Origin of the sequence: Curtobacterium sp. MCBA15_009, assembly GCF_001864895.1 — a bacterium.
In the GTDB taxonomy this organism is placed as follows: Bacteria; Actinomycetota; Actinomycetes; order Actinomycetales; family Microbacteriaceae; genus Curtobacterium.
Genome location: NZ_MJGO01000012.1, coordinates 237401 through 293544, shown reverse-complemented (window position 1 = coordinate 293544; position 56144 = coordinate 237401). Strand labels below are relative to the sequence as shown.

The window sequence follows — 56144 nt, the reverse complement described above, 5'->3', positions numbered from 1 at the left end:
CTCGAAGTACCACGCGCACCGTGCCCTGGTGCTCGCGTCGCTGGCGAAGGGGACGAGCATCGTCTCCGGCATCAGCGCCACCCGCCAGGTCGAGTGGACCGTCGGTACCCTCCGTGCCCTCGGTGTCGACGTCAAGCGTCGCGGGGACGAGTACCACGTGACCGGGCTCGGCGGCCGGTACGAGGCGACCGACGTCGTCGACCACGGGTCCCGCGGTGCCGACGGCATCCTCAACATGGGGTCCTCGGGCACGACGCTCTACTTCATGACCGGCCTGGCGTCGCTCGCGGACGAGCCGATGACGCTCTCCGGCATGAAGTACTTCCAGCGCCGGCCGATCAAGGCGCTGCTCACCTCGCTCACGCAGATGGGCGTCGAGCTCGAAGCGACGAACGACTGCCCGCCCGTCACGGTCCAGCCCCGCCGACCCCGCGGCGGTGACGTCTCGATCGCCGGCACGCTGTCCCAGTGGGTGTCCGGCCTGCTCCTGGTCGCACCGTTCGCCGAGCAGGAGACCCGGATCCACATCACCGGGGGCCGGCTCAACGAGCAGCCCTACGTCGAGCTCACCGTGCGCATGATGCGGCAGTTCGGGCTGACCGTCGAGGTCTCCGACGACTGGCTCGAGTACCGGATCCCGGCGGGCCAGCAGGCGACCCCGCACGACTACGTCATCCCGCCGGACATCGGCTCGGCCGCGTTCGGCATCGCCGCGGCGGGCATCCGCGAGTCGGACCTGCTGCTCCGCGGTGTGACGGCCACCACGACCGCCGAGACGGACCACCCGGAGAGCGAGTTCCTCGACCTCGCGACGGCGATGGGCGTGCCGATGCGCATCGACGAGGAGACCGGCTTCGTCCGGATCCAGCACGACGGCTCGCCCCTGCGCGCCCTCGACATCGACTGCCAGCCGATCCCGGACCTGCTGCCGGTGCTCTCGACCATGGCGACCTTCGCCGAGGGCACGACGCGGCTCTGGAACGTGGCGCACATCCGCCTGAAGGAGTCCGACCGGGTCGCCGCGATGCTCCAGCTGAACCGTCTGGGCGGCCGCGCCGAGCAGGGCGCGGACGAGCTCCGCGTCACCGGCGTGCGGCCCGGCGACCTGCGGGGCGCGCCGATGTCCTCGTTCAACGACCACCGCGTGCTCATGTCGCTGGCCGTCGCCGCCTCGAAGGCCGAGGGGACGTCGGCGCTCACCTACCCGCGGGCCTACCGGATCTCGTACCCGACGTTCCTCGAGGCGATGAACTCGGTCGGACTCGACATGGAGGTCGGCGACGGCCTCGCCGCACGGGCCGCCCGCGACGACCGGATCGACGCCGCCGACGCCGCCGGCGAGCGCACCGACCTCGGTGAGGGCACCGACCTCGGTGAGGGCACGGACCTCGGTGAGCACACCCGCCCGGGCGACCGTTCCGGCGTCGGTGCGCAGCCTGACGACGCCGCGGGTCCGGAACTGCCCGAGCTCGCCGGCGTCGACGCCGACCCGCTGGTGCTCAGCGAGAAGGTCCGCGCGCTCGCGACGAGCGACCCCGACGGCCTCGCCGTCATCGAGGTGGGCGGAGCGGCTCCCGTGGACACCACGTGGCGGGAACTGCAGGACGAGGCCGACAAGGTCTCCGCGCTCCTGCTCGAGCTCGGCGTCCGCCGGGGCGAGTCGGTCGCCATGCAGCTGCCGAACTGGCGCGAGTTCGTGTCGATCACGCTCGGTGCGATCCAGATCGGCGCGGTGGCGACGCCGATCATGCCGGTCTTCGGCCCGCGTGAGACGACGATGACCCTCGCTCGGTCGCGCGCCCGGGTCGTGTTCCTGCCGAACGTGTTCCGGAAGCGCCGCCCGGCGCTCGAACTCCTCGACGTCATCGACGAGGCGAAGGCGCAGCACCGCCGCCTGTCCGTCGAGCACGTCATCGTGCTCCGTGCCGAGGCGCGCGGCCGCGCGGACACCCCGACGAACCAGCCGCCGCTGCCCGCGGACGCCCTGGACCGGGTGGCCGCCAGCGACTGGCACTGGCGGTACTGGGACACCGCGATCGACGCGGTCCAGGTGGACGTCGACCAGATCACCTCGCACGCGCCCGGCCCCGACGACGTCTGCCAGCTCCTGTTCACGAGCGGCACGACGGGGGAGCCGAAGGGCGTGCAGCACCCGCACCGCACCCTCGGCCTGGCGACCGCGATGCACGTCGCGCAGTCCGGCCTGACGAGCGAGGACCGGATCTACATCCCGTCGCCGCTCGCCCACCAGACCGGGTTCCTCTACGGCATGCTGCTCGCGTTCCGGCTCGGTGCGCCGCAGGTCATCCAGCCGGTGTGGGACGGCACCGTCGCGCTCGAGCAGGCGTTCGGCGTCGCGAAGGCGTCGTTCGTGCAGTGCGCGACCCCGTTCCTGACCGACCTCGTCGACCTGGTCGAGGCCGGCGCCCCGGCTCCCGAGAGCCTGCGCGTGTTCGTGCCGACCGGTGCGGCCGTCCCGCGGGCGCTGGCCCAGCGGGCGAGCACGGTGCTCGGCAGCGCGATCCTCGGTGCGTTCGGCACGAGCGAGACCTGCCTCGGGGCGCTGTCCAGCCCGTCCGACGACCCGACGGACGCGTACGGGCACGACGGCCGCGCCCTGCCGGGCATCCGGATCCGCATCGTCGACGACGAAGGCCACGAGCTCCCGGCCGACACCGAGGGCAACTTCGAGCTGCTCTCGCCGACGATGTTCGACGGCTACCTCGACCGCCAGGACCTGACCGACGACGTCTTCACCGAGGACGGCTGGTACCGGACGGGGGACCTGGCGAAGGTCGACGCCAAGGGCTTCCTGTCGATCACCGGCCGGGTGAAGGACGTCATCAACCGCGGTGGCGAGAAGATCCCCGTGGTCGAGATCGAGAACCTGCTCTACCAGCACCCCCTCGTCACGGACGTCGCGATCGTGGCGATGCCCGACGAGCGGCTGGGCGAGCGGGCCTGCGCGTTCGTCGTGCCGGCTGCCGGAGCCGACCGGCTCGACTTCGCGTCGATGCAGCAGGCGCTCGACAAGGCGGGTGTGAGCAAGTACTACTGGCCGGAGCGACTCGAGTACATCGACGAGCTGCCCCGCAACGCGGTCGGCAAGGTGCAGAAGAACGTCCTGCGGGACCAGGCAGCGGCACTCGTCGCGACGAAGGAGAACGAGACACGATGACGATGGTCACGGAGCCGGACACCGAGACGGCCTTCCAGCAGCTCAAGGCCGAGGTCACCGAGTGGGTCCGCGGCCGCGGTGAGGAGTGGGCGGAGGAGATCGAACGCACCGGCCAGGTCGCCCCCGAGCTCTTCCAGGAGCTCAAGGACAAGGGCTGGCTGTCGCTCGCGGCACCGACCGAGCTCGGCGGACGGGCCATCCCGTTCTCGCGCTACCTCGAGATCATGGAGATCGTCTCGCGTTCACACGCGTCGATCCGGATGCTCGTGCACGTCATCAACGGCACGTGGCGCGCGATGGCCCCCTACGCGACGCCGGAGCAGATCGAGCACGTCGTCAAGCCCTCCGTCGCGGGCGACGCGCTCGTCGCGTTCACCCTGACCGAGGCGACGGCCGGCACCGGCGCGGACATCCGCACCACCGTCCGCCGCGAGGGCGACACGTACGTCATGAACGGCGAGAAGCACCTCATCACGTTCGGGGTCAAGGCCGACTACTGGCTCATCGCCGCCCGCCTCGAGGGCACCACCGGCCAGGACGGCACGGTCGCGTTCCTCATGCCGAACAGCGGGCTGCCGGGCGCCGAGGTGATCGACGACTCGGACACCATGGGCATCCGCGGCACCGACCACGCGATCCTCCGCTTCACCGAGACGCCGATCCCGGCCTCGGCCCGCCTGGGCGAGGAGGGCCAGGGCCTCGAGGTCGCACTCGGCGGCTTCCTGCTGCCGAGCCGCGTCTCCGTCGCGATGAGCGCCGTCGGCCTCGCCGAGCGGGCGAACGAGCTCGCCGTCGAGTACGCGAACAAGCGCGAGACCTTCGGCAAGCAGCTCTCCAGCCGCCAGGCGATCCAGTTCTACCTGGCCGAGAACTACGCCGACATCGCCGCCGCCCGCGCCCTGGTGCTCGAGGCCGCACGCGCCTACGAAGAGGGGCGCCCCGACGCCGGCACGTTGTCGAGCGCCTCGAAGATGGTCGCCGTCGACATGCTCGCCCGCGTCACCGACAAGGCGCTGCAGGTGCACGGCGGCCAGGGCTACTGGAAGCGCAACGCGATCGAGCGCGTCTACCGCGACGCGCGCGCGCAGCGCTTCGAAGAGGGCACCAACGAGATCCAGAAGCTGGTCGTCGGCCGCGCCGTCGTGACCGGCGCGGCCGGGTTCTAGGACGCCACCACCCACCGGACGGGAGGCCCGTGGCGGGCCCGCCCCGCGCCTCCCGTCCGATCCCACGCACTCCCCGACACAGGCAGAGGACAGCAGTGACCGACAGCACCAACGCACCCATCGCGCTCATCACGGGCGCCTCGCGCGGCATCGGCCGCCTGCTCGCGCAGAAGCTCGGCCAGCGCGGCGTCACCGTCGTGGTGACGTACAAGGGCAACGCCGACCTGGCCGAGGAGTCCCTGGCCGACGTCAGGGCCGCCGGCGGCGACGGCATCACCGCCCAGGTCGACATCGAGCAGCCGGAGTCGATCGACGCCCTGTTCGACCTGGTGCGCGACACCTACGGCCGCCTCGACTACTTCGTCGCGAACGCTGCCGCCAGCGCGTTCAAGCCCGTCGCCGACCTCAAGCTGCACCACCTCGACCGCAGCTACGCCACGAACGCCCGCTCGTTCGTGCTCGGCGCCCAGCGCGCCGCGGAACTCATGGACCGGGGTGGCCGCATCGTCGTCGTGACCTCGTACGGATCGCTCCGGGCGTTCCCGACCTACGCCGCGCTCGGTGCCGCCAAGGCGATGAGCGAGTCCTACATGCAGTACATGGCGGTCGAGTTCGGGCCGCGCCAGATCACCGTCAACGCGGTGAACGGCGGCCTCATCGACACCGACTCGCTCGACTACTTCTACAACTCGGTGCCGGGGATGGCGCCGATGGACTCGGTGCTGTCGAAGCTGCCGCTGCAGCGCCCGGGCACCGCCGACGACATGGCGGACGCGGTCGACTTCCTGCTGTCCGACAAGGCGTCCTACATCACCGGGCAGACCCTCTCGGTCGACGGCGGACTCACCGTGGTCGCGCCGCCGTTCTGGGCGGACACGACGTCGCCCCTTCGCGACGCGGTGCTGCCTCCGGCAGAGTAGGCACATGAGCACCGTCGCCGTACCCGAGCTCGCCGTCGTCTCCTCACCGTGGAGCCTCGGCCCCCTGCACCTGTCGAACCGGGTGGTGATGGGGTCGATGCACACCGGACTCGAGGTGCAGGACGACGGCGGGGCGGGCATGGCAGCCTTCTACCGCGAGCGCGCGGCGGGCGGGGCGGCCTGCATCATCACCGGCGGCATCGCCGTGAGCGACGAGGCCCGCGGCGGTCCGGACTTCGCCGTCTTCGGCGTCGGGGGAGCGGACGAGCGGTTCCGCGCCGCGGTCGACGCCGTGCACGACGAGGGCTCCACGATCCTCGCGCAGCTGTTCCACGCCGGTCGGTACGCACTCGCCGCGGGCATGGTGGACCGGCACGGGGCGCCCCAGCGGGTCGTGGCGCCCTCGGCACTGCCCTGGGCTGCGGCGCGCGGCGTGGTGCCGACCGAGCTGACGGCCGCCGAGGTCGAACGGACCATCGAGGACTTCGCCGCCGCGGCCCGCTCCGCACGCGACACCGGGTTCGACGGCGTCGAGATCATGGCGTCCGAGGGCTACCTCATCAACCAGTTCCAGTCGCCGCTGACGAACCTGCGCGACGACGAGTGGGGCGGTTCGCCGGAACGGCGACGGCGCTTCACGGTGGCGGTCGTCGAGGCCGTCCGCGCGGCGGTGCCCGACCTGGCCGTGACGATCCGGCTCTCCGGTGCCGACCTCATGCCCGGGTCGTCGACGGACGACGAGGTCGACGCCCTCGTGCACGACCTGCTGCCCCTCGGGCTCGACGGGATCTCGGTCGGCATCGGCTGGCACGAGTCGCGCACGCCCACCGTGCAGGCCGCCGTGCCGCACGGGGCGTGGCTCGCCTACGCGTCGCGGATCGCCCGGGTCGTGCGCGCCTCGGACCACCCCGAGGTCCGCGTCATCGCCTCGAACCGGATGACCGACCTGCGCGACGGCGAGGCGGTGCTGGCCGACGGGCTGCTCGACGCCGTCGCCCTCGCGCGCCCGTTCCTCGCCGACCCCGCGATCGTGGACCGGTCGCTCGCGGGGTCGTTCGACCTCGTGAACACCTGCATCGGCTGCAACCAGGCCTGCCTCGACCGGTCGATCATCGGCGCACCGGTGTCCTGCCTGGTCAACCCGCGGGCGGCGCGCGAGGTCGCGTTCCCGGCCCGACCGACCACCGACCCGAAGCGGGTCGACGTCGTCGGCGGGGGACCGGCGGGGCTCGCGGCAGCGGTGGACGCCGCGCGACGCGGTCACCACGTCACGCTGTGGGAGGCCTCCGACCGGCTCGGCGGACAGTTCGACCTCGCCGCGCTCGTGCCCGGCAAGGAGGACTACGCCGCCACCGTCCGGGCCGCCCGCGCCGAGCTCGCCGACCGCGGCGCCACCGTGCACCTCGGGCACCCGGCCACCGTGGCGGACCTGGCCGGCAGCGACGCCGTGGTCGTCGCCACGGGCGTCGTGCCGCGCGCCGTCGACGTGCCCGGTGCCGACCTGCCGCACGTGCTGTCCTACGAGCAGGCCCTGCGCGACGGGGTCCCCGCCGGCACGGTCGCGATCATCGGCGGCGGCGGCATCGGCGTCGACACCGCAGCCTTCCTGACCGAGTCACCGGACGAAGCACGCCGCGCCACCGAGTTCGGCGCGCGCTGGGACGTCGACGTCGCCGAGACCGTCGTGGGCGACGTGCCGCAGCGGCTCCCCGCCGCGCACCGCACGCTCCGGCCCGGTCCGGACGTCACCGTGCTCCGCCGGTCGGGCAAGTTCGGCCAGGGCGTCGGCATCACCTCGCGCTGGGTGGCGCTCGGCCGGCTGCGTGACGCCGGGGTGCGGATGGTCGGCGGCGTGCAGGAGTACCTGCGCATCGAACCCGGCGTGCTCTGGATCCGCGACGAGCACGGGGACGAGGTCGGCGTGCCCGCGGACAGCGTCGTGGTCTGCGCCGGGCAGGAGCCCGCGCTCCCGACCGGCGACGAGGCGGACGGACGGCCGACCGACGGACTCGTCACGGGCCTCCAGGCCGCAGGCGTACCGGTCGCCGTCGTCGGCGGCGCCCGCGACGCGCGGAGCGTCGACGCGGTCCGCGCGACGTCCGAGGCGCTCGAAGCCGTTCGCCGACTCGCGCCGTAGCGAGTCGGCTCGCATCACGGCCGGGAATCTGCAAGAATGAACGGTCGAATCGCCGCAGCTCGACCCTCTATCCAGCTGTGAGCGATCTCTCTCGAGCTTTCGCCGTGTGTGCCCCCACGCCCGCGGTTCCAGTTCAACCACAACGAAAGCAAACAGGAGCAATTGTGGCTGTCAAGATCCGTCTGAAGCGTCTCGGTAAGATCCGTGCGCCCTACTACCGCATCGTCGTCGCCGACTCGCGCACCAAGCGCGACGGTCGCGTCCTCGAGGAGATCGGTCAGTACCACCCGACCGAGGAGCCCTCGGTCATCAAGATCGAGTCCGAGCGTGCGCTCTACTGGCTCGGCGTCGGCGCGCAGCCGACCGAGCAGGTCGCGGCCCTCCTCAAGCTGACCGGCGACTGGGCCAAGTTCAAGGGCGAGAAGGACACCGAGTCCAAGGTCAAGGTCGCCGAGCCGAAGCAGGCCTTCGTGGCCGACTCGTCGAAGAAGGCCGTCCTCAAGCCCAAGTCGGAGAAGACCGCTCCGGCCGCCCCGGCTGCCGACGAGGCCGCCGCCGACGCCGAGACGACCGAGGCGTAATTCCTTGCTCGAATCCGCGCTGACGCACCTCGTCAAGGGGATCGTCGATCACCCTGACGACGTGCGCGTCGCCAGCTCCACCTCTGCGCGGGGCGAGGTCCTCGAGGTGCGTGTGCACCCCGAGGACCTCGGCCGCGTGATCGGTCGCGCTGGGCGCACTGCCAAGGCGCTCCGCACCCTCGTCTCGGCCCTGGCCGACGGCAAGCGCGTGCGGGTCGACGTGGTGGACACCGATTCCTAGGGAGACGACCCAGCTCCGGGTGGGTCGGATCACCAAGGCGCACGGGCTCAAGGGCGGCATCAAGCTCGAGCTCTACACCGACGACCCGGATCGTCGGTTCACCCCGGGCGCCACGTTCACGCTCCAGGTCCCCGACGACTCACCGTGGTCGGGCAAGACCCTCGAGCTCGACGAGCTCCGCTGGTACAACGGTCACCCCGTCGCGTTCTTCGCCGGGATCGACGACCGCACCGGCGCCGAGTCGCTCGCCCGCGCGATCCTCTGGGTCGAGCAGGACGCCGACGCCGAGACCGGTGAGGACGACGCCTGGTACGACCACCAGCTGGTCGGACTGAAGGTCCTCCGCGACGGCGTCGAGGTCGGCACCGTCGCCCGCGTCGACCACCTGCCCGCGCAGGACCTGCTCGCGGTCGACACCCCGTCCCGCGGCGAGGTCCTGGTGCCGTTCGTCTCGGCCATCGTGCCCGCCGTCGACATCGCGGCCGGCACCGTCACCGTGACGCCCCCGCAGGGCCTGTTCGAGGACCCCGAGGACACGTCCCGCCCCGAGACGGTGACGGACTAGCCGGTGCGGATCGACATCGTCACGATCTTCCCGGAGTTCTTCTCCGTGCTCGACGTGTCCCTGCTCGGCAAGGCCCGCTCCGGCGGCCTGCTCGACCTGCACGTGCACGACCTGCGCTCCTGGACGACCGACCGGCACCGCACCGTCGACGACACCCCGTACGGCGGTGGCGCCGGCATGGTGATGAAGCCCGAGCCGTGGGCCCAGGCACTCGAGGCCCTGCTCCGACCGGACGGGTCCTCGACCCTGGTCGTCCCGACACCGGCCGGCACCCCGTTCACGCAGTCGATCGCGCGTTCGCTTGCGTCCAACTCGGACCACCTCGTGTTCGCCTGCGGGCGGTACGAGGGCATCGACGCCCGCGTCTTCGAGTGGGCGGCGTCCCGCTGCTCCGTCGTCGAGCTGTCGCTGGGCGACTACGTCCTGAACGGCGGCGAGGTCGCCGCGATGGCGATGATCGAGGCCGTCGGACGCCTGGTGCCCGGAGTCGTCGGCAACCCGGAGTCCCTGGTCGAGGAGTCCCACGAGGACGGCCTGCTCGAGTACCCCTCGTACACGAAGCCGGCGTCCTGGCGCGACCTCGACGTCCCGGACGTCCTGCTGAGCGGCCACCACGGCCGCGTCGCCGCGTGGCGGCACGAGCAGCAGCTCGAGCGCACCCGTCGCGTCCGCCCGGACCTGCTCCCCGACGCGTAGCGCTGCGCTGCCGCGCGGCCGCCGCCGTGCCCTGGTGCTGTTCCGCGCGTGGTGAGCGCTTTCGCGCGTGGTGAGTCGTTCCGCGCGTAGGAGGCAGGTTCTTCCTGTCTCCTACGCGCGATTCCGCTTTCCATGTCATGCGCGATGGGACGGAACGCGCGCCGGACGGGAGGCGCGGGGCGGGGCTGCACCGGGCCTCCCGTCCGTCAGGCGGTCGCGTCGGCGCGCTGGGCGCGGCGCAGGGTCAGGACCTCGGGACCCTGCTCGGTCACCGCGACCGTGTGCTCGACGTGCGCGGCACGCGAGCCGTCGACGCTCCGCAGGGTCCAGCCGTCCTCGTCCTGGTAGAGCTCGTCGGTGCCCCGCATGAGCCACGGCTCGATCGCGACGACGAGCCCCGGGCGGAGCTTCAGGCCGCGGCCCGGGCGGCCGTCGTTCGGGACGTGGGGGTCGCCGTGCATCGTGTGGCCGACACCGTGGCCGCCGAACTGCAGGTTGACGTCGTAGCCGGCGTCCTTCGCGACGCGTCCGATGGCGTACGAGACGTCGCCGAGCTTGTTGCCGGGTGCGAACTGGGCGATGCCGGCCGCGAGGGCACGCTCGACCGTGTCGACCAGGGCCTGGTCCTCGTCACGGGGCGTGCCGACCTGCACGGTCACCGCGGAGTCCGCGACCCAGCCGTCGACGCTCGCGGCGAAGTCGAGGCTCACCAGGTCACCGTCCTGCAGCACCCGGTCGTGGGGCAGGCCGTGCAGCGCGGCGTCGTTGACCGAGGTGCAGAGGTTCTTCCCGAACGGCGACATGCCGAACGAGGGGTGGTAGTCGACGTAGCAGCTCACCGCGCCGCGGTCCGCGATCATCCGGGCCGCCACGCGGTCGAGGTCGAGCAGGTTGACGCCGACGTCGACCGTCACGAGCAGCTCGTCGAGGACGTCGGCCACGAACCGGCCGGCGGTGCGCAGGCCGTCCAGCTCGGCGGGGGTGCGGAGTTCGATCATGGCTCCATCCTCGTCGTTTTGTCCCGGGCGCTCTCTGTGGCAGTATTGATCGCTGTGCCCTGGCTGGACTCTGCCACGGGGGAGTCGCCGACACCGGGCACGAACCACTACTTTCCGAACATCGATCCGCGGCGACCCGTGCGCGTCCGCAGAGAGTGAAACCCACCATGAGCCAGCTCCTCGACAACGTCGACGCAGCGTCGCTGCGTACCGACGTCCCGGACTTCCGCCCCGGCGACACCGTGAAGGTGCACGTCAACATCGTCGAAGGCACGCGCTCGCGTATCCAGGTCTTCCAGGGTGTCGTCATCGGCCGTCAGGGCCACGGCATCGGCGAGACCTTCAAGGTCCGCAAGGTGAGCTTCCAGGTCGGCGTCGAGCGCTGGTTCCCGGTGCACTCGCCGATCATCGACCACATCGAGATCGTCACCAAGGGTGACGTCCGTCGTGCGAAGCTCTACTACCTGCGCGAGCTCCGCGGCAAGGCGGCCCGCCGCAAGATCAAGGAGAAGCGCGACGCCTGATCGCCTTCACAGTGACGTCCGCGAGCCGGACGGTGCTGACGGCCCCTCGTCCATGTACGGTTGTGCACCGACGGGGGGCTTTCCCTTTGCGTCCGTCCTCTCCGACGGCGCTGCGTGAACGAGAGCGGAAATGACGGACACCACTGACGAGACCGGGCGTCGCCCTCGCACCGAGAAGAAGCGGAACGGCGCACTCACATTCCTCCGGGACCTCGTCATCATCTTCATCGCGGCATTGCTCGTGTCGTTCCTCGTCAAGACGTTCCTGATCCGGTCGTTCTACATCCCGTCGGGTTCGATGGAGAACACCCTGCAGATCAACGACCGGGTGATCGTGAACGAACTCGTGCCAGGAGCCGTGGCGCTCAAGCACGGTGACGTCGTCGTGTTCAAGGACCCGGGTGGATGGCTGACCGGCGCCGACGTCCCGAGTGTCCGCCCCGACACGCAGCCCGCCAAGGCCATCGACTGGGCCCTGACCCAGGTCGGGCTCGGCACCGGTGACAGCGACGACCACCTCATCAAGCGGGTCATCGGCCTGCCGGGGGACACGGTCTCCTGCTGCAACGACCTCGGACAGATGTCGGTGAACGGCGTTCCCATCAAGGAGCCGTACCTGAAGCTGCCGGCAGGGGCGCCGGCGTCGGCGAAGGACTTCTCCGTCACCGTGCCGAAGGGCACCATCTGGGTGATGGGCGACAACCGCAACAACTCGCGGGACTCCCGGTACAACGGCGACACACCGTCGAAGGGCTTCGTGCCCCTCTCCGACGTCACCGGTCGCGCGTTCGTCATCTCGTGGCCGACCAGCCGCTGGACCTGGCTCGACGACCACCCGGAGGTCTTCGCCGGGGTGGAGGAGCGGAAGCGGTGACCGCCGTCCGCCCCTCGCTCCGCGTCGAGAAGCGCTTGCTCGGTGAGGGGCGCGTCACGGTGATCGGCATGGACGAGGTGGGGCGCGGCGCGATCGCCGGCCCTGTCGGCGTGGGGGTGGCTGCGGTGACGATCGACGTCGGCCGGGTGCCGCAGGGCCTCGCCGACTCCAAGCTGTTGTCCGCGAGCCGCCGCACCGAACTCGTGCCCGTCGTCACGCGCTGGGCCCGGACCGCGGTGGGGATGGCCTCGGCCGAGTACGTGGACCGGCAGGGGATCGTGCCGGCGCTCGGGGCCGCGGGCGCGCAGGCGCTCGAGTCGCTCGTCGCCGACGGCCTGTCGCTGGACGGCGCCGTGGTCGTGCTCGACGGGTCGTTCGATTGGCTGAGCCGTGCCGTCCCGCCCGCGCTGCGACCGTCCACGGGCCCGCTCGAGGTCGTGGTGCGGGTCAAGGCCGACCGCGACTGCGCGTCCGTCGCTGCCGCCTCCGTCGTGGCGAAGGTCGCCCGTGACGCCGTGATGATCGCCGCCCACGACGACGCCCCGCACTACGCGTGGTCGTCGAACAAGGGGTACGGGTCGACAGCGCACTACGAGGCGATCCGCACGGTCGGCGCGCACGCCCTGCACCGGAAGACCTGGCTGCACCAGGCGTCGAGCGTCGCGCTCGACGGGTTCGACGCCCTGGTCGGCTGACGCGGTCGCCGGCTCGACGGGAGGCGCGGGTCGGCTTGACGGGGACCGGTCGGTCTGCGCGGTCGCCGGCTCGACGGGAGGCGCGGGTCGGCTCGACGGGGACCGGTCGGTCTGCGCGGTCCTCCCGTTGGTCCGCAGTCGCCGTAGACTGTGCAGGCGATGGATGAGGAAGAATTCGACGACTACGACCGCGAGGTCGAGCTTGCCCTGTACCGCGAGTACCGCGACGTCGTGTCGCAGTTCCGCTACGTGGTCGAGACCGAGCGCCGCTTCTACCTGGCGAACGAGGTCGAACTCGTGCGCCGGGACACCGAACACGACTTCTACTTCGAACTCACGATGAACGACGTGTGGGTGTGGGACGTCTACCGTTCCGACCGGTTCGTCAAGGGCGTTCGTGTGCTCACGTTCAAGGACGTGAATGTCGAGGAACTCACCTCTCGTGAACTCGAACTGCCGAAGGAACTCGCACTCGACGAGTGATCGTCAATTCCGGCGCATTCGATGAATCGCCGCCGGCACAGAACGAATGTGCATTCCGCGCGCTATTGTTGAGGGGATTTCCCTCCCCACGAACAGGAGCCGCGCATGGCACAGAAGGTCACCGTCCAGCTCGTCGACGACCTCGACGATTCCCCCATCACCTCTGGTGAGGGTCGCACCGTCGAATTCGCATTCGACGGATCGTCCTACGAGATCGACCTGTCGAACGACAACGTCGACAAGTTCCGTGAGGCGATCTCCGACTACATCGCGGCTGCCCGCAAGGTCTCCGGCCGCCGCACCGGCGGTACTGCTCCGAAGGCTGCGCCGAAGCGCGGGAACTCCGAGGAACTCGGCAAGATCCGTGACTGGGCGAAGGAGAACGGCTACGAGGTCTCGAGCCGCGGCCGCATCTCGACGCAGGTGCAGGAAGCGTACGCAGCCGCACACTGACCGTCGTGTGTTCGAAGGACCCGGGTGATCACGATCGCCCGGGTCCTTCGTCATTCCTCCACAACCCGGGTTCGACGCTGCGCTGTCCACAGACATTCATCCGTCGTGACCGTCCGAGCGGTGTTCCCGCGATCGTTGCCGCGGAGGCAACGACATGGAACAGAGAACCCACCCACACTCGACGGGCGTGCTGCGGAATGCACCACTCGGTCGGTTCGGTGAAGACCGCGCGACGTCGTGGTTGCAGGAGCACGGATTCCGGGTCGTCGATCGGAACTGGCGGTGCGCACGCGGTGAGATCGACATCGTCGCGTGGGATTCCTGCACGCTCGCGTTCATCGAGGTGAAGACCCGCTCGGGGACCGCGACAGGGCATCCGTTCGAGTCCATCACCGCGTCGAAGATGCGCCGGATGCGCGGCCTCGTGCCGGCCTGGTTCGACGCGCACCCCGAGGTGTCGGCACGGTCGGTGCGCATCGACGCCGTCGCCGTGCACGTCGACGGCCCGCGCACCGTCGTCGAGCACCTGGCCGGTGTGCTGTGACCGGCATCGGCCGTGCCGCCGCCGTCGCGCTCCTCGGGGTCACCGGACGACGCATCGAGGTCGAGGCGCACCTGACGAGCCAACTGCCGGCGTTCAGCATCATCGGGTTGCCGGACACCTCGCTCGGCGAGGCACGCGAGCGTGTCCGTGCGGCCGCTGCCAACGCGGGGTGCCCGCTGCCGGCGCGCCGCATCACGGTCAACCTCACGCCGGCGGCCATCCCGAAGCGCGGGTCCGGCTTCGACCTGGCCATCGCGATGGCGGTGCTCGCCGGGGCCGGGGTGGCTCCGGCGGTGTCGGAACGCATCGTCTACATCGGCGAGCTCGGACTCGACGGACGGGTCCGTCCCATCGCCGGGGTGATCCCGATGCTCGTCGCCGCCCGCGACGCCGGTGCCGAGCGCGTGGTGGTCCCGGTCGGCAACCTGGCCGAGGCCCGCGTGGTCGCCGGGGTCCGCACCGACGGCGTCGACTCGCTCCGAGCCGCCGCCATCGACGCCGGCGCGCTCCTGCCGCCGGTCGAAGTCGAGGCCGTGCTGCCCGTGCCGGTCCCCGCGACGCAGCGTCCGACGGCCGAACTCGCCGACGTCATCGGCAACCCCGTCGGCGTGCGCGCCGTCATCGCAGCGGCGGCAGGCGGTCACCACGCGCTGCTGCTCGGTCCACCCGGTGCGGGCAAGACGATGCTCGCCGAGCGGCTCCCCGGTCTGCTGCCCGACCTGGACGACGAGACCGCCCTCGAGGTCGCCGCCGTGCGGTCGGTCGCCGGCCTCGGCGCCGCCTCGTGGAGCACCGAGCCGCCGTGGGAGGCACCGCACCACTCCGCGTCGACGGCATCGTTGATCGGCGGCGGCTCCGGCGTGCTGCGCCCGGGCGCGGTCTCGCGGGCCACCGGGGGCGTCCTGTTCCTCGACGAAGCGGAGGACACCTAAAGGCGACAGAATCGAAGCATGAAGGTCAAGAGGTCCGTTCTCTACACACGAGTATCACGCTCGACCGAGGAGTCCGTCTCGGTTGATCGACAGGAGCGCGAGCTGAGGCAAGTGGCCGAGCGCGAGGGTTGGCCCGTGGTCGCGGTCTTCCAGGACGACGGGCTGTCGGGTCGGACTGAGCGGGCGAAGGCTGATGCTGCTTTGGCGATGTTGGCCGAGGGTCGAGCCGAGGTCTTGATGGTGTGGGAAATGTCGCGGTGGTCCCGCATGGGGCTGGGGGCCGTCGCCAAGTTGGTTGAAGTGCTGGATGCCAAGCCCGATGCCCTCTTCCTCGCTCAGAAGGAGTCTCTTCGCTCTGACCAGCCGGCGTTCCGGCTCATGGCCAGCGTCATCTCCGAGGTGGCGCGGATGGAAGCCGAGAGCACCAGAGACCGGATCAAGGCCATGCGGTCATACGTGCTCAGCGAGACAGACCCCAGCCAGACTCGGTGGCTTGGAGGCCCGGTGCCGTTTGGGTACCAGGCGGTCGCGAGGCCCGGGGGAGGCAAGGCACTCCAGCTCGACCCGGAAGAGGCCCCGGTGGCTCGTGAGGCTGCCGAGAAGTTCGTCGCGGGCATGAGCTTGACGGACGTGACCCGGCTGCTCCAGGAGCGACACGTGGCCACCCCACAGTCACCGGCAAGGCGAGCGAGACAGGCGGGGAAGCCGGTTGATGGGCTCGACGCGGGGACCTGGCGGATCACGACCGTGCGGAAGCTCCTGCTCTCTCCCACGCTGATCGGTCGGACGACTCAGGGCGACGGGGTCGTCACGGACGCCACCGGGCTTCCGATCACGCGGTGGGAGCCGGTGATCGACGTAGGGACCTGGAACGCGATCCAGACCAAGGCCAAGGCGCGAGCCCCGTACCAGGATCGGAAGGCGTCGAGCTGGCTGTCGGGCTTCCTGTTCTGCGGGCTCTGCGGGAGCGTGCTTTACGTCAACTCTCGGAAGGACCGGGTCAACGGGTCGTTCCGATGCGCCAACAAGGCCATACCCGGGCAGGCATGCAAGGGCGTCTCGATCAGCCGTGAGGGCGTCGAGGCGTACATGGAGGGCACGATCCTGCGGATGATCGGCGGGCTTGACGAGTACCGAGTGAGCGAGCGGGTGGAGGGCACCGACGCTGGGGAACTCGATGCCGTGGCGCAGGCGATCGCGGACGTGCAGTCGGCCCTCGCTGGGGACGAGGCCGACTACGGGGTGCTCCTGCCGAGACTGGACAAGCTCAAGGCGCGGAGGCGAGCACTTCAGGAGGCTCCTGGCCGAGTGGTGAAGACGCAAGTGCCGACCGGGAGAACGCTGGCTGACGCTTGGGCCGAGGGTGATGTGCGGGAACGGCAGTGGATCATCAGCGACATGATTCGCGGGATTGAGGTTCAGCCGGCGGCGAGGCCGAGACAGCCTGTCGAGGAACGGTTGGTGATCGTGTGGGATGAACCGGAGGCGGAGCCGGACGACTAAAGCTATGAGTTTGCTGGATGTAAGGCGTGAGCATGCCGTGAGGTTGTAGCGTGTCTCCTGCACGTCGGCACAGGGTCGGCGGCAGACAAGGAGACACTATGGCCCGCACCAAGGCACAGAAGCGCCAGCTCGACCTCGTTCGAGACTCGATCTTCCGCAATCAGCGTCGAATCGAGGCGGAGATTGAACGGCTGACACGCGAACTTGACGAGCTCGCGGAGGCTGACCAGGCTCTGCTGGGTGTGATGTGACCCCGCAGGAACGGAACGCCTACCGCAAGCGCAACTGGAGTGCGGAACGCTGGGCCAAGTACCAGGAGCGCGAGAAGGAGCGAGACGCAGAGTATCGAGCACGAGCCGACGCGGCTTGGAAGCGGCAGGTAGAGGCGGGAGAGGTCGGGCCAAGTTCGACCACTGTCCGGGAGGCAATCAAGACCTGGCGGGGCTACTAAGACCCGTGGCCGTCCCGCCTGGGCGCGACAGATTGAGGCATCCAACTCAACACAGAGAGGTTGTCTCATGTCAGACCAACAACTCGTCCAGGAAGCTCCCGTCGAAGAGAGCCCCAAGAAGCGCTGGAGCGGCAAGAAGAAGCTCCTGGTGCTCGGCGGGGTTCCCTTCGCTGGGCTGGGAACCATCGCGGCTGCGGCTGCGGTGTACTTCGCTCTCGCGGGAGTGACCGGGACAGGGACCAACGGAGACTTCAGCGCGAAGTTCCAGAACATGTACCCGCCGACACTCGACACTTCGGGCCTCACGGTTCAGCCGAGTGGGTCCGCGAGCGTCGACGGGAGCGGGAAGCTCGCTCTGCCGGCGCTCACCGTCTACCCAGGAGAGTCCTACACGATCCAGGGTGACGTCGTCAGCTCCGGCTCGACCGGGTACATCTCCGGGGTGCAGCTCCCCGGGCTCCCCAAGAACACAACCGTCACGGTGGTCAGCGGGTGCGGAGCCACTGTGTCGCCGACGTCGGCGGCTCAAGTCAAGCTCCAGATCACAGCGCCCACGACCCAGACCGCAGGAGCCTCGTGGACGCTCGCGTCCGACGCAGGCGTGAAGGCGTCGCCGGGTACCAAGCCCGCGGGGCTCACCTGCACCCCCTGGGTCGCTCCGTAACAAGTACGACAGAAGGCCCCGCAGCCAGATGGTTGCCGGGCCTTCGTCGTGTTAGGAGTCAGGAGCGACGACGTGCAAGACGAGCCTGCGCGTCGGCGAGCTTGACGCGGGTGTCCTCCAGGGCCTGAGCCGCATTGGCGACCGCGATGGGGTTCGTCAGGCGTTGGAGGGCGTTCCGGTGGTACGTCACCGCCAGCTCGTATTCCTTGACTTCGAGCTCAAGAAGCTCGATGACTGACCGATTACCGATTTCCAGCTCGTGCCAGTACGCGTCTCGGGAAGTTACACAGTCGGAGCAACCGCCGTCGAAGTGGCGGGAGACGACATCTTCGAAGTCGTCGGCGGAGTCAGTGTTGGGGTTTCCGTTTGCGTTCATAATCCTATTGTGCGCTCTGAACGCCGGAAAGGCATTGGGTTCTGCATTCCCGGGTCCGTCTGGCTATTGAGCGCCAGAATAGAGTCAACAAACCAACCCAGCAAGAAAGGCAAGGCCATGAGCACTCTGGACAAAGTAGCGGAAATGCTCCGGAAGGAACAGGAAAGCGCCGATATCGATGACATTGAGGCTTACCTGGCCAAGGTCGCGGAAGTCGCGGAGCTCTGCCGGGCAATTCGAAATGACCACAAGAAAGAGGTTGCTGTGCTTGCGTCAAAGCGCTCACGGGCAAAGCGACAAGAGCGTGTCAAGCGCGCGCTGGAGCTGCTGGAGGCGCAGGAAGCGCAGGAGTTGGAGGAGGCGCAGGAGTCATGATGTTCAAGAAGAACGCCGGCGTTGCTCCGGTGCACATCGACGTGCTCCTGCCTGATGTGGTCGATGCCGAGCAGCTGAGCGCGCTCGAGGATCGCCTCGAGCTGTCCGGGGAGCTGCTGATGCGCTTCTACAGCGTGAAGTACTGACCCCACACGAAGAAGTCCCGGCCAGAGCCGCATCTGGCCGGGATTTCTTGCGTTCAGACTGTCCGGATTTGGCACCACCGGGTCAGTTTCATTCGGCCCGAGGCGCATTGCCTAGGGGGCTGAATCCTGGGGCTCCAGATGGCCTCGTGTGGCTTGGCTGTCCGGGAGCCCGGTCAGAACTTCTCGCTCAGATTGCCGAGACCTGGCGTGTAGTGCTCGCTGTCGCTCTTCTGCCAGTTGCAGCGGAGATGACTTGACACCACGTTGCCGGGATCGTACCTGAGCTCTGGGTGGCGGGCCCATGGCTTCAGATGGTCCGCGCTGAACGAGCCTGGGTCGGGCCATTTGAGGCTGTAGTCGATTGGCTGGCCGCAGTGAAAGCAGGGTAAGCCTTTGGAGCGCTGACGCTTTGCGATTTCGCGCCAGAGGCGACTATTCTCGCCAGCCCTACCCATTTGCTTGAAGCGCGCGCTCTAGATGATTGGCGGCGGCATCCATGACGCGGAGCAGATTGTGCTGAGCCGCTTCTGTTTCAAGCACTGATGCGCGCAGCTTCTTGCGGCGAGTGTCGTCTACAATCGCGGGCACGGGATCGGAAACCGTGCCCTTGCTCCGTTCCGTCGTGTCCTCCGGGAGTGCCGGCGTTTGGCCCTTGTCCCACTGCGCCTCTTTCGCGAAGATCAATTCGCGCTGAGCTCGGAGGAACGACGCGGATGCGGCTTCGAGGATGTCAGTCACTTGGACCTCCGGTTGTCCAGCAACCAGGCCTTCAGGCCGGCGGGGCTCAGCGGGTGAGGGGACTTCTGGTAGAGCCCGGTCTCGTTCTCGTAGTCGTCGAGGATGACGGGCTCGTTGTCTTTGGTCATGAGAGGGCTCCTGCCTGGTCGAGGGAGTCGGTGAGCTTGGCCGCGAGGACCGTGACCAGGTGCTCGACGGGGATACCGGCCTTGTGCGCGTCCGAGATTGCCGAGCGGAGAGCCGAGGTGTTCTGGTCGCGGTACGAGGCGAGGATGCGCTCGATGAAGGGCGTGGGATCAGGGGTCATGGGGTGTCCAAGATGTGCGGGTACAGGATCGAGACGCGCTCGACCCGGTCGGGGTGCGTGGCCTGGAGCCAGGTCAACGGGTGGGCGCCATGCTTGCCTCCAGGACCGCGGTTACACCGGGCGCAGGACGGGGCCAGGTTGGCGAAGTCGTCGGAGCCGCCGAGCGCCTTGGGCATGACGTGCTCCAGGTCTTCAGCGGGGGCGTCGCAGTAGAGGCAGGCGGCCGGGTCGATGCCGAGGGCGAGCCAGTGAGCGTGAAGCTTGCGATCGCGCTTGAGCCTGGTATAGCGATACTGGCAGCCGTTCTGGTTGCAATAGTCCTGGCGCCCGTCTGCTGAAGAGCTGTTGCGCGCGAAGGCTTTGGCGGGCTGGAACCCTCCGCAGCCTCGACACGGCTTGCCGTTGGGGCGCAGGCGGGCAAAGTCCGCGTCTGCCTGCTTGGGGGTTCGTGCGCGAAGGCGCGCGAGCACAGCAGGGCGACTGGCCCGGGCGCTGGCCCGGCTGGCTTCGCGGCCTTCTGGAGTTGAACGATGTTTGCGGGTACTGGCTCTGGTGCCGGCCAGGTGGGCTTCGCGGCCTTTCGGCGTGGACCGGCGGGCGCGGGTGTAGGCGTTCTTTGCGGCCTTGCAGGGGGCGCACGCGGACTCGCCCCGGCGGAGGTGGGCTTGGTAACCGGCGTCCGTTCCGCAGCGAGAGTCAGGGGTGGGCGGGAGCTTCGCGGGCCTAGTCACGGGCATCGGCGTAATCCTCGCGAGTCTTGTAGCCGTGGCGACGACGCCAGTTGTCGCGGGATCGGCGGTTCTTTGCCCGGACAGTGTCGATGCGGGCCTGGATGATGGCCTGGCGGTTGTGATCGCCCATCTCGTCCACGAGCATCGTTTCGAGAGTCGAGAGGTTGTTGATGTACGAGACGCGCTGAGTAAAGCTCTGGCTCATGATGTGTCCTCCTGGACATACGAAAGAAAGCCCCCGCAGGCACCTCGCGCCTGCCAGAGACGAGGTGCCCACGGGGGCTGGTTCAGATACCTCGTCGCGGAGCTGGCAGGCTTGGGACGAGGGTCAAGATGTTGACGACATGATCTAATATGTCGTGAAATGGGGTGATTCAAGCCGCTCCGGTGGAACTCCGGGCAGCGAGGTTGCGGGCCTTGTTGGCCTCACGCCACTTCCGCATGGAGTCGGCGCGGGCCCGCCGGCCCTCGGGGGTCTGTCGGTACTCGCGGTTGAGGCGGTTGTGACACGGCTTGCATCGGTGGCCGTGGCCATCGAGAGCGCCAGCGTCAAACGGGAACTGGTCGATGCTCTTGACCTCGTGGCATGTTGAGCACGACTTTGAGGATGGGTAGTACATCAGCCCTCCAGAGGGTCAGCGCTAAATAAGGCTCACGCGCGGGCGTGCGCGCACACACGTGATGGGGTGGTGGGCTCGCACACACACAGTTCATAGCCGGGAGTTCGTCCTGGTGGCGTCGGTCCACAGGATTCAGGGCCCCCTACCCCGGGTCTGTCTCCGACGCAGAGCTCGACGCCAGCGACACCGAGAAAACCAGCGGAGCAACACCACGCCGGAGACAGGGGGGAGAACCCGACTGCAACCGGCCTTCCAAGACGTTGCAGTCGGGCTTGTGTGGTGGTCAGGACCAGAAGGAGAATCCCGACCACCGGGGCTCGGCGGACCAAGACCGAGCGAGTGCCCGGTCAGGCTTCGACACCTGACCAGGCTGGTCAGCTGATGAGCTCAGCTGCCTAAGCTGTGAGGCGGTCAGGCCGCGGTCGAGACCTTCACGACTGCCTCGGGCAAGACCACATCGGTGGCGAAGCGGGCCTCGACACGAGCCGTCACCTGGTTGCGCGTGAACCCGGTGTACGGGTCCCACGCCACCTCCATACCCTGCTTGTCCGTGGACAGGTTGACAGCACCCTGGCCGAGGACCAGAGCGGTACCGGCCGGAACGTCCGGGGACTTGAGCGTCGGAACACCCCAGAGCCCGAAGTCGTCGCCGTAGAAGGCGGAGTCTCCGAGGATGTACCGACCATCGGCATCCTTCAGCAGGCGGATGCTGTCGTAGGTTGCCGTGGGCAGGACGATGACGGATGCGGTGTAGCCGAAGTCTGCCAGGGTGCTCTTCGCGAGGTACAGCGAGTCAGCAGCCGAACCCGAGAAGGACTGGGTGCGGATGCCGGAGGTGCCGAGGATGTCAGCGACCGCCTTCGCGGTCACCTTCCGGATGATGCCGTTCCTCATCTCGTTCTCGAGGAACGCCTGCAGGTCGAAGTTATCCAGGAGGACATACTTATCCAGCGCCTCGGAGACGTGGGCGATGACCTCGAGGGTGTTCTGGACCTCGGCGACCGTGTACACGGACACGGGCTTCTCGGCGCCCGGCTCGACCACGTCAGCGTTCGACTGGCGCACGGTCTGGGTCAGGTGCGAGTACGACCGGGTGTCGCGGACGCGGGTCTCGATGAAGGACAGGAGGCCGAAACCGCTCTGACCCTTCGGGACGGGCTTGGTGTCCAGTGCGACCGGGGTTGCGGTCGAGCCTTCCGCCACGAGAGCCTTGATGCCTCGCGAGGAAGCGGCCGCAGCCGTGGCCTTGAGGGACGCGGGGGTCAGGAAGCCCTTGCGCTCCTCGTGGACGGTGTAGGAACCGCCGTCCAGGCCCTTCGGGAGCTCGGTCGACGTTGCGCCGCCGAGGTCGCCGAGTCGGGCGAGGACGTCAGCGTTCTTCTGTCCGCGCTCGACCGCAGCCTTGAGCAGGATGAGGCGGGAGTTGCCCTCTTCGAGCGTGGTGAGCTCGGCGGGGGTGAGGTCACGGTTCTCGGCCTTGACCGAGGTGACGATGGTGGAGAGACGAGCCTTCAGCTCGCGGAGTTCCTTGATGGGATCCATCAGTGGGTGTCCTTTGCAGGTAGCACTTGAGTGCGATCGTCCGATCGCGTGAAGTGCCTGCCGCTGTCTACGAAGTACGGGAGTTGCCTGGCCAACCCAGGTCTCTGGCCTTCGCTTGACGCCGGTGTCCGGATCGACAACCCCTCGCCCTCCAAAGGGCCCTCAGAGTGCCGGGACGCGGCCGGGTGCTCGCGGACGCTGGGGCGGATCGGGCTCCAGGTCGGCGCGCAGGATGATTATGGCGCGGGTTCTGCGCCCGGGGACGTGTCCCCGTGGAGGTCTGGGCGTTGAGCCCGTTTCCCTCGTCCGATTTCATATAGCGTCTGGCGGGTGCGACCGAGGCGCCCGAAGTGACCGAAACCGCCATGATGTTGCGCGGTTGTTGCGTGGGAGCCGGGGAGCAGCCGGGAAAGGCCCAAGCGCCGACTCGTTTCGCTCGTAGCCTCTCGGGTGACTCGGGTCAGACGCTTGACGCGGAGGTCAGCGGGGCGGGCCGGGGGAGTCGGCTTGATCGGGCGCTTGCGCCGAGAGGGCCGAGAGGATCGGCTGAGCGAGAGGGTCGTGTGAACGCTGGGGCTCAGCGCATGCGCTGGAGGTCGGCGTAGAGGTCACTGATGCGGTCGCGGGTCTCACGGAGCTTGCGAGCGTCTCGGTCGAGCGGGGGAGCCTCGGTCCCGCCGTAGAGCGTGGAGACGATGCGTTCGAGGTCTCGGGCTTCACGCTTCAGCCGGGCAATCTCGGATCGGATGGGCGCCTCGGCTCGCTCGCGGAGGTACTCGGCCTTTGCCTCGACAGCGAACCGGTCGGGGGCGTCGCGGAGCTCGGCGGACCACTTCTTGTCGAGGGCCTGGGTCTGGCGGGCGCGTTTGGCCTCGGGGGAGCGATCCCCTCGGCGGTACGAGGATGCGGAGTGCTCGGGGACCAGAGCCGGCAGGGTCGCGACGGACTCGGGGACCCGGATGCCCACGAAGCCGTTGACGCCCTTGCGCTTCGCCTCGCGGAAGCCTCGAGCACGGAGGATCGCGAAGAGCTCACGTGACGTGATCGAGCCGACTTGCTCGTATGCCACGCGGAACACGGCTGACCGAGGGGACCAGGCGGCTGGGTCCAGGTCGAAGATGCGGTCCAGGCCGTTGAGGTCTGGGGCTGGGGATGCCGAGGGCATGGCGGTACCTCCTGAACGAGGGCGAACGGGGGAGAGTTGGTTCGAGTGGGTTCGCTTGGTTCAGGAGTGTCTGATGTGCCCGGGTGCTGAGCGGGCGCGCTGGTGTCATCATAGCGCGCCCAGGGAGCGTGGGGGAACTTTGGACAAGACTCCCAGAAACCTCATAGGCTTGCGGTTGCTGGCATCCAGGCCCGAGGACTCCGGGGCGGGGGAAGTTTGGACAAGGTGCCTCGGCTGGCGGTTTCCTTGCGGTGACTGTCATCCGGGCCCGAGGGGGAACTTTGGACGTTGTATTACAAACAATAGGAAACTGCTTGCCCTACTTGCCCTAACTGCCCCGAACTTGCCCTGCCGGAGTGGATCGGGGCTAGATGGTTCCGCTTTGGTGTCACTTTTGGTGTTCCTCGACGAGGCGCCGGAGTTCCCACGTGCCGTCCTCGACGCGTTGCGGCAGCCGCTCGAGTCGGGTCGGATCACGATCCACCGGGCCGCCGGCGCAGCCGAGTTCCCCGCGCGGTGCCAGGTGGTGCTCGCGGCGAACCCGTGCCCGTGCGGCAACGCCGGCGGGGCGCACGGGCAGCCGTGCGAGTGCGCCCCGGCGACCGTCCGCCGCTACCTCGGCCGCATGTCCGGGCCGTTGCTCGACCGGATGGACATCCGCGTGCTCGTCCCGCGCGTGACGACGAGCCGGATCCGCGGCGCTGAACCGACGCCCACGACCGCGGCCGCCCGGGCGGTCGTCGCGGCGGCGCGCGACCGGATGGCGCACCGGTTGCGGGGGACCGGGTGGACCCGCAACGCGCAGGTCACCGGAGCGTGGCTGCGGGCACCGGGTCGGATCGAACCGGGGTCGACGAAGGAGCTGGACCGGGCGCTCGAGCTCGGCACCCTGACGATGCGCGGCTGGGACCGCGTGGTCCGGTTGGCGTGGACGCTGGCCGACATCGACGAAGCGGACCGCCCCACCGCCGACCACGTCAAGGGCGCACTCGCACTGCGGAGTGCGCTGTGATCGCCGCCGTCGGTCACGGCGACGCACTGCTCGAGCGCATCGGGCGGCTGCTCGGCCCGGCGGTGTCGGACGTGGACACCGTCGCCACCGCGGCGCGCCTGGTGTGGTCGGTCGTCGTCGAACCCGGGGACGCGATCGCCGGGGAACTGCTGGCCGCGCTCGGGCCGGAGCAGGCGCTCGGAGCGGTGCTGCTCGCTGCCGAGGGGGCTCCCTCCGAGCTGGTGGACGCCTGCGTCGGTGCCGGTGTTCCCGGTGCCGAGGATCCCGTCGCGTTCGCCGACGTCCTCGGGGCTGCCGTCGAGCGCTGGCGACCACGACTCGGCACCGTGGACCCGGGCAGCGTGCTGTCGGCGGCCGAGGCGGTCGGGGCGCGGCTCCTCGTGCCGGACGGTGTCGGGTGGCCGACGGCGCTCGACGACCTCGGACCGCACGCGCCCGTCGTGCTCTGGACCCGGAGCGCCGTCGAAGCCCTCGACGCGCAGCCGTCCGTCGCGGTGGTCGGGTCGCGGGCGAACACGGTCTCGGGGGCAGAAGCGGCAGCCGAGATCACCTCGGCGGCAGCCGACGACGGGTGCACGATCGTGAGTGGCGGTGCCTACGGCATCGATGCGGTGGCGCACCGTGTGGCGATCGCCGCCGGGGCCCCGACCGTCGCGGTGCTCGCCGGGGGCATCGACCAGCTCTACCCGGCAGGCAACGTCCAGCTCCTGCAGGAGGTCGTGCGGCACGGCGCGCTGCTCGCCGAGTCGGCACCGGGGACCCGGCCGACGCGGTGGCGGTTCCTGGCACGGAACCGGCTCATCGCCGCACTGGCCGACGCGACGGTGGTGGTCGAAGCGGGCGCACGATCGGGCGCGTTGAACACCGCCAACCACGCGGGGCAGCTCGGCCGGCCGGTGTTCGCGGTGCCCGGGGCCTTCGCGTCCTCGGCGTCGGTCGGTTGCCACCGGCTCGTGGCCCAGGGGCGGGCGCAGTTGGTCGTGCACCCCGGCGACCCGACGAGCGCGCTCCGCGGCGGCGCGGAGCACGTGTCGAGTGCGGTGCCCGACGAGCCGCTCGTGTCGGTGCACCGCGACCCCGAGGTGGTCCGGGTGCTCGACGCCCTCGGACGCCGAGCACTGTCCGAGGCCGAGCTCGCGCGTCGGTCGGGGTTGTCGATGGGCGAGACCGCCGACGCCCTCGCGCTCGCGCAGCTGCAGGGCCTGGTGGTGCAGCGCAGCGGCGGGTGGTGTCGGGCGTGACGGCCGGTGGTCGTACCCTGGCGACGTGGCAGAGCAGTCGGGATCGCGCGGCACAGGACGTCCGGAGCGGGCCGACCATGCAGGGCGTCGGCTCGTCGACGCGGTCGACGCGTTCCTCGCACACGCGCGGCACGCCCGCGGGCTCAGCGAGCAGACGCTGCGTGCCTACGCGAACGACCTGGAGCAGCTCACGACGTTCGCCGAGCGCAGGGGTGTCGACGGGGTCGACGGCCTGGGCCTCGAACTGCTCCGCGACTGGCTGTGGGAGGCGGACCAACGCGGGCTCGCCCGGTCCACCATCGCCAGGCGATCGTCCTCGGTCCGGGCCTTCACCCGGTGGTCGAGCGAGACCGGGGTGACCGCGGCGGACGCCGGCGTCCGACTCCGTGCGCCGAAGGGTGGTGCGCACCTGCCGCGGGTGGTGTCGGCCGACCAGGTGCGGAGCCTGCTCGACGGCCTCGGTGCCCGGGCGTCGACGGACGACCCCGGCGCGCTGCGCGACCTGGCGCTCGTCGAACTGCTCTACGCGGCGGCGATCCGCGTCAGCGAACTCGTCGGCATCGACCTGCCGGACGTCGATCGTGGTCGGCTCACCGTCCGGGTGCTCGGCAAGGGCGGCAAGGATCGCGTCGTCCCGTTCGGCACGCCGGCTCGGGACGCCCTCGAGGCGTGGACGACCCGTGGCCGCCCGGAGCTGGCGTCGCGGGCGGAGCAGCCGAGCACGGCGCTGTTCCTCGGTGACCGCGGCGGACGACTCGGGGTGCGGAGCGCCTACCGGGTCGTGGCGCGGCTGCTCGGGGACCTGCCCGGCGAGGGGCCGAGCGGCCCGCACACCTTCCGGCACACCGCCGCCACGCACCTGCTCGACGGGGGAGCGGACCTGCGGGCGGTGCAGGAGCTCCTCGGCCACGCGAGCCTCGGCACGACGCAGATCTACACGCATGTGTCGTCGGCGCGGTTGCGCGAGGTCTACCGGACGGCGCATCCCCGGGCGTGAGCGCGCAGGCGGGCATCCGCGGGGCCTCTCGTCTCCTCGTCTCCTCGTCTCCTCGTCTCCTCGGCTTCGAGACGACGGCACGAGCGTCGTCGCAGCGCGCCGAAGTGCACCGTCGCTGTCGAGCGTCACCCTCGCCACGACGACTCCGGCAGGAGCACCGGCCACGCAGCCGGCGGCAGGTACGGCGTCGGGTCGACGTAGCGGCCGTCGATCCTCGCGCCGAGGTGCAGGCACGGCGCGGCGGCAGGGCAGTGGCCGACCGACACCCGGCCGACGGCGTCCCCCCGGCGGACCTCGGCCCCGGCGGTGACGAGCGGCTGCACGGAGTCGAGGGTGCTCACCAGCCCGTCGCCGTGGTCGATCGTCACCACCGTCCGTCCTCCGACCGCGCCGGCGAACGCCACCGTGCCGTCGTCGACCGCGACCGCCGTCGTGCCGACCGCTGCCGGGACGTCGATGCCGCGGTGACCCGCGGTGTAGTCGCTCAGCGGCGGTTCCCATCCACGTTCGACGACGCGGGTGCCGGTGGGCCAGACCCACGGCGCGGGCTCGGCTGCGGCTGCGGGTGATGCGGCTACTCGCGGCCTCACGGCAGTCGGCTCGTCGCGGGGAGCCGCCGGCGACACGACGACGCCGAGCGCCCCGGCGAGCACCACGGTCGTCAGGAGTGTGGGGAGCGGCGTGCCGGAGCCGGGGAACGAAGCCATGCCGCCACCCTGGCGCTGTCGGACCGGCTGTGCGGGTGGGGCTGGTCGACCTGTGGAGGGAGGGGCGGGCCTCCCGGCCTGTGCAGGCCGAGCGCCCCGGCGCACGCGACACGATCGCGGTCGCACGACGTCGACCATGTCGCGCGGTGGCCGGCCGCGCCGTCGCACGCGGCGGACGCGACAAGGTCGCAGTCGCACGACGTCGACGATGTCGCACAGCAACCACGCACTCTGCGACGGACCACGCGACGATCGACGCGCGCATCGTCGCAGAGCCCGCGCCCGCTCCCGCGCCCGCGCCGCCCGCCCGCCCCTGCCCGCCGCAGCCCCCCCGTTTGTGACCCGAGTCCCCTCGAGGAGTACAGTCGGGGCCGCTCCGGAACACGCAACGCCGCTCGGACGGCGAACCAGCCGACCACCGGGGCACCGTGCAGCAACCCCCGCACGGCGGCAGAACCCAGGAGCATCGTGTCCAACACAGCGACCGGGCACGGCGAAGACCGTGCGTTCAAGGGGAAGGTCACCGCGTTCGCCATCGCAGCAGCGGTGGGCGGTTTCCTCTTCGGCTTCGACTCGTCCGTCATCAACGGCGCGGTCGACGCGATCAAGGGCGAGTTCGGGCTGTCCGAGGCCGCCAGCGGCTTCGCGGTCGCCTCGGCGCTGATCGGCTGCGCGTTCGGTGCGTTCTTCGCCGGGCGCCTCGCGGACCGGTTCGGCCGCACGCGCATCATGTTCTGGGCCGCCGTGCTGTTCCTGGTCTCGTCGATCGGCTCGGGCTTCGCCTTCGCCACGTGGGACTTCGTGATCTGGCGTCTCGTCGGCGGTCTCGGCATCGGGACCGCGTCGGTCATCGCGCCGGCCTACATCTCCGAGGTCTCCCCGAAGGCCATCCGTGGGCGGCTGGCCTCGTTCCAGCAGCTCGCCATCACGCTCGGCATCTTCGCCGCCCTGCTCTCCGACCAGTTCTTCGCGGTCACGGCTGGCGGCGCGTCCGAGGTCGTCGCCGGGCTGCCGGCCTGGCGCTGGATGTTCCTGGTCGGCATCGTCCCCTCGGTGGTCTACGGGATCCTGGCCATCACGTTGCCGGAGTCGCCGCGCTACCTGCTGGCGAAGGGCCGAACGGACGACGCCCGCGAGGTCATGACGAAGATCGTGCCGCGCGACACGGTGAACACGAGCCTGGAGGAGATCCAGGACGGCATCGAGAAGGAAGCGAAGCAGAAGAAGGGCTCGATCCGCGGCAACCGCTTCGGTCTGCAGCCCATCGTCTGGGTCGGCATCATCCTCGCCGTGCTCCAGCAGTTCGTCGGCATCAACGTGATCTTCTACTACTCGACGACGCTCTGGCAGGCCGTCGGGTTCAAGGAGGACCAGTCCTTCCTCATCTCCACCATCACCTCGGTGGTGAACGTCGCGGTCACCTTCATCGCGATCTTCACGGTCGACAAGCTCGGCCGGAAGCCGCTGTTGGTCGCCGGGTCCTCGGGCATGTTCGTGTCGCTGCTCATGGTCGCGATCGCGTTCTCGCAGGCGACGATCGTCGACGGCGAGCCGAACCTGCCCGGTGCCTGGGGCGTCATCGCGCTCATCTTCGCGAACCTGTTCGTCGTGTCGTTCGGAGCGACGTGGGGTCCGCTCATGTGGGTGCTGCTCGGCGAGATGTTCCCGAACCGCATCCGTGCCACCGCGCTCGGCGTCGGCTCGGCCGCGAACTGGGTGGCGAACTTCCTCGTCACGATCACCTTCCCGGTGCTCTCGAGCTTCAACCTGACGGTCACGTACGGCATCTACGCGCTGTTCGCGCTCATCTCGCTGTTCTTCGTCATCGCGAAGATCCCGGAGACGAAGGGCCGCTCGCTCGAGGAGATGGGCATCTCCGCCGAGGGCGACACCGTGTCCGCGAAGGCCTGACGCACCAGCGTCACAGCGCGGGCGCCACGCCCTGACGCACCAGCGTCACCACGCTCAGGAGGCGCGGTGCAGGTCGGACCTGCACCGCGCCTCCTGTGCGCCCACCGTCTGCTAGCATCTCCTCAGCAGTGCGCTCCGGCGCGCTGACTTCGCGTGTCCACAGCGCCGTCACCGGCGCGGCACCCGACCATCGGTCCCGCTCTCACGAGCGGGCGGTCGCGTGCCAGGGCACCAGGGACCACGACCGAGGGTCGTGGTCGACACAACCGCAACAGGTCCGCAGCGACGTGCGAGAGCACGGCTGCGCGCCGAGAAGACAGAAGGAGGACGGCACATGGCCGTCGTCACCATCCGCCAGCTGCTCGACAGCGGCGTGCACTTCGGACACCAGACCCGTCGGTGGAACCCGAAGGTGAAGCGCTTCATCCTCGCCGAGCGCTCGGGCATCCACATCATCGACCTGCAGCAGTCGCTGGCCTTCATCGACCGCGCGTACGACTTCGTCAAGGAGACGGTCGCGCACGGTGGCACGATCCTCTTCGTGGGCACCAAGAAGCAGGCCCAGGGCTCCATCGCCGAGCAGGCGACCCGCGTCGGCCAGCCGTACGTCAACCAGCGTTGGCTCGGCGGTCTGCTCACGAACTTCCAGACGGTCTCCAAGCGCCTCGCGCGCATGAAGGAGCTCGAGGAGATCGACTTCGACGACACGACGAAGGGCTTCACCAAGAAGGAGCTCCTCATCAAGAAGCGCGAGCTGGACAAGCTCCACAAGACCCTCGGTGGTATCCGCAACCTCACGCGGACCCCGAGCGCGCTCTGGATCGTCGACACCAAGAAGGAGCACCTCGCCGTCGACGAGGCGCAGAAGCTCGGTATCCCGATCATCGGCATCCTCGACACCAACTGCGACCCCGACGAGATCACCTACCCGATCCCGGGCAACGACGACGCGATCCGCTCCGTCGGTCTGCTGACCCGCATCGTCGCCGACGCCGCGGCCGAGGGCCTGAAGACCCGCCACAACGGTGGCGACGAGGACGAGGCCTCCGAGCCCCTCGCCGAGTGGGAGCAGGAGCTCCTCGGTGGCGAGGCCGCCGCCACGACCGAGGCGCCCGCCGCCCCCGTCGAAGAGAACGACGCCGACGCGCAGGTCGCAGCGAAGGAGATCGGCGAGCCGATCGCCGACGACGCGAAGAACGCGGAGCCGACGGCCGAGGCCGAGGCTGCTGCGGAGACCACCCCCGCCGAGTGAGCTGCCGGGGCGCCGGACCCGACCGGGTCCGGCGCCCCGTCTCCACTCTCCACACACTCACAGTCCAGAAAGGACTCCAGTCAATGGCAAACTTCACCGCTGCTGACGTGAAGAAGCTCCGCGAGGACCTCGGCGCCGGCATGATGGACGCCAAGAACGCCCTCGTCGAGGCTGACGGCGACTACGACAAGGCCGTCGAGCTGCTCCGCATCAAGGGTGCGAAGGCCGTCGCCAAGCGCGACGACCGCGCCACCTCCGAGGGTGTCGTCGTCGCCTCGAGCGAGAACGGCGCCGCCACGGTCGTCGAGCTCGCGAGCGAGACCGACTTCGTCGCGAAGAACGAGAAGTTCACGACGCTGGCCGACAAGGTGCTCGGGGCCGTCTCGGCCGCCGGTGCCGCCGACGTCGCCGCCGCGAACGCCGCCCCGCTGGACGGCAAGACCGTCCTCGAGGTCGTCAACGAGGCCGCCGCCGCGCTGGGCGAGAAGCTCGAGGTCCGCACGGTCCGCCGTGTCGAGGGCTCGGCCTTCGAGATCTACCTGCACAAGACCAGCCAGGACCTGCCGCCGCAGATCGCCGTCGTCATCGCCTACGAGGGCGACAACGCCGCCGAGGCGCGCTCGATCGCCCAGCACGTCGCGTTCGCGAACCCGTCGTACCTGACGCGCGAGGACGTCCCGGCCGACGCGATCGAGAAGGAGCGCGCGACCGTCGAGGCGATCACGCGCGAGGAGGGCAAGCCGGAGGCCGCCCTGCCGAAGATCGTCGAGGGTCGTGTCAACGCCTTCATCAAGCAGGTCGCGCTCCTCGACCAGGACTACGCGAAGGACAACAAGATCTCCGTCGCGAAGGCCGCCGAGAACGCCGGCATCACGATCCAGGGCTTCGCCCGCGTCAAGGTCGGCGCGTAACGAACCCGTGACGGGGTCAGGAACCAGGTTGGTTCCTGACCCCGTTTTCGCGCGCTCGTGCGCGCGGACCCGGCCTGGAGGCACGACGTGCGTCCGCCGGACCGGCTGCGGCCGGGTAGATTCCCACGAGACATCGACGAAGGGTGCGACCAGATGACCGACGAGAAGACCGGACGACGCCGGGTCCTGCTGAAGCTCTCGGGAGAGGCCTTCGGTGCCGGGTCCCTCGGCGTGAACCCCGACGTGATCGGCTCGATCGCCCGGGAGATCGCCGTGGCGGCACAGGACGTCGAGATCGCGATCGTCGTCGGCGGGGGCAACTTCTTCCGCGGCGCGGAGCTCTCGCAGCGCGGCATGGACCGCGGCCGCGCCGACTACATGGGCATGCTCGGCACGGTGATGAACGCGCTCGCGCTGCAGGACTTCCTCGAGCAGGCCGGTGCCGCGACCCGCGTGCAGTCCGCCATCTCGATGACCCAGGTCGCCGAGTCGTACATCCCGCGACGCGCCGAGCGGCACCTCGAGAAGGGCCGCGTCGTCATCTTCGGCGCCGGCGCCGGGCTGCCCTACTTCTCCACCGACACGGTCGCGGCGCAGCGTGCGCTCGAGATCAAGGCGGACGAGGTCCTCGTCGCGAAGAACGGCGTCGACGGGGTCTACACCGCCGACCCGAAGAAGGACGCCACGGCCGAGAAGCTGCACCACGTGACGTACCAGGACGCCCTGCTCAAGGGCCTCAAGGTGGTCGACGCGACCGCGTTCTCGCTCTGCATGGACAACGGCATGCCGATGCACGTCTTCGGCATGGAGGGCGAGGGCAACGTCCAGGCCGCCATCCGGGGCGAGCGCATCGGCACCGTGGTCAGCAACTGACCTGCCGCGCTGACTAGACTCGACGCCAGTACCGAAGGAGTAACACCGTGATCAGTGATGTCCTGACCGAAGCCACCGAGAAGATGGCGAAGGCGGTCGAGGTCGCCAAGGACGACTTCTCCACCGTCCGAACCGGCCGGATCAACGCCGCGCTCTTCCAGAAGATCCCCGTCGAGTACTACGGCACCCCGACGCCGCTCGCGCAGCTCGCCTCGCTGCAGACCCCCGAGGCCCGCACGCTCATCGTGACGCCGTACGACAAGTCGGCGCTCAAGGAGATCGAGCGTGCCATCGCGACGTTCCCGAACCTCGGCGCGAGCCCGTCGAACGACGGCGAGATCGTCCGCGTGACGATCCCGGAGCTCACGCAGGACCGCCGCAAGGAGTTCGTCAAGCTCGTGCGCGGCAAGGGTGAGGACCACAAGGTCGTCATCCGCAACATCCGCCGCCGCGCCAAGGACGACCTCGACGCGCTGAAGGGCGAGATCTCGGACGACGAGATCGCCCGCGGCGACAAGGACCTCGAGGCCCTGACGAAGAAGCACGTCGACCAGATCGACGACTCGCTGAAGAAGAAGGAAGCCGAACTCCTCGAGGTCTGATGCGCCGCCCGCAACCGGGCGGTGACCGCCCCACAGAACCGCACGGACCCGTCGACACCGGGTCCGCGAAGAAGGGGCTGCGCCAGGACTTCGATGCGCGTGCCCGAGCGGCGCGCACCGACTTCGAGGCGCAGCTCCGGCAACGCCGGGCCGACCTCGGCGCGCGCAACGAAGCACTGACGGCGCGGACCGGGCGCAACCTGCCGGCGGCGATCGGCATCGCGCTCGCGTTCGCCGTGGTCATGCTCGGCTCGCTGCTCCTCTGGACGCCGTCGTTCATGGTCGTGGCGGCGTTCCTGCTCGGCGTGGGCGTCTACGAGCTGACGAGCGCGATGCGGTTCGCCGGTCGCGACGTGCCGCGGATCCCGAGCGTCGCGGTCGCGATCGCGATCGTGCCGGCGTCGTTCCTGTACGGACAGGTCGCCGCGCTGTTCACGTTGCTCGGCGGCATCGTCCTCATCAGCCTCTGGCGGCTGGTCGAGGTCGCGGTGGCGCGGCAGAAGCCCTCCGCCGGCAACGTCTTCCGCGACCTCACGAACGGCTTGTTCGTGCAGGCGTACATCTCGCTGCTCGGCGCCTGCGTGGTGCTGCTCTCCGCGCAGCCGCAGGGCAACCTCTGGGTGATCGGGTTCATCCTGGTCGTCGTCGCCGTGGACACCGGGGCGTACGCGACCGGGCTCAACCTCGGCAAGCACCCGATGGCGCCGCGGATCAGCCCGAAGAAGACCTGGGAGGGCTTCGCCGGCTCCGTCGCGGCGAGCATCGTCGTCGGCATCCTCGTGAGCTGGCTCATGCTCGGCCTGCCCTGGTGGACCGGTGTGGTGCTCGGTGTGCTCATCTCCGGGTCGGCCACGCTCGGCGACCTGACCGAGTCGATGATCAAGCGCGACCTCGGCATCAAGGACATCTCGTCGTTCCTGCCCGGGCACGGGGGACTGCTCGACCGGATCGACAGCATCCTGCCGTCCGCAGCCGTCGGGTACGTGCTGTACCTCATCGTCAACCACTGATCGTCGTCGGCCGCTGATCGTCGCCGGCGGCACCGTCACGGCGTCGTCCTCAGCGCGTCCAGGTTGTGCCACGGTGACGGACTGGCAGAATGTCGCCGTGGCAACCACCTTCCCGACCGCAGCCCGGTCCGCACTCGGTTACGACGTCGACGAGGTCGAGCGGTTCCTCGAGGACGCCCGTCGTGCGTACTCCGCCGACGACAGCGCCCCCGGGATCGAGGCCGCGAAGATCCGCGCGACGGCCTTCTCGATGCGGAAGGGCGGCTACTCGACGTCGCACGTCGACGCCGCGCTCGAGCGCCTCGAGGACGCCTTCGCCGCACGTGAGCGCGAGCGCGAGATCACCGAGGTCGGACAGAAGGCCTGGTACGCCGAGGCCCGGACCAAGGCGTCCGACGTCGTGGCGCGACTCGAACGGCCGGACGGGCAGCGGTTCCACCGGGTGAGCTTCCTCGGCACCGGGTACCACCCGAAGGACGTCGACGCGTTCGCCGAACGCCTCGCCGGGTACTTCCGCGAGGGCAAGGCCCTCAGCCTCACCGAGGTCCGCTCCGTCGTGTTCCGACCGAAGCACGGCGGCTACCGCGAAGCCCAGGTCGACGCGGTCCTCGACGCCGTCGTCGAGGTCATGCTCGCGGTCCGCTGATCCCGCTCGCGACGCGCTGGGGATCGGTGCTTCGTTTTCCGTGATCGTTCCGTTACCCTGGACCTACTCATGGGCAGGCACACGGCAGACCACAGCTCCGACCGCGATCCCCGCGAGCACCTCGGCCTCCAGGCCTCGGGTGAGCGCCGCGCGGCACTGAACCGAACCCGCAACGCGGACGCCTCGGTGCTCCGAGCGGACCCACCGGTGCTGCCGGCCGTGACCGCGCCCGTCGCCACCCCGAAGTCCGTCGCGGCGAACCGGGTCTCCGACGAGAACGTCTCGGCCTTCGCGCACGAGACCCCCCGCGTCGTGGCGACCGCGCCCGTGCGGCAGCGTCCGACCGCACGGTCGACGGCCGGTGTCAGGCCCACGGCGACCGCCTCGGTCAACACCTTCGCCCGGAAGCGCGCTCGCGTGCCCGCCATCTCGTTCTTCGGTGTGTTCCTGTTCGTCGGCGGCTCGCTCTTCAACCCGCTGCAGGCCGACGTGGCCCAGGCCGCGGTCGACACCCCGGTGCTCGTGAAGACCCCGACGAAGCCCCAGCAGTTCACCGCCGGCGGTGCCGACCTGACGGTCGCCGACCGCGACGGCTACGAGGTCACCGTGCCCGCGCCGAAGGTCAAGAAGGCGCCGAAGGTCGACGAGACCGCGGACGCCGACGACGTCGCCACCGACGGTGCCGACGACGCGACCGCCACCGACGAGCCGGTGTCCGCCAGCAACACGCTGGCCGCCGTGGCCGCCGCGCCAGACCCGGGCAGCGCGCAGGAGATCGCCCTCGCGCAGGTCACCGCCCGCGGCTGGGGCACCGACCAGTACAACTGCCTCGTCTCCCTGTGGAACAAGGAGTCGGGCTGGCGGGTCAACGCCTACAACCCGAGCGGCGCGTACGGCATCCCGCAGGCACTGCCCGGCAGCAAGATGGCCACGGCTGGTGCCGACTGGCAGACGAACCCCGCGACGCAGATCACGTGGGGCCTCAACTACATCGCGGGTGTCTACGGCACCCCGTGTGCTGCCTGGGGTCACAGCCAGGCCGTCAACTGGTACTGATCGGCAGTTCGGGTGCCGCGCAGCAACCGGCCGCGGCGTCCCCGCGGTCGCGACGTCGAGCCTGACGAGACGCCGGGCCTCGACCGGCTGATGGCGGGGTGGAAGCGCACCGAGGTCCGCCGTGGGCGGGAGTACCAGGTGCAGCCGATCTCGGTCGCCTCGGCGCAGAAGGAGTACGTCTGCCCGGGCTGCGGCGGCGCGGTCCTGCCCGGGACCGCGCACGTGGTGGTCTGGCGCACGGACGGCGTGCTCGGGGACGCGGCCGACCTCGCGTCGCGCCGGCACTGGCACAACCACTGTTGGAGCATCGCGTGACCCCGGAGCCGACGCCCGACACCGAGATCCGGTCCGCGACGGAACTGCCCGCGCGGCGCACCGACGTCGAGCTCGTCACCGACGACCACCTCGTCCTGGTCGGTGAGCTCGCCGAACCGGCGGAGCACCCGGCTCGGGGCACGATCGTCACCCTGCACCCGTTGCCGACCGCGCACGGTTTCATGGACTCCCACGTCCTGAAGAAGGCGGCGGCCCGGCTGCCCGCCCTGGCGGACATCGCCGTGCTGCGCTTCAACTTCCGCTCCGTCACGTCACCGCGCGGCACGTCCGAGGGCACCTTCGGCGACGGCGTGTCCGAGGGCTTCGACCTGCGCGCCGCCGTCGCCGAGGTCACCGACCGGGGCCTGCCGACGCCGTGGCTGGTCGGCTGGTCCTTCGGGACCGAGGTCGCGCTGAAGCACGCGCTCGAACACGTCGAGGCCGGCCGGGTCGCCGGGCTGGTGCTCCTGTCACCGCCGCTGCACCGCACCACCGACGAGGAGCTCGCCCGGTGGGCGGCCGTCCGGGTGCCCGTGGTCGCGCTCGTCCCGGAGCACGACGACTTCCTGCGGCCGGCCGAGGCGGTCGAGCGGTTCGCGCTCGCGCCGAACGTCCGGGTGGTGCCCGTCGAGGGTGCGAAGCACCTGTGGGTGGGGGAGCGGTACGTCCGGATCGTCCTCGACGCGATCGCCGACCTCGTCGTGCCGGGCAGCGCACCGCTGTCGACGCACTGGCCGGTCTGACGGACGCGGCCGGCGGACCCTGCGACCCGCCCCCTGCACGGCGCAGGCCGACCCGGAGGCGCGGGGCGGGCCTCCGGGCAGGCCTGCGTCAGTGGTCGGTGGCGTCCGTCGCGTCGTCCGCGTCCGTGGTGTCCACGGCGGGCGCCGCGCCGAGCAGCCCGGTGGCGTGCGTGAGGACGCCGCGCAGGTTCTCGAGGTAGCCGGCCACCGCGTCGCGCTCCGTCCGGATGGCCGCCAGGCGGTCCTCGGCCTCGGCGACGACGCCTGCCGTGCGCTCCTCGGCGTCCGCGACCATGCGGTGCACGCGGTCCTGCGCGTCGGCGACGATCGTGCGCGCGTGCTCCTGCGCCTCGGCGGTGCTGGTGCGCTCGAGGTCGTCGGCCTCCTGCTGCAGACGCTCGGCACGCTCGCGGGCCTCGGTCGCGCGGCGGGTGGCCTCGGCGAGCTGCAGGTTCGCCTCGTCGAGGTACTTCTGCGTCTCGGTGACCGTCTCGTGGTGCTTCTGCAGGTAGTCCTGCTCGGCGTCGTCCCGACGTGACGCGAGCTCGGACTCGAGCGTCGTCCGGGCCTCGTCACGTTCGCGGGCGATCTCGGCACGTGCCTCGTCGCGCTCCTTCGCGAGGTCGGCGCGGGCCGTGTCGATCTCCTGGCGCAGTGCGGTGCGCTCGGCCTCCAGGGTGCCGAGCTCGTTCGTCCGACGGTCCGCGATCTCGGTGTCGACCTCGGCGTGCTCGCGCTCGCGGCGCGCGGCGAGGGTGTCCTCGTGCTCGCGGACGGCGCGCTCGGCGGCGGCGTCGGCCTCGGCGCGCTCCCGGGCGACGCGGTCCTGGTGCTCCTCGAGTTCGCGGGCGATGCGCTCGGCGGTCTCCTGCACGAGCCGTGCGTTCTCGACGCGGGTCTGCTCCTCGTCGACGCGGAGCTGCGCGTGGGCCGCGCCGACCTCCTGCTCGAGGGCCGTGCGGGCGGCGGCGAGTTCGCGGTCCCACTCGGCGCGGGCGGCGGCGAGGTCCTCGTCGAGCACCCGGCGGCGGTCCGCGAACTCGCTGTCGAGCTCGTCACGGCGACGGGCGACCTCGGCGTCGAGCTCGGCGCGGCCGGACTCGAGCGCCAGCGCGTGCGCCTGCTGCTCCTCGTCGCGCTCACGGTGCCACGCTGCGCGCCCCTCGGCGACCTCGCGCTCGAGGGCCTGTCGACGTGTGGTCTCCTCGCGGTCGAGGTCCTCGGTGCGGCGCGTGTGGTCGGCCTCGAACACCGAGCGGCGGTGCTCGGTCTCGCGGTCGAGGTCCGCCGCCGCGGTGCGGGCGTCGGCGGAGGCGCGCTGTGCGGCCTCGCGCAGCTCGGCGACCTCGTGCTCGACCTGGGCGCGGAGGGCGTTCGTCTCGCGGATCGCGACCGAGCGGACCTCGGCTGCCTCGGTCAGGGCGGCGCCGCGGATGGCGGCGGCCTCGTTGCGGGCGTCCTGGGTGAGCAGCCCGGACTCGGCGCGGGCACGCTCGACGGTGTCGGCGGCCTCGGCGCGGGCGCGGGTCAGTTCGTTGGTCGCGCGGGTGCGGGCGTCCTCGAGGGTGTCGGACGCCTCGTCGCGGGCCTCGCGCAGGGTGCGCTCGGCGTCGGCGCGGCTCGAGGCGCGGAGACGCTGGGCGTCGATGTCGGCCTGGCTGATGAGGCGGGTGGACTGCTCCTCGGCCACGCGCAGCGTCGACTCGAGGCGGGTGCCGAGTCCGCTGTAGGTCGGGGTGCCGGCCTCGTCGAGCTCGCCCTGGAGCTCGGAGACGCGCGACTGCAGCAGCCGGATCTCCTTCGCGGCGTCGGCCCGGTCGGTGTTCGACTTGATGAGCTCGCGACGCAGGTCGTTCAGGGAACGGTCGACCTCGTCGCGGCGGTACCCGCGCAGCTCGGTCCCGAACTCGGCCTCGTCGTTCGCCACGTGTCGCTCCTGGTGCTCGGCGGAGGGCCCGGTCCGGGCCGCGCACCGATTGTAATGGTGCCCGGCGGGCCGCTTCTGTGACCGACGTCAGCGCGGATGGATGCGCCGTCCAGTGTTGCTCGCTATCCTGAGTCGCTGATTCGCGCGCCGACTCCCCACCCCGGCGCGGTAGGGAGAGAGTTCGTGCGATTCGTCCTGGCGATCGTCAGTTTCGTCATCGGCCTGCTGCTCGTCGCGCTCGCGGTCGGACAGCGGACGGTGTTCGCCCCGCCGTCGTCCCTCGTCGCGCAGAGCTCGACCACCAGCTCCGCGCCGGTGACCGTCATCCCGGGGTCGACGCTCAACGCGAACCCCGGCTACCAGCGCATCAACGTCTCCGGGTCCGGCAAGGTGTTCGCCGCCTACGGCAAGACCGCCGACGTGGACGCCTGGGTGGGCGACGCCGAGCACACCACGCTCCGGTTCGACGCCGAGAAGGCCGCGCTCGTCGGTCGGACCACCGGTTCCGAGTCGAGCGTCCCCTCGCCGGAGGGCAGCGACCTCTGGTACCAGGAGTGGGACGGCGCCGGGCAGTTCACCGTGCGGCTGCCGCAGGACGTCTCCGTGCTCATCGTCAGCGACGGGAAGGCCGCGGCGCCGAGCAACGTGTCCGTCACCTGGCCCCGCGACACCGCGACACCGACCGTCGGGCCGCTCCTGGTCGCCGGCGGTGTCTTCGTCCTCGGAGGCATCGTGCTCCTCGTCCTCGCGTTCCTGCACCAGCGTCGCGGCCGCGGACCCCGCCGCCGCAGCGGTGGCACGCGTCCGCCGCGCGTCCGTGCATCCCGGCGGGCCGCCGCGGCCGGGGCACAGGTCCCCTCGCGGGGTCGTCGCAGCTCCCGCGCCTTCATCGGCGTGCCGGTCGTCCTGGTCGGCGCGCTCACCCTGGCCGGCTGCTCGTCCGACTACTGGCCCCAGGGCGTCGACGCCTCGCTCGCGACCCCGACGCCGACCGCGACGGCGACCGGCGCCGCCACCACCACGGAGCCGACCGCGGCGACGAAGCAGCAGATCAGCCGCGTCGTCGACCGCATCGCCGAGGTGGCGAAGCAAGCGGACGGCCGACGGGACCGCGACCTCGTCCGGACCCGGTTCAGCGGGGCGGCGCTCGAGCTCCGGCTGGCGAACTACTCGATCCGCAGCAAGGACTCCGAGGTCAAGGCGCCGCCGACGATCTCCTCCGGGCAGGTCTGCGTGGCGCTCCCGCAGCAGACCGACACCTGGCCCCGCACGGTGTTCACGATCGTCGCCGAGGACTGCGACGCGAAGGCCGCCCCGCAGGCGCTGACGCTCGTGCAGGACTCCGCGCGCGACCCGTACAAGGTCGCCTACGACGTCTCGCTCGAGGCCGACGCGCAGATCCCGAGCCTCGCCCCGACCTCGATCGGTGCGGCGCTCCTGACGCCCGAGTCGAAGCTCCTGACGATCGCTCCCGACCAGGTGGCGACGGCCTACGCGGACATCCTGTCGAAGGACGCGAAGAGCGAGTACGCCGACCTGTTCTCGAGCGAGGGCGACGCGCTGCGCACCACGATCGGCAAGGCCTACAAGGACAAGAAGGCGAAGTCGCTGCCGGACACGGCGGAGATCGACTACTCGTCCGAGGTCCCCGCGGACAGCGCGGTCGCCATCGCGACCGACGACGCGGGGGCGCTCGTCTCGGCCGACCTGGACGAGATCGAGAAGGTGACCCCGACGGCCTCCGGCGCCGAGGTCAACACCGAGGGCGCCGTCAAGGCGTTGTCCGGTGTGGACAGCAGCAAGAAGGGGATCAGCGCGACGTACAGCGTCCAGCTGCTCTTCTCCGTCCCGCCGGTCGCCTCGGGTGGCAAAGTGGTCCTGCTCGGGTTCACGCAGGGCCTGACCGCAGCGAGTGAGGTGCAATGAGCAACATCCCCCCGACCCCGGCCGGGCTCCGTGGAGCCGTCGACCTGTCGTCCCTCGTCGACCGCGCCCAGCGGCCGCCGCAGCCCCCGCAGTCCGCGGGTGCCCCGGCGCCGCAGGGTGTGACGGCCGACGGATCCGAGACCGGCGGCGACCTGACCGTCCCGTCGCTCGTCCTCGACGTCACCGACCAGAGCTTCCAGGACGTGCTCCAGCTGTCCTCGGTCGTCCCGGTGATCGTCGACATCTGGGCGGAGTGGTGCGGGCCGTGCAAGCAGCTCTCGCCGATCCTCGAACAGCTGACCGCCGAGTACGCCGGGCGTGTGGTGCTCGCGAAGGTGGACGCCGACACGAACCCGCAGCTCGTGCAGGCGTTCCAGGCGCAGTCGATCCCGACCGTCGCCGCGGTGATCGGCGGACGGCCCCTCGGGCTGTTCGTCGGGGCACTGCCCGAGGCACAGGTGCGTGACGTCTTCGAGCAGGTCCTGCAAGCCGCCGAGCAGAACGGCGTGTCCGGGCGGGTCGCCGTCGACGGGGCGGCCCCTGCGGACGCGACCGAGCAGGGCGAGCCGGAGCCGGAGCCCCTGCCGCCGCACCACCAGGCGGCCTACGACGCCATCGAGCAGGGCGACTACGCGACGGCGATCGCCGAGTACAAGACCGCGATCGCGCAGGACCCGCACGACCAGATGGCCGTCGCCGGCCTCGCGCAGGTGTCGCTCCTCGACCGGCTCGACGGCCGGACCGCCGACGACATCCGTGCGGCTGCCGCCGCCGGGCCGTCGGACGTCCCCGCGCAGCTCGCGGTGGCGGACCTCGACGTCGCCGGTGGTCACGTCGAGGACGCCCTCGGTCGGCTGCTCGACCTCGTGCCGACGGTGTTCGGCGAGGACCGTGAGGCGCTCCGTGTGCGGCTCGTCGAGTACTTCGAGCTCGTCGGGACCGAGGACCCGCGCGTCGTCGCAGCCCGCCGTCGTCTGGCGAGCGCCCTGTACTAGACGCCCCACGAGACGGACGGGAGGCCCGGTGCCAGCTGGCACCGGGCCTCCCGTCCGTCTCGGCGTGCGGGCCGCGACGTCCCGTCCCATCACATGTGCGGGAGGAAGCAGGATCGCGCGTGGGGGGCCGGAAGAACCGGCCTCCCACGCGCGATACGTCTTCCTGTGCACGGAACTGCTTCCGACGCGCGGAAGTGCTCCGGGTCAGGGAGCGAGGCGCAGCCAGACGGCGCCGAGCGGGGGGACCACCAGGTGCGCGGAGGCCGGTCGGCCCGCCCACGGAGTGTCCTCGGCGGTGACGACCCCGAGGTTGCCCACGCCGGAGCCGCCGTACTCGGCCGCGTCGGTGTTGAGGACCTCGTGCCACTCGCCGGCGGTCGGCAGGCCGAAGCGGCGCTCCACCGGCACGCCGGAGAAGTTCACGAAGACCGCGATGCGCTCGTCGCCGGCCTTCCGCAGGAACCCGATCGTCGAGTGCGGTGCGTCACCGCCTTCGATCCACTCGAAGCCCTCGGCCGTGCTGTCGTGCGTCCACAGCGCGGGGGAGTCCTTGTACACACGGTTCAGCTCGGCGACGAGGTCCTGCACGCCGCGGTGGCCCGGCTGGTCGAGGAGCCACCAGTCGAGGCCCTTCGCCTCGGACCACTCGGCGGGCTGGGCGAACTCCTGGCCCATGAAGAGCAGCTGCTTGCCGGGGTGCGACCACATGAAGGCGAGGTACGCGCGGACGTTCGCGAGCTTCTGCCACTCGTCACCCGGCATCTTGCCGACGAGCGAGCCCTTGCCGTGCACGACCTCGTCGTGGCTGATCGGCAGGGTGAACTGCTCGCTGAAGGCGTAGACGAACGAGAACGTGATCTCGTCGTGGTGGTAGCTGCGGTACGCGGGGTCGCGCTGCACGTACTCGAGCGAGTCGTGCATCCACCCCATGTTCCACTTCTGCCCGAACCCGAGGCCGCCGGCGCTCGTCGGCTGGGTGACGCCCGGCCACGAGGTGCTCTCCTCGGCGATCATCACGATGCCCGGGTAGCGCTTGTACGCGGTCGCGTTCGTCTCCTGCAGGAACGCGATCGCGTCGAGGTTCTCGCGGCCGCCGTGCACGTTCGGCAGCCAGTCGGTGCGGGAGTAGTCGAGGTACAGCATCGAGGCCACCGCGTCGACCCGGAGGCCGTCGATGTGGAACTCCTCGAGCCAGTACAGCGCGTTCGCGACCAGGAAGTTGCGCACCTGCGGCTGCCCGAAGTCGAACACGTAGGTGCCCCAGTCGAGCTGCTCGCCGCGGCGGGGGTCCGGGTGCTCGAACAGCGCGTAGCCGTCGAATCGACCGAGGGCCCACTCGTCCTTCGGGAAGTGCCCGGGGACCCAGTCCATGATCACGCCGATGCCGGCGGAGTGCAGGCGGTCGATCAGGTAGCGCAGGTCGTCCGGCGAACCGTAGCGCGCGGTCGGCGCGTAGTACCCGGTGACCTGGTAGCCCCACGAGCCGCCGAACGGGTGCTCGGCGAGCGGCAGGAACTCCACGTGGGTGAAGCCGGTGTACTGCACGTGGCCGATGAGCTGGTCGGCGACCTCGCGGTACGACAGGCCCGGGCGCCACGAGCCGAGGTGCACCTCGTAGACGCTCATCGGGGCGTCGTGGGTGGTGGCCTGCGCCCGGCGCTCCATCCACGCGGCGTCGCCCTCGGACCACGTGTACGTGGACTCGGTGACGACCGAGGCCGTCGCCGGGGCGATCTCCGCCTGGCGGGCGAACGGGTCGGCCCGCTCCACCCAGCCGGAGTCGGTGAGGATCTGGAACTTGTAGCGCTGTCCGACGACGGCGCCGGGCCAGAAGAGCTCCCAGACACCGAGGTCGTTGAGGCGACGCATCGCGGTGGTGCGGCCCTCCCAGCCCTCGAAGTCGCCGATCACCCGGACGGCCGTGGCGCGGGGCGCCCAGACCGCGAAGGCGACGCCGTCGACGCCGTCGACCGTGCGGGCGTGCGCGCCGAGGTGGTGCCAGAGCTGCTCGTCGCGGCCCTCGCCGAACAGGTGCAGGTCGAGCTCGCCGAGCGTCGGCGCGAACCGGTACGCGTCGTCGGTGGTCCAGGTCGCGTCGTCCTCGTCGGTCGACTCGTCGTGGTCGTAGTCGGCCTCGACGCGGTACCGGCCGAGGTCGCCGGCGGTGGCGCCAGCCCAGAGGCCGTCGCCCTCGTGGGTCAGCTCGACGTCGTCGCCGTCGGGGCGGACGATCCGGACGGCGCGGGCCAGGTGGCGGACCACGCGGACGCTCGTGCCGCCGTCGACGGGGTGCGGCCCCAGGACGTCGTGCGGCTGCGACCAGCGGCCCTCGGCGACCTGCTGGCGCAGCCAGTCCTCGATCGGGGCCGGACGTGGGCCGGACACGGCCTCGGAGCCGGCAGCGGGGGTGGCGGCCGACCCACCGGGCACGGAGGTCGGCGGCACGACGGGTGTCGGGCCTCCCGGCTGGATCCCGGGGCGCGCGGGAGCCGCGGCGACGACGGGGCTGCGCGGGTGCGACGCGTCGCCGGGGTGCCCGGCGAGCGTGGCGGACTCGTGCACGTCGCGGTCCGGGGACTCGCGCGGTGCGGCCGGGGCACCGGGCAGGTCCTCGTCCGGGGCGGACACCTTCGGCTCGTACCGGGGCGCCGGTGCGGCGCGCGGCGGCACGGGCGGGGGCGGCGGCTGGACCGGCGGCACGGCCGGCCCCCGGTCCGGGGTCGGGGCGGAGGAGGCGGTCGGGTCGTTCGTCATCGGTGGGGTCCTTCCACGACGAGCAGGTGCACGGGTTCCTGGAACGCGTCCAGGCGGACGTAGTTCGACGATCCCCAGACCCAGCGCTGCCCGGTCACGACGTCGCGGACGTCGAACAGGCCGTCGGCCGGCAGGCCGAGCGCGGCGAGGTCCAGGTGGACCGTCGTCTCGCGGGCCGAGTGGGGGTCGACGTTCGCGACGACGATCACCGTGTCGTCGCGGCCCGAGCGGTTGAACTCGCCGGGCAGGTGCTTCGAGTACACGACGGTCGCCGGGTCCTCGGCGGTGTGCACGTGCAGGTTCCGCAGCTGGCGCAGTGCGGGGTGCGCGGCACGCAGCCGGTTGAGCATCGTCACGTACGGGGCGAGGGACGCGCCCTCGGCCTCGGCGAGCGCGAAGTCGCGGGGCTTGTACTCGTACTTCTCGTTGTCGATGTTCTCCTCGGAGCCGGGACGGGCGACGTCCTCGAAGAGCTCGTAGCCGGAGTACATGCCCCACGTCGGCGCACCGGTCGCGGCGAGCGCCGCACGCACCTTGTAGCCGGCACGGCCGCCGTACTGCAGGTACTCGGTGAGGATGTCGGGGGTGTTCACGAAGAGGTTCGGGCGCAGGTAGTCGCTCGTCTCGTGCGAGAGCTCCTGGAAGTACTCCTCGATCTCCTCCTTCGTGTTCCGCCACGTGAAGTACGAGTAAGACTGCTGGAACCCGGTCTCGGCGAGGGCGCGCATCATCGCCGGGCGGGTGAACGCCTCGGCGAGGAACACCGTGTCGGGGTGCTCGTCGCGGACCTCGCGGATGACACGCTCCCAGAACCACAGCGGCTTCGTGTGCGGGTTGTCGACGCGGAAGATCCTGATGCCGAACGCCATCCAGTGGCGCAGCACGCGGAGCACCTCGGTGACGAGGCCCTCCGGGTCGGAGTCGAACTGGATCGGGTAGATGTCCTGGTAGCGCTTCGGCGGGTTCTCGGCGGTCGCGATGGAGCCGTCGGCGCGCTGCGTGAACCAGTCCGGGTGCTCGGTGACCCAGGGGTGGTCGGGGGAGCACTGCAGGGCGAAGTCGAGCGCGACCTCCATGCCGGTGTTCTTCGCGGTCTCGACGAAGTCGCGGAAGTCGTCCTCGGTGCCGAGGTCCGGATGGATGGCGTCGTGCCCGCCCTCGGCGGAGCCGATGGCCCAGGGGCTGCCCGGGTCGTTCGGGCCCGGGGTGAGCGTGTTGTTCGGGCCCTTGCGCGCGGTGGTGCCGATCGGGTGGATCGGCGGCAGGTAGACGACGTCGAAGCCCATCCGGGCGACGGCCGGCAGACGGCGGGCCGCGGTGCGGAAGTCGCCGCTCTTCCAGGAGCCGTCGGCGTTCTTCTTCGCGCCCTCGCTGCGGGGGAAGAACTCGTACCAGGCGCCGACGCCGGCGCGGGTGCGCTCGACGTCGAGCAGCTGTGTCGGCGAGGACGTGCGGAGCGAGGTGAGCGGGGCGTCCTCGACCTCGGCGACGATGCGCGGGTCGTCGACCGCGGCGAGGCGCTCGGCCGGCTCGAGGTCGGTGTCGCGGACGCGCTCCGCGGCGCGGGTGGCCGCGGGGGAGCCGGTCTCCTCGGCGAGGCGGTCGAGCAGCACGGCGCCGTCGAGCAGGGTCGCCTCGGTGTCGACGCCGGCGGCGATCTTCAGCCGCGCGGCGTGCAGCCACGTGGCCCAGTCGTCGGAGTACGACTCGACGTGCCAGGTCCACACGCCGACGTGGTCGACCTGCACGGTCGCCTCGTAGCGGTCGGTACCTGCGGAGACGAGTGTCAGCGGAACGGTGCGGGTGCCGCCGTCCGGGCGTTCGAGGACGAGGTCGGCGCCGATGATGCCGTGTCCTTCTCGGAAGACGGTCGCACCGAACGTGATCACCTCGCCGTCGAAGGCCTTGGCGGGGAACCCGTTCGGGGTCCGTGGGGCGAGCTCGGTGATCGGGATGCGCCCGATCTTCGGGCGTCGGGGTCGGTCTGCGATGGCCACGGAGGCGACGCTACCCGGAAGAGGGCGTGTGTTCCCCGGAGACGCGCGTCGTGTGGACGGCGCGCCGACCGTCGGTGCTTGTGGAGGGACGGACGGGAGGCGCGGGTCGGGGCCGCCACGGGCCTCCCGTCCGTCCGTCGGCCGGGCCCCGGACCGCGCCCCGCTGTGGTCGTCGCACGCCGGCTCTCCGGCGCGCGACGCGCAGGAGGAGCGCGCCGCCCCGCCGACTGGCGCCACTCCCGGGGCCGCGGCCCTCGCGCCTACGCCACCTCGAACAGGTGGATGCCCGGGCCGTACGCCGTGAAGACCTGGCCGGCGGGACGGAGCCGCTCGTGGTCGCGGTGCTTCTCGCTCGACCACGCCAGGCGGTACCCGAGGACGTCCTCGCGCACCGGCAGGGTCATGTCGCGGGTCCGGCCGCTGCCGTGCACGACGACGAGCACCTGGTCGGAGGGCTCGTGCTCGGGCGTCGACTCGACGAAGTACTGCAGGGCGCGGTGCACCGGCTGGTCCCAGCCCTCCACGGTCATCGGGTGCCCGTCCGGCCCGTACCAGGACATCCGCGAGGCACCGGGCGTCTCCTGCCCCTCGACGCCGAAGCGGGTGGGGCGGAGCGCCGGGTGCGCCTGCCGCAGTCGGGCCAGGGCGGCGACGGCCTCGGTCATGGTCTCGGCGTCCTCGTCGTCCGACCAGTCGACCGGGGTGAGGTCGTCCGACACCACGTAGGCGTTGTTGTTCCCGTGTTGGGTCCGGCTCCGCTCGTCGCCCGCGGTGAGCATCGGCACCCCGGCCGAGAGCATGAGCGTCGCCGCGAGGTTGCGCATCGACCGGCCCCGCGCGGCCCGGACCCCGCGGTCGGCGGTGTCGCCCTCGATGCCGTGGTTGAACGAGCGGTTGTCGTTCGAACCGTCGCGGTTGTCCTCGCCGTTGGCCTCGTTGTGCTTGCCGTCGTACGACACCAGGTCGAGCAGGGTGAAGCCGTCGTGGGCGGTGACGAAGTTCACGCTCGCCAGGGGGCCGCGGTCGGCACCGAAGGTGCTGCGCGACCCGGTCAGCGCCTCGGCCAGCCCACCGATGCCGGTCTGCGGCAGACCGGTGCGGCGCTCCTCCGCGATGTCGGTGAGCCAGAACTGCCGGACCGTGTTGCGGAACCCGTCGTTCCACTCGCTCGTGTGGTCGCCGGCCGCGCCGAAGGCCCCGGTCTTCCAGCCGTCCGGACCGACGTCCCACGGCTCGGCGATCACCAGGGTGTCCTGCAGGTCGGCGTGGTTCCGGATCCGCTCGAGCAGCGGGTGCGACGGGTCGAACCGGTGCTCGCCGTCGCGGGCCAGTGCGGCCATCAGGTCGAAGCGGAACCCGTCGACCTGCACCTCGCGCGCCCAGTAGACCAGGCTGTCGAGGATGAGGTCTGCCGTCGCCTCGACCGAGGTGTCGAGCGTGTTCCCGCACCCGGTGGTGTCGTAGTACCCGTCCCGGTAGGGCGGCGCGGAAGCAGCCCAGCGGTAGCGGTTCGCGCCGTCGATGCCGCGCAGGCTGGTCGTCGGACCGCCGAGGCCCTCTTCTGCCGTGTGGTTGTAGACGACGTCGAGCACCACCTGGATGCCGGCCTCGTGCAGCAGCCGGACCATGCCCTTGAACTCGCGCAGGACGGCGTCGGCGCCCTCCTGCTGCGCGGGCGCCGAGGCGTGCGCGGCGTGCGGGGCGAAGAACCCGAGCGTGTTGTAGCCCCAGGCGTTCTCGCGGCCGCCGTCGCGGAGCCACCGCTCGGTGTCGAACGCCTGCACCGGCAGCAGCTCGAGCGTCGTGACCCCGATGCGGTGCAGGTGCGCGATGGTGCTCTCGTGGGCGACCCCCGCGTACGTGCCGCGCAGGTGGTCCGGCAGGTGCGGGTTCGCGGCCGTCAGCGTGCGGACGTTCGCCTCGTAGACGACGGCGCGGTCGAGCGGGACCCGCGGCTTCACGACGCCGCCCCAGTCGAAGGCGTCGTCGACGACGACGCTCGTCCACCGGGGACCGTCCGCCTCGTCGTTCCCCGTCGGCAGGATCCCTCGGGCGTACGGGTCGAGCAGGGGACGCGTCGGGTCGAACCCGTGCCGCGGCCCGACCGGTCCGTCGACGAGCAGGTGGTAGCGGTCGCCCGGAGCGACGCCGGGGACCTCGCCGGCCCACACGTCGGTCCCAGCCGCGCGGTCGAGCGGGTGGCGGGTCACGCTGCCGTCGGACGCTGCCGCCACGACGAGCACGACGCTCGTCGCGGTCGCGGAGCGCAGGGAGAACCGCGGCACGGAACCCCGGAGGGAGAACCCCGGCGTGTGGTCGGTCGCTGTCTGGTGCACGCGACCAGGGTACGAGGACCGGCGCGTATCCTGGACATCGCTCATCCCAAGGAGTGCTCGTGTCCGTCTACCTCGACCACGCCGCGACGACGCCGATGCTGCCCGCGGCGCTCGCCGCGTTCACCGACGCGCTCGGCACCGTCGGCAACCCGTCCTCGATCCACAGCGCCGGCCAGCGCGCCAAGATGCTGCTCGAGGACGGCCGCGCCGCCGTCGCGCGCTCGCTCGACGCCGACCCCGTCGAGGTCGTCTTCACCTCCGGCGGGACCGAGAGCATCAACCTCGCCGTGAAGGGCCTGTTCTGGGCACGCCAGCGCGACCGCCGGCGACCCCGCATCGTCGTGCCGGGCGGCGAGCACCACGCCACCGTCGACACCCTGACCTGGCTGGAGACGCACGAGGGCGCGGTCGTCGACGTGGTCCCGCTGGACGCGCAGGGTCGCGTCGACCTGGCCGGACTGGAGGCACGACTCACCGATGCCTCGGACGTCGCCCTGGTCACGTTCCTGTGGGCGAACAACGAGGTGGGCACCATCCAGCCGGTGTCGCGGATCGTCGAACTCGCGCACGCCGCCGGCGTGCCCGTGCACAGCGACGCGGTGGCCGCCTACGGGCAGGTGCCGGTGTCGTTCGCTGCCTCCGGCCTCGACGCGCTCAGCGTGTCCGCGCACAAGATCGGCGGCCCGGTGGGCATCGGCGCACTCGTGCTCGGACGGAAGGCCACGGTCGAACCGCTCATCCACGGCGGCGGGCAGCAGCGCCAGGTCCGGAGCGGCACGCAGGACGCCCCCGCGGCCGCGGCGTTCGGCGTGGCGGCGTCGACGCCACACGCCTCGGTGCAGGCGCTGCGCGACCGCCTGGTCGCCGGCGTGCTCGCGGCGGTGCCCTCGGCCGTGCTCATGGGCGACCCGGTCGACCGGTTGCCGGGCAACGCGCACTTCACGTTCCCCGGCTGCGAGGGGGACTCGCTCCTGTTCCTGCTCGACGCCGCCGGCATCGCGGTCTCCACGGGGTCGGCCTGCCAGGCGGGCGTGCCCGAGGCGTCGCACGTGCTGCTCGCCATGGGGCTGACCGAGCAGGACGCCCGTGGGGCGCTCCGGATCACCCTCGGACACACGTCGACGGAGGCCGACGTGGACGCGTTCCTGGCCGCCCTGCCGGACGCCGTCGCGCGGGCTGGTGCCGCGGGCATGGCGTCGCGGGAGCCGTTGCTCGGGCGCTGGTCGTAGGTTCCGGCCGTGCGGGGACCGGCTACCGGGCGGCGTCGAACCGCTCCTGAGCGGCCGCGACGTCGTCACGGTTCGCCTCGGACCACAGCTTCAGCTGCCGGACCGTCCGGTGCAGCGAGAGCCCGAGGGCGGTCAGCTCGTAGGTGACCGTCACCGGGACCGTCGCGGTCGCGGTCCGGTCGACCAGTCCGTCCCGCTCGAGCGACCGCAGCGTCTGTGACAGCATCTTCGGACTCACGCCGGCGAGCACCCGCGCCAGTTCTGAGTACCGCATCGGTCGAGGGTCGCCGTCGCAGTCCGGCCCGCTGCCCAGGGCGGACAGGACCAGGGTCACCCACTTGCCGGACACCCGCGCGAGGAGCTGCTGGCTCGGGCACGCGGCCAGGAACGCGTTGTACTGCGTCTTCGCCGCGGCCTTCTTCTCCGCTGCCGTCGTCGTCGCCACGGTCACCTTCTCGTCATCTACGCACTTCTGGGTAACTCCTTCCCGTCGGGAAGCAGCTCCACCAGGGTGGAGCACGTGGACACCTTCCGACAAGCACCAGGAGACCCGACGATGACCAGCACCGACCACGCACTGCCCGGCGGCACCTGGACGATCGGGTACCGCACCGTCCCACGGTTCGGCTACGGCGCCATGCAACTCGCCGGACCGTGGGTCGTGGGTCCGCCCGCAGACCACGACGCGGCGGTGGCCGTCCTGCGTGAGGCCGTCGCGAGCGGGATCACGCACATCGACACCGCCGAGACGTACGGGCCGCGCGTGGTGAACGAGCTCATCCGGGAGGCCCTGGCACCCTCCGCCTCGGACCTGTTCATCGCCACGAAGGCGGGTGGGCGCCGGGACGCACAGGGCGGGTGGCCGGCCGCCCGCGAACCCGACGAGCTCCGGGCTCAGGTCGACGACAACCTCGAGACGCTCGGCGTCGACGTCCTCGACCTCGTGCACCTGCGCCTCGGCGACGCCGACGGACCGGTGCCCGGTCGCATCGATGCGGCGTTCGAGACCCTGGTCGACCTGCAGCAGCAGGGGGTCGTCCGGCACCTCGGCGTCAGCAACGCGACCGCCGACCAGGTGGCCCAGGCGCGGTCCATCGCTCCCGTCGTGTCGGTGCAGAACATGTACAACCTCGCGCACCGGACGGACGACGAGCTCATCGACCAGCTGGCCGACGACGGCGTCGCGTACATCCCGTTCTTCCCCCTCGGCGGGTTCACCCCGTTGCAGTCCGACGCGCTCGCCGCGGTCGCCCGCCGACTCGGTGCGTCACCGATGTCGGTCGCGCTGGCCTGGCTGCTGCACCGGGCACCGAACATCCTGCTCATCCCGGGGACGTCGTCGGTGGCGCACCTCCGCGAGAACATCGCCGGTGCCGGTCTGTCCCTGTCCGCCGAGGTCCTCGCCGAGCTCGACGGCATCGGTGGGTGACGCGAGTCGCCGTCGACGACCCCGGCACGGACCGGTGCGTATGGTCGAGAGCGTGATGGCGACCTCGGACAGCGGTGCCGGGCGGGACGGCCGGTGGGCGGTCCCGCTCCGACGGGTGTTCCCGTGGTGGTACCTCGGCGGGGCGGTGGCGACGTTCGCCGCGCTGGTGGTGCTGGAGCAGGAGGGCAGCACGGCGTTCGTGGCCTTCTGGGGTCCCGCGACCGGGCTCGCGATCCAGGACCGACAGCGAGCCGCGCGGGACCGAGCCGACCGGGGGCTCTCACTGGACCGACGGTCCCTCGTCGGTCCGCCGTGGCGTGAGCCGCTGTACACCGCGCTGCTGACGGCGTTCGCGGTCGGGGCCGGCCTGCTCGTCCACGCGATCTTCGGCGGGTGGTCCGGGACGGCGGCACTCGGTGCCGGCCTCCTGCTCGCGAGTGCGGCCGCGGGCGCCGCGCTCGTGCTGGTCGCCCGGGCCCGCCACCGACGTCGGCCGACCGGACCGCAGTCGTGACCCGCACCGCTCGGTGCGGGCGTGGGGCGGACGCACCACGGCGCGGACCGCGACCGGCGTGCCGGAGCCGCACCGGGCCTCCCGACCGGTCCGCCGGCTCGGCCGTCGCTCGGCGCGACCGGCGCGTCGCTGGCGCGACGCGAACCCGCCGGTAGCGCCGGTAGGATCGATGACCATGGTCGAACTGGACTTCTCCGAGCAGCTCTCCGCCCTCCGCGTGACGTTCGGCAACATCCGCTCGGTGGTCGACGTCGACCGCCTGCAGCGCGAGATCGCCGAACTCAGCGAGCAGGCCGGGGCCCAGGACCTCTGGGACGACGTCGAGCACGCGCAGCAGGTGACGAGCGCGCTCTCGCACCGGCAGGCCGAGCTGAAGAAGATCACCGACACCGAGGCACGCATCGACGACCTCGAGGTGCTCGTCGAGATGGCGAACGAGGCCGAGGACCAGGAGGCCGCGGACGAGGCGGCCGCCGAGCTCAAGGCGATCCAGAAGACCATGGGCGACCTCGAGGTGCAGACCCTGCTCGACGGCGAGTACGACGATCGCCCGGCCGTCATCACGATCCGCGCCGGCGCCGGCGGCGTCGACGCCGCGGACTTCGCGGACATGCTCATGCGCATGTACCTGCGCTACGCCGAACAGCACGGCTACAAGACGACCGTGATGGAGACCTCCTACGCGGAAGAGGCCGGCATCAAGTCGGCCACCTTCGAGGTGGACGCTCCGCACGCCTTCGGCACCCTGTCGATCGAGGCCGGCACGCACCGACTCGTCCGCATGTCGCCGTTCGGCGCCGCGGGCAAGCGCCAGACCTCGTTCGCCGCGGTCGAGGTCATCCCGCTCATGCCGGAGACCGCCGTCATCGACATCCCCGAGAACGACATCCGCGTCGACGTGTTCCGCTCGTCGGGCCCCGGTGGGCAGTCCGTCAACACGACCGACTCCGCGGTGCGCCTGACGCACATCCCGACCGGCACCGTCGTCTCGATGCAGAACGAGAAGTCGCAGATCCAGAACCGTGCGGCCGCCATGCGCGTGCTGCAGTCGCGCCTGCTCCTGCTGAAGAAGGAAGAGGAGAACGCGAAGAAGAAGGAGCTCGCCGGCAACATCACGGCGAGCTGGGGCGACCAGATCCGCTCCTACGTCCTCGCGCCGTACCAGATGGTGAAGGACCTGCGGAGCGAGCACGAGGTGAACAACCCCTCAGCCGTGTTCGACGGCGACCTGGACGGGTTCATCAACGCCGGCATCCGGTGGCGGAAGCAATCCGACGGCTCCTGAGCCGCGCGCCTCGCTCGTGTTCCAGGCAGGGCGACCTACCCTGATCCGGTCATGATCAAATTCGACCAGGTCACCAAGGTCTACTCGGGCAACCCGAGTCCGGCACTCGACAACCTCACCCTCGAGATCCTCAAGGGCGAGTTCGTGTTCCTCGTCGGCGCCTCCGGGTCCGGCAAGTCCAGCTTCCTGCGCCTCGTGCTCAAGGAGGAGAAGCCGACGAGCGGGCAGATCCACGTGCTCGGGCAGCGGCTCGGCGCACTCGCGTCCCGCAAGGTGCCGTACTTCCGGCGGAACCTCGGCGTCGTCTTCCAGGACTTCCGCCTGCTGCCGAACAAGAACGTCTTCGACAACGTCGCGTTCTCGCTGCAGGTGATCGGCAAGAGCAAGGGCTTCATCAGCGAGGCCGTCACCGACGTCCTCAAGCTCGTCGGGCTCGCCGGCAAGGCCACGCGCATGCCGCACGAGCTCTCCGGTGGTGAGCAGCAGCGCGTCGCCATCGCGCGGGCCGTCGTGAACAAGCCGTCGGTGCTCCTCGCCGACGAGCCCACCGGCAACCTCGACCCGACCACGTCGGCGGGCATCATGGCGCTCCTCGAACGCATCAACCAGGGAGGCACCACCGTGCTCATGGCGACGCACGACGCCAGCATCGTCAACCAGATGCAGCGCCGGGTCATCGAGCTCTCGAACGGCACCGTCCTGCGCGACGAGCAGTCCGGCGGCTACCAGACCCAGGCCGTGCCGATCCAGCGTGGTGCCGGTGTCTCGAACACCACCGGCATCCAGACGATCCCGGGGCTCATCCGATGAGGCTCGGACTCGTCATGTCCGAGGTCGGCTCGGGCCTGCGCCGCAACGCCTCGATGGTGGTCTCCGTCGTCCTGGTGACCTTCATCTCGCTCACGTTCGTGGGCACCGCGATCCTGCTGCAGATGCAGATCAACCAGATGAAGGGCTACTGGTACGACCGGGCGCAGGTCGCGGTGTACCTGTGCACCGACACCGACACGACCGGCAACTGCACGGGGGCCAAGGCCACCGAGGACCAGCGGAAGCAGATCCAGTCGCAGCTCGAGTCGTCGACGCTGCAGCCGTACATCGAGAAGACGTACTACGAGGACCAGGACCAGGCGTTCACCCGGTTCAAGCAGCAGTTCAAGGACTCCGCGGCGACGGAGTTCGTCAAGCCCGAGTACCTCAACGAGACCTTCTGGGTGAACCTGAAGAACCCGTCGCAGGCGGACGTCCTCGTCGAGAGCCTGTCGAAGGTCGCCGGTGTGCAGAGCGTCGTCGACCAACGCGGCTACCTGCAGCCGATCTTCAACCTGCTCAACGCCGCGTCCTACACGGCGATCGGCGTCGCGGCACTCATGCTCGTCGCCGCCGTGCTGCTCATCGCGACGACGATCCGGTTGTCGGCGTTCAGTCGACGGCGAGAGCTCGGCATCATGCGATTGGTCGGCGCGTCGAACCGGTTCATCCAGACACCCTTCGTGCTCGAGGGGGTCATCGCGGCCGCCATCGGTGCGGTCCTGGCCGGCGGTGCGATCACCGCGGTGGTCTGGTTCTTCGTCCGGAACTTCCTGGCGGAGCGCTTCACCGGGACGGCCTTCATCGGCATGGGGGACGCGGCGATCGTCGTGCCTGCGGTCATCGTGATCGGGGTGCTGCTCGCGGCGGTGTCGGCGTCGATCGCGATCCGGCGCTACCTGAAGGTCTGAGGTCTGCGCCGCCGGCGGCAATGCCTCGCCGACACCGGCGGCGTCTTGCCGACATCGGCGCGCCGGGAAGGTGCACGGGGCCGACGGTGTTCGGTAGTCTGTAGGGCTGCGCAGTGCAGCGGCCGAATCGAGAGGAGTCCGTCATGGCGAAGGAACGCGGGGAGAAGATCGTCGCGACGAACCGTCGCGCCCGACACGACTACCTCATCGAGGACACGTACGAAGCGGGCATGGTCCTGTCCGGCACCGAGGTGAAGTCCCTGCGCATGGGACGGGCGTCGTTGGTCGACGGGTATGCCTACATCGACGGTGGCGAAGCGTGGATCGACGCCGTGCACATCCCGGAGTACACCGAGGGCACGTGGAACAACCACTCGCCGCGACGGAAGCGCAAGCTCCTGCTCCACAAGCAGCAGATCGTGAAGATCTCGCACAAGACGGCGCAGGGCGGCTACACGCTCGTGCCCCTGCAGATCTACTTCCACGACGGCCGGGTCAAGGTCGAGATCGCGGTCGCCAAGGGCAAGCGCGAGTTCGACAAGCGGCAGGCCCTGCGCGAGAAGACCGACAAGCGCGAAGCCGAGCGGGCGATGCGCACGCGGAACCGCGTCGGCGAGTAGCGTCGGACCACCTCGGTCGGCTAGACTGAGGGACTGCTCCTCCGGGGGCATCGGTAACTCAACAGCGTGACAGCGGCTCGCACGTCCGGCCCGTATGGGGATGATCGGTTTCGACATTGCCTGTGTGCCGACGGGAAGCGGGCCGAGGACCCACGGTCATCTCGTGAACGATCCGTGGAAAACAACAAGTGCCAATTCCAAGCGCACTGACTTCGCTCTCGCTGCGTAAGCAGCCCAGCACATGAAGTCCGTCGGCCAGGTGACCGTCCCCTAACCTGATCCCGGCGTCATCCAGAGGACTTGCTGCACGGTTGCGCCTCAGGGCCGTGCGGGACTTGCACTGAGACTGGGCCCGTCGTCCTAGAAGCCGGTAGCAAAGGACGGGGCCGAGCAGAACGAATCATCCGGATACGCCCGTAGAAGACGTCGAATTGCAGCGATGGACGGGGGTTCGATTCCCCCCATCTCCACCATTCGTCGGCCGTCGAGCCGCTGTCACGCCGAGTCGCCACGACGAACGCCCCGCCACC

58 protein-coding genes and 1 other RNA gene (1 of these 59 cut by a window edge) are annotated in these 56144 nt (G+C 70.5%); 43 read left to right on the top strand and 16 right to left on the bottom strand.

Annotated elements, in window-relative coordinates:
• The 8 genes from aroA to trmD all read left to right on the top strand — a co-directional run.
• Positions 1-3178: the 3' portion of a 3-phosphoshikimate 1-carboxyvinyltransferase gene (gene aroA / locus BIU97_RS05265; RefSeq protein ID WP_071253925.1), read on the top strand. It extends 59 nt beyond the left edge of the window; only the last 3178 of its 3237 coding nucleotides appear in the window; the start codon falls outside the window, past its left edge; its stop codon occupies positions 3176-3178.
• On the top strand, positions 3175-4344 hold the full coding sequence (locus tag BIU97_RS05260) for an acyl-CoA dehydrogenase family protein (RefSeq protein WP_071253813.1): 1170 nt from the start codon (positions 3175-3177) through the stop codon (positions 4342-4344). Before aroA ends, BIU97_RS05260 begins: the two co-directional genes overlap by 4 nt.
• 95 nt (positions 4345-4439) lie before the next feature.
• On the top strand, positions 4440-5264 hold the full coding sequence (locus BIU97_RS05255) for an SDR family oxidoreductase (RefSeq protein ID WP_071297192.1): 825 nt from the start codon (positions 4440-4442) through the stop codon (positions 5262-5264).
• 4 nt (positions 5265-5268) lie between these two features.
• A complete protein-coding gene (locus BIU97_RS05250) occupies positions 5269-7401 on the top strand; it encodes an oxidoreductase (protein WP_071297191.1) in 2133 nt (710 codons plus the stop codon).
• Between the two features lie 164 nt (positions 7402-7565).
• Entirely contained in the window at positions 7566-7982 is a 417-nt protein-coding gene (gene rpsP, locus BIU97_RS05245) for a 30S ribosomal protein S16 (RefSeq protein ID WP_071297190.1), read from the top strand.
• A gap of 4 nt (positions 7983-7986) precedes the next feature.
• The gene (locus BIU97_RS05240) at positions 7987-8223 is read left to right on the top strand and encodes an RNA-binding protein (RefSeq protein WP_022902329.1); all 237 of its coding nucleotides are present in this window, start codon (positions 7987-7989) and stop codon (positions 8221-8223) included.
• A 19-nt stretch (positions 8224-8242) separates the two neighbouring features.
• Positions 8243-8788: a ribosome maturation factor RimM gene (gene rimM / locus BIU97_RS05235; protein WP_175472413.1), complete on the top strand. Its 546-nt coding sequence runs from the start codon at positions 8243-8245 to the stop codon at positions 8786-8788.
• Between the two features lie 3 nt (positions 8789-8791).
• Positions 8792-9484, top strand: coding sequence for a tRNA (guanosine(37)-N1)-methyltransferase TrmD (trmD, locus tag BIU97_RS05230; protein WP_071297188.1), 693 nt, complete (start codon positions 8792-8794; stop codon positions 9482-9484).
• A gap of 206 nt (positions 9485-9690) precedes the next feature.
• Here the strand turns inward: trmD and map are convergent, their stop codons facing one another.
• The gene (gene map, locus BIU97_RS05225) at positions 9691-10482 is read right to left on the bottom strand and encodes a type I methionyl aminopeptidase (protein ID WP_071253801.1); all 792 of its coding nucleotides are present in this window, start codon (positions 10480-10482) and stop codon (positions 9691-9693) included.
• A 167-nt stretch (positions 10483-10649) separates the two neighbouring features.
• Here map and rplS point away from each other — a divergent pair, with 167 nt between their 5' ends.
• The 10 genes from rplS (at position 10650) to BIU97_RS05180 (ending at position 17605) form a co-directional block, all read left to right on the top strand.
• Complete coding sequence (gene rplS / locus BIU97_RS05220) at positions 10650-11006, top strand: 50S ribosomal protein L19 (RefSeq protein WP_071253799.1); 357 nt, start codon at positions 10650-10652, stop codon at positions 11004-11006.
• 130 nt (positions 11007-11136) lie between these two features.
• A complete protein-coding gene (lepB, locus tag BIU97_RS05215; RefSeq protein ID WP_071253797.1) occupies positions 11137-11880 on the top strand; it encodes a signal peptidase I in 744 nt (247 codons plus the stop codon).
• The gene (locus tag BIU97_RS05210; protein ID WP_071253795.1) at positions 11877-12575 is read left to right on the top strand and encodes a ribonuclease HII; all 699 of its coding nucleotides are present in this window, start codon (positions 11877-11879) and stop codon (positions 12573-12575) included. The genes lepB and BIU97_RS05210 overlap by 4 nt, the downstream gene beginning before the upstream one ends.
• 159 nt (positions 12576-12734) lie before the next feature.
• Complete coding sequence (locus tag BIU97_RS05205; RefSeq protein WP_071253792.1) at positions 12735-13058, top strand: DUF2469 family protein; 324 nt, start codon at positions 12735-12737, stop codon at positions 13056-13058.
• A 105-nt stretch (positions 13059-13163) separates the two neighbouring features.
• On the top strand, positions 13164-13511 hold the full coding sequence (locus tag BIU97_RS05200) for a histone-like nucleoid-structuring protein Lsr2 (RefSeq protein WP_071253791.1): 348 nt from the start codon (positions 13164-13166) through the stop codon (positions 13509-13511).
• 154 nt (positions 13512-13665) lie between these two features.
• Positions 13666-14055: a YraN family protein gene (locus BIU97_RS05195; protein ID WP_071253789.1), complete on the top strand. Its 390-nt coding sequence runs from the start codon at positions 13666-13668 to the stop codon at positions 14053-14055.
• On the top strand, positions 14052-14987 hold the full coding sequence (locus BIU97_RS05190) for an ATP-binding protein (protein ID WP_254782911.1): 936 nt from the start codon (positions 14052-14054) through the stop codon (positions 14985-14987). Before BIU97_RS05195 ends, BIU97_RS05190 begins: the two co-directional genes overlap by 4 nt.
• Positions 14988-15005: 18 nt before the next feature.
• Positions 15006-16490: a recombinase family protein gene (locus BIU97_RS05185; RefSeq protein WP_071297187.1), complete on the top strand. Its 1485-nt coding sequence runs from the start codon at positions 15006-15008 to the stop codon at positions 16488-16490.
• A gap of 98 nt (positions 16491-16588) precedes the next feature.
• A complete protein-coding gene (locus BIU97_RS17975) occupies positions 16589-16741 on the top strand; it encodes a hypothetical protein (RefSeq protein ID WP_175472412.1) in 153 nt (50 codons plus the stop codon).
• A 267-nt stretch (positions 16742-17008) separates the two neighbouring features.
• Complete coding sequence (locus BIU97_RS05180) at positions 17009-17605, top strand: hypothetical protein (protein WP_071297186.1); 597 nt, start codon at positions 17009-17011, stop codon at positions 17603-17605.
• Between the two features lie 58 nt (positions 17606-17663).
• Here the strand turns inward: BIU97_RS05180 and BIU97_RS05175 are convergent, their stop codons facing one another.
• On the bottom strand, positions 17664-17981 hold the full coding sequence (locus tag BIU97_RS05175; protein WP_071297185.1) for a hypothetical protein: 318 nt from the start codon (positions 17979-17981) through the stop codon (positions 17664-17666).
• Positions 17982-18098: 117 nt separating this feature from the next.
• On the opposite strand from BIU97_RS05175, the gene BIU97_RS05170 reads away from it, so the two are divergent.
• Positions 18099-18356, top strand: coding sequence for a hypothetical protein (locus BIU97_RS05170; RefSeq protein WP_139195907.1), 258 nt, complete (start codon positions 18099-18101; stop codon positions 18354-18356).
• Positions 18353-18502 (top strand): hypothetical protein, encoded by a 150-nt coding sequence (locus BIU97_RS17970; RefSeq protein ID WP_175472411.1) that lies wholly within the window; start codon positions 18353-18355, stop codon positions 18500-18502. The genes BIU97_RS05170 and BIU97_RS17970 overlap by 4 nt, the downstream gene beginning before the upstream one ends.
• A gap of 173 nt (positions 18503-18675) precedes the next feature.
• Here the strand turns inward: BIU97_RS17970 and BIU97_RS18505 are convergent, their stop codons facing one another.
• The 8 genes from BIU97_RS18505 to BIU97_RS05145 form a co-directional block, all read right to left on the bottom strand.
• On the bottom strand, positions 18676-18957 hold the full coding sequence (locus BIU97_RS18505) for an HNH endonuclease (RefSeq protein ID WP_083420823.1): 282 nt from the start codon (positions 18955-18957) through the stop codon (positions 18676-18678).
• Positions 18950-19240 carry a DUF7169 domain-containing protein gene (locus tag BIU97_RS17520; protein ID WP_139195906.1) on the bottom strand — a complete coding sequence of 97 codons (291 nt, stop codon included), beginning with the start codon at positions 19238-19240 and terminating at the stop codon, positions 18950-18952. The genes BIU97_RS18505 and BIU97_RS17520 overlap by 8 nt, the downstream gene beginning before the upstream one ends.
• A complete protein-coding gene (locus tag BIU97_RS18435; protein WP_302846692.1) occupies positions 19237-19368 on the bottom strand; it encodes a hypothetical protein in 132 nt (43 codons plus the stop codon). The genes BIU97_RS17520 and BIU97_RS18435 overlap by 4 nt, the downstream gene beginning before the upstream one ends.
• Complete coding sequence (locus tag BIU97_RS05165; RefSeq protein ID WP_071297183.1) at positions 19365-19547, bottom strand: hypothetical protein; 183 nt, start codon at positions 19545-19547, stop codon at positions 19365-19367. The genes BIU97_RS18435 and BIU97_RS05165 overlap by 4 nt, the downstream gene beginning before the upstream one ends.
• Positions 19544-20017, bottom strand: coding sequence for an HNH endonuclease (locus BIU97_RS17965; protein ID WP_175472410.1), 474 nt, complete (start codon positions 20015-20017; stop codon positions 19544-19546). The genes BIU97_RS05165 and BIU97_RS17965 overlap by 4 nt, the downstream gene beginning before the upstream one ends.
• Positions 20018-20270: 253 nt before the next feature.
• Complete coding sequence (locus tag BIU97_RS17515) at positions 20271-20483, bottom strand: hypothetical protein (RefSeq protein WP_071297181.1); 213 nt, start codon at positions 20481-20483, stop codon at positions 20271-20273.
• Between the two features lie 826 nt (positions 20484-21309).
• On the bottom strand, positions 21310-22440 hold the full coding sequence (locus BIU97_RS05150; RefSeq protein WP_071297180.1) for a phage major capsid protein: 1131 nt from the start codon (positions 22438-22440) through the stop codon (positions 21310-21312).
• Between the two features lie 577 nt (positions 22441-23017).
• Positions 23018-23509 (bottom strand): hypothetical protein, encoded by a 492-nt coding sequence (locus BIU97_RS05145; protein WP_139195905.1) that lies wholly within the window; start codon positions 23507-23509, stop codon positions 23018-23020.
• Between the two features lie 481 nt (positions 23510-23990).
• On the opposite strand from BIU97_RS05145, the gene BIU97_RS05140 reads away from it, so the two are divergent.
• From BIU97_RS05140 to BIU97_RS05130, 3 genes are read left to right on the top strand one after another with little or no spacing between them, the layout of a single operon-like run.
• Positions 23991-24617 (top strand): ATP-binding protein, encoded by a 627-nt coding sequence (locus BIU97_RS05140; RefSeq protein WP_254782909.1) that lies wholly within the window; start codon positions 23991-23993, stop codon positions 24615-24617.
• Positions 24614-25858, top strand: a complete 1245-nt coding sequence (dprA, locus tag BIU97_RS05135; protein WP_175472139.1) for a DNA-processing protein DprA — start codon at positions 24614-24616, stop codon at positions 25856-25858. Before BIU97_RS05140 ends, dprA begins: the two co-directional genes overlap by 4 nt.
• A 25-nt stretch (positions 25859-25883) precedes the next feature.
• Positions 25884-26855 carry a tyrosine recombinase XerC gene (locus BIU97_RS05130; RefSeq protein ID WP_071253787.1) on the top strand — a complete coding sequence of 324 codons (972 nt, stop codon included), beginning with the start codon at positions 25884-25886 and terminating at the stop codon, positions 26853-26855.
• Between the two features lie 125 nt (positions 26856-26980).
• On the opposite strand, the gene BIU97_RS17145 is transcribed toward BIU97_RS05130, so the two are convergent.
• Positions 26981-27562: a M23 family metallopeptidase gene (locus tag BIU97_RS17145; RefSeq protein WP_175472138.1), complete on the bottom strand. Its 582-nt coding sequence runs from the start codon at positions 27560-27562 to the stop codon at positions 26981-26983.
• 468 nt (positions 27563-28030) lie between these two features.
• Here BIU97_RS17145 and BIU97_RS05120 point away from each other — a divergent pair, with 468 nt between their 5' ends.
• The 10 genes from BIU97_RS05120 (at position 28031) to BIU97_RS05075 (ending at position 36881) form a co-directional block, all read left to right on the top strand.
• On the top strand, positions 28031-29473 hold the full coding sequence (locus BIU97_RS05120; protein ID WP_071253785.1) for a sugar porter family MFS transporter: 1443 nt from the start codon (positions 28031-28033) through the stop codon (positions 29471-29473).
• 334 nt (positions 29474-29807) lie between these two features.
• Complete coding sequence (gene rpsB / locus BIU97_RS05115; RefSeq protein WP_071253783.1) at positions 29808-30725, top strand: 30S ribosomal protein S2; 918 nt, start codon at positions 29808-29810, stop codon at positions 30723-30725.
• Between the two features lie 83 nt (positions 30726-30808).
• Positions 30809-31636 carry a translation elongation factor Ts gene (gene tsf, locus BIU97_RS05110; RefSeq protein WP_071253780.1) on the top strand — a complete coding sequence of 276 codons (828 nt, stop codon included), beginning with the start codon at positions 30809-30811 and terminating at the stop codon, positions 31634-31636.
• A 153-nt stretch (positions 31637-31789) separates the two neighbouring features.
• A complete protein-coding gene (pyrH, locus tag BIU97_RS05105; RefSeq protein ID WP_071253777.1) occupies positions 31790-32509 on the top strand; it encodes a UMP kinase in 720 nt (239 codons plus the stop codon).
• A 47-nt stretch (positions 32510-32556) separates the two neighbouring features.
• Positions 32557-33111: a ribosome recycling factor gene (gene frr, locus BIU97_RS05100; RefSeq protein ID WP_071253775.1), complete on the top strand. Its 555-nt coding sequence runs from the start codon at positions 32557-32559 to the stop codon at positions 33109-33111.
• Complete coding sequence (locus tag BIU97_RS05095; RefSeq protein ID WP_254782907.1) at positions 33111-34121, top strand: phosphatidate cytidylyltransferase; 1011 nt, start codon at positions 33111-33113, stop codon at positions 34119-34121. The genes frr and BIU97_RS05095 overlap by 1 nt, the downstream gene beginning before the upstream one ends.
• Before the next feature lie 97 nt (positions 34122-34218).
• Complete coding sequence (locus BIU97_RS05090; protein ID WP_071253916.1) at positions 34219-34767, top strand: DivIVA domain-containing protein; 549 nt, start codon at positions 34219-34221, stop codon at positions 34765-34767.
• 69 nt (positions 34768-34836) lie between these two features.
• Positions 34837-35823, top strand: coding sequence for a hypothetical protein (locus BIU97_RS05085; protein ID WP_254782905.1), 987 nt, complete (start codon positions 34837-34839; stop codon positions 35821-35823).
• 12 nt (positions 35824-35835) lie between these two features.
• Positions 35836-36138: a hypothetical protein gene (locus tag BIU97_RS05080; RefSeq protein WP_071253773.1), complete on the top strand. Its 303-nt coding sequence runs from the start codon at positions 35836-35838 to the stop codon at positions 36136-36138.
• Positions 36135-36881 (top strand): alpha/beta hydrolase, encoded by a 747-nt coding sequence (locus BIU97_RS05075; RefSeq protein ID WP_139195903.1) that lies wholly within the window; start codon positions 36135-36137, stop codon positions 36879-36881. The genes BIU97_RS05080 and BIU97_RS05075 overlap by 4 nt, the downstream gene beginning before the upstream one ends.
• An 88-nt stretch (positions 36882-36969) precedes the next feature.
• On the opposite strand, the gene BIU97_RS05070 is transcribed toward BIU97_RS05075, so the two are convergent.
• Positions 36970-38808 carry a hypothetical protein gene (locus tag BIU97_RS05070; RefSeq protein ID WP_071253771.1) on the bottom strand — a complete coding sequence of 613 codons (1839 nt, stop codon included), beginning with the start codon at positions 38806-38808 and terminating at the stop codon, positions 36970-36972.
• Positions 38809-38991: 183 nt separating this feature from the next.
• On the opposite strand from BIU97_RS05070, the gene BIU97_RS05065 reads away from it, so the two are divergent.
• The gene (locus BIU97_RS05065) at positions 38992-40734 is read left to right on the top strand and encodes a hypothetical protein (RefSeq protein ID WP_071253769.1); all 1743 of its coding nucleotides are present in this window, start codon (positions 38992-38994) and stop codon (positions 40732-40734) included.
• Positions 40731-41729, top strand: coding sequence for a tetratricopeptide repeat protein (locus BIU97_RS05060; RefSeq protein ID WP_071253767.1), 999 nt, complete (start codon positions 40731-40733; stop codon positions 41727-41729). The genes BIU97_RS05065 and BIU97_RS05060 overlap by 4 nt, the downstream gene beginning before the upstream one ends.
• 204 nt (positions 41730-41933) lie before the next feature.
• Here BIU97_RS05060 and glgB read toward each other — a convergent pair whose 3' ends face one another.
• From glgB to BIU97_RS05045, 3 genes are all read right to left on the bottom strand, one after another.
• Positions 41934-44483, bottom strand: coding sequence for a 1,4-alpha-glucan branching protein GlgB (gene glgB, locus BIU97_RS05055; protein WP_139195902.1), 2550 nt, complete (start codon positions 44481-44483; stop codon positions 41934-41936).
• Positions 44480-46480, bottom strand: coding sequence for an alpha-1,4-glucan--maltose-1-phosphate maltosyltransferase (locus tag BIU97_RS05050; RefSeq protein ID WP_254782903.1), 2001 nt, complete (start codon positions 46478-46480; stop codon positions 44480-44482). Before BIU97_RS05050 ends, glgB begins: the two co-directional genes overlap by 4 nt.
• Positions 46481-46740: 260 nt before the next feature.
• Entirely contained in the window at positions 46741-48816 is a 2076-nt protein-coding gene (locus tag BIU97_RS05045; RefSeq protein ID WP_071253765.1) for a glycogen debranching protein, read from the bottom strand.
• A gap of 59 nt (positions 48817-48875) precedes the next feature.
• On the opposite strand from BIU97_RS05045, the gene BIU97_RS05040 reads away from it, so the two are divergent.
• On the top strand, positions 48876-50045 hold the full coding sequence (locus BIU97_RS05040) for a cysteine desulfurase family protein (protein WP_071253907.1): 1170 nt from the start codon (positions 48876-48878) through the stop codon (positions 50043-50045).
• Positions 50046-50067: 22 nt separating this feature from the next.
• On the opposite strand, the gene BIU97_RS05035 is transcribed toward BIU97_RS05040, so the two are convergent.
• A complete protein-coding gene (locus BIU97_RS05035) occupies positions 50068-50490 on the bottom strand; it encodes a winged helix-turn-helix transcriptional regulator (RefSeq protein WP_071253908.1) in 423 nt (140 codons plus the stop codon).
• A gap of 111 nt (positions 50491-50601) precedes the next feature.
• On the opposite strand from BIU97_RS05035, the gene BIU97_RS05030 reads away from it, so the two are divergent.
• From BIU97_RS05030 to ssrA, 7 genes are all read left to right on the top strand, one after another.
• Positions 50602-51474, top strand: a complete 873-nt coding sequence (locus BIU97_RS05030; protein WP_071253764.1) for an oxidoreductase — start codon at positions 50602-50604, stop codon at positions 51472-51474.
• A 52-nt stretch (positions 51475-51526) separates the two neighbouring features.
• Positions 51527-51988, top strand: coding sequence for a hypothetical protein (locus BIU97_RS05025; protein WP_139195901.1), 462 nt, complete (start codon positions 51527-51529; stop codon positions 51986-51988).
• Between the two features lie 175 nt (positions 51989-52163).
• Entirely contained in the window at positions 52164-53273 is a 1110-nt protein-coding gene (gene prfB, locus BIU97_RS05020; protein WP_071253906.1) for a peptide chain release factor 2, read from the top strand.
• Positions 53274-53324: 51 nt separating this feature from the next.
• Positions 53325-54083 (top strand): cell division ATP-binding protein FtsE, encoded by a 759-nt coding sequence (ftsE, locus tag BIU97_RS05015; RefSeq protein WP_071253760.1) that lies wholly within the window; start codon positions 53325-53327, stop codon positions 54081-54083.
• A complete protein-coding gene (ftsX, locus tag BIU97_RS05010) occupies positions 54080-54994 on the top strand; it encodes a permease-like cell division protein FtsX (RefSeq protein WP_071253758.1) in 915 nt (304 codons plus the stop codon). Before ftsE ends, ftsX begins: the two co-directional genes overlap by 4 nt.
• A gap of 143 nt (positions 54995-55137) precedes the next feature.
• Positions 55138-55614, top strand: coding sequence for an SsrA-binding protein SmpB (gene smpB, locus BIU97_RS05005; protein ID WP_071253756.1), 477 nt, complete (start codon positions 55138-55140; stop codon positions 55612-55614).
• 96 nt (positions 55615-55710) lie between these two features.
• Positions 55711-56087, top strand: a transfer-messenger RNA (tmRNA) gene (gene ssrA / locus BIU97_RS05000).
• Positions 56088-56144 lie beyond the last annotated feature (57 nt).

What these genes read in the sequence shown, in the direction of transcription:
- prfB (WP_071253906.1), top strand. Translation starts at nt 52,164, where the DNA reads ATGGTCGAACTGGACTTCTCCGAGCAGCTCTCCGCCCTCCGCGTGACG.
- ftsE (WP_071253760.1), top strand. Translation starts at nt 53,325, where the DNA reads ATGATCAAATTCGACCAGGTCACCAAGGTCTACTCGGGCAACCCGAGT.
- rplS (WP_071253799.1), top strand. Translation starts at nt 10,650, where the DNA reads ATGAGCCAGCTCCTCGACAACGTCGACGCAGCGTCGCTGCGTACCGAC.
- BIU97_RS05085 (WP_254782905.1), top strand. Translation starts at nt 34,837, where the DNA reads ATGGGCAGGCACACGGCAGACCACAGCTCCGACCGCGATCCCCGCGAG.
- BIU97_RS17515 (WP_071297181.1), bottom strand. Translation starts at nt 20,483, where the DNA reads ATGAGCCAGAGCTTTACTCAGCGCGTCTCGTACATCAACAACCTCTCG.
- BIU97_RS05205 (WP_071253792.1), top strand. Translation starts at nt 12,735, where the DNA reads ATGGATGAGGAAGAATTCGACGACTACGACCGCGAGGTCGAGCTTGCC.
- BIU97_RS05170 (WP_139195907.1), top strand. Translation starts at nt 18,099, where the DNA reads ATGAGCACTCTGGACAAAGTAGCGGAAATGCTCCGGAAGGAACAGGAA.
- BIU97_RS05150 (WP_071297180.1), bottom strand. Translation starts at nt 22,440, where the DNA reads ATGGATCCCATCAAGGAACTCCGCGAGCTGAAGGCTCGTCTCTCCACC.
- BIU97_RS05060 (WP_071253767.1), top strand. Translation starts at nt 40,731, where the DNA reads ATGAGCAACATCCCCCCGACCCCGGCCGGGCTCCGTGGAGCCGTCGAC.
- pyrH (WP_071253777.1), top strand. Translation starts at nt 31,790, where the DNA reads ATGACCGACGAGAAGACCGGACGACGCCGGGTCCTGCTGAAGCTCTCG.
- BIU97_RS17970 (WP_175472411.1), top strand. Translation starts at nt 18,353, where the DNA reads ATGATGTTCAAGAAGAACGCCGGCGTTGCTCCGGTGCACATCGACGTG.
- BIU97_RS05030 (WP_071253764.1), top strand. Translation starts at nt 50,602, where the DNA reads ATGACCAGCACCGACCACGCACTGCCCGGCGGCACCTGGACGATCGGG.
- ftsX (WP_071253758.1), top strand. Translation starts at nt 54,080, where the DNA reads ATGAGGCTCGGACTCGTCATGTCCGAGGTCGGCTCGGGCCTGCGCCGC.
- glgB (WP_139195902.1), bottom strand. Translation starts at nt 44,483, where the DNA reads ATGACGAACGACCCGACCGCCTCCTCCGCCCCGACCCCGGACCGGGGG.
- BIU97_RS18505 (WP_083420823.1), bottom strand. Translation starts at nt 18,957, where the DNA reads ATGGGTAGGGCTGGCGAGAATAGTCGCCTCTGGCGCGAAATCGCAAAG.
- BIU97_RS05260 (WP_071253813.1), top strand. Translation starts at nt 3,175, where the DNA reads ATGACGATGGTCACGGAGCCGGACACCGAGACGGCCTTCCAGCAGCTC.
- map (WP_071253801.1), bottom strand. Translation starts at nt 10,482, where the DNA reads ATGATCGAACTCCGCACCCCCGCCGAGCTGGACGGCCTGCGCACCGCC.
- rpsB (WP_071253783.1), top strand. Translation starts at nt 29,808, where the DNA reads ATGGCCGTCGTCACCATCCGCCAGCTGCTCGACAGCGGCGTGCACTTC.
- BIU97_RS05175 (WP_071297185.1), bottom strand. Translation starts at nt 17,981, where the DNA reads ATGAACGCAAACGGAAACCCCAACACTGACTCCGCCGACGACTTCGAA.
- BIU97_RS17145 (WP_175472138.1), bottom strand. Translation starts at nt 27,562, where the DNA reads ATGGCTTCGTTCCCCGGCTCCGGCACGCCGCTCCCCACACTCCTGACG.
- BIU97_RS18435 (WP_302846692.1), bottom strand. Translation starts at nt 19,368, where the DNA reads ATGACCAAAGACAACGAGCCCGTCATCCTCGACGACTACGAGAACGAG.
- BIU97_RS05095 (WP_254782907.1), top strand. Translation starts at nt 33,111, where the DNA reads ATGCGCCGCCCGCAACCGGGCGGTGACCGCCCCACAGAACCGCACGGA.
- tsf (WP_071253780.1), top strand. Translation starts at nt 30,809, where the DNA reads ATGGCAAACTTCACCGCTGCTGACGTGAAGAAGCTCCGCGAGGACCTC.
- lepB (WP_071253797.1), top strand. Translation starts at nt 11,137, where the DNA reads ATGACGGACACCACTGACGAGACCGGGCGTCGCCCTCGCACCGAGAAG.
- BIU97_RS05185 (WP_071297187.1), top strand. Translation starts at nt 15,006, where the DNA reads ATGAAGGTCAAGAGGTCCGTTCTCTACACACGAGTATCACGCTCGACC.
- BIU97_RS05195 (WP_071253789.1), top strand. Translation starts at nt 13,666, where the DNA reads ATGGAACAGAGAACCCACCCACACTCGACGGGCGTGCTGCGGAATGCA.
- BIU97_RS05180 (WP_071297186.1), top strand. Translation starts at nt 17,009, where the DNA reads ATGTCAGACCAACAACTCGTCCAGGAAGCTCCCGTCGAAGAGAGCCCC.
- smpB (WP_071253756.1), top strand. Translation starts at nt 55,138, where the DNA reads ATGGCGAAGGAACGCGGGGAGAAGATCGTCGCGACGAACCGTCGCGCC.
- BIU97_RS05250 (WP_071297191.1), top strand. Translation starts at nt 5,269, where the DNA reads ATGAGCACCGTCGCCGTACCCGAGCTCGCCGTCGTCTCCTCACCGTGG.
- BIU97_RS05200 (WP_071253791.1), top strand. Translation starts at nt 13,164, where the DNA reads ATGGCACAGAAGGTCACCGTCCAGCTCGTCGACGACCTCGACGATTCC.
- BIU97_RS05165 (WP_071297183.1), bottom strand. Translation starts at nt 19,547, where the DNA reads ATGACCCCTGATCCCACGCCCTTCATCGAGCGCATCCTCGCCTCGTAC.
- BIU97_RS17975 (WP_175472412.1), top strand. Translation starts at nt 16,589, where the DNA reads ATGGCCCGCACCAAGGCACAGAAGCGCCAGCTCGACCTCGTTCGAGAC.